56 protein-coding genes and 2 tRNA genes (2 of these 58 cut by a window edge) are annotated in these 55,909 nt (G+C 61.9%); 30 read left to right on the forward strand and 28 right to left on the reverse strand.

The window, feature by feature from the left end; genetic code table 11:
* The 12 genes from HKD21_RS01770 to HKD21_RS01825 all read left to right on the forward strand — a co-directional run.
* Positions 1-1,881, forward strand: partial view of a conjugal transfer protein TraG gene (locus tag HKD21_RS01770; protein ID WP_146892499.1) — the 3' portion only. Its footprint begins 111 nt before the window's first position; 1,881 of the gene's 1,992 nt are visible here — the last part of the coding sequence; its start codon lies off the left edge, out of view; the stop codon is at positions 1,879-1,881.
* Between the two features lie 7 nt (positions 1,882-1,888).
* Positions 1,889-2,335 carry a hypothetical protein gene (locus HKD21_RS01775; protein WP_023979799.1) on the forward strand — a complete coding sequence of 149 codons (447 nt, stop codon included), beginning with the start codon at positions 1,889-1,891 and terminating at the stop codon, positions 2,333-2,335.
* Between the two features lie 194 nt (positions 2,336-2,529).
* Positions 2,530-3,459 carry a P-type conjugative transfer ATPase TrbB gene (trbB, locus tag HKD21_RS01780; RefSeq protein ID WP_031241578.1) on the forward strand — a complete coding sequence of 310 codons (930 nt, stop codon included), beginning with the start codon at positions 2,530-2,532 and terminating at the stop codon, positions 3,457-3,459.
* Positions 3,456-3,788, forward strand: coding sequence for a TrbC/VirB2 family type IV secretion system protein (locus tag HKD21_RS01785; protein ID WP_035444205.1), 333 nt, complete (start codon positions 3,456-3,458; stop codon positions 3,786-3,788). The genes trbB and HKD21_RS01785 overlap by 4 nt, the downstream gene beginning before the upstream one ends.
* Positions 3,788-4,063, forward strand: a complete 276-nt coding sequence (locus HKD21_RS01790) for a VirB3 family type IV secretion system protein (protein ID WP_110912912.1) — start codon at positions 3,788-3,790, stop codon at positions 4,061-4,063. Before HKD21_RS01785 ends, HKD21_RS01790 begins: the two co-directional genes overlap by 1 nt.
* A gap of 12 nt (positions 4,064-4,075) precedes the next feature.
* Positions 4,076-6,508: a conjugal transfer protein TrbE gene (gene trbE, locus HKD21_RS01795; protein WP_110912913.1), complete on the forward strand. Its 2,433-nt coding sequence runs from the start codon at positions 4,076-4,078 to the stop codon at positions 6,506-6,508.
* Between the two features lie 23 nt (positions 6,509-6,531).
* A complete protein-coding gene (gene trbJ, locus HKD21_RS01800; protein ID WP_194254090.1) occupies positions 6,532-7,239 on the forward strand; it encodes a P-type conjugative transfer protein TrbJ in 708 nt (235 codons plus the stop codon).
* A 3-nt stretch (positions 7,240-7,242) separates the two neighbouring features.
* Complete coding sequence (gene trbL, locus HKD21_RS01805) at positions 7,243-8,667, forward strand: P-type conjugative transfer protein TrbL (RefSeq protein ID WP_077813798.1); 1,425 nt, start codon at positions 7,243-7,245, stop codon at positions 8,665-8,667.
* The gene (gene trbF / locus HKD21_RS01810; protein ID WP_010516386.1) at positions 8,667-9,350 is read left to right on the forward strand and encodes a conjugal transfer protein TrbF; all 684 of its coding nucleotides are present in this window, start codon (positions 8,667-8,669) and stop codon (positions 9,348-9,350) included. The genes trbL and trbF overlap by 1 nt, the downstream gene beginning before the upstream one ends.
* The gene (gene trbG / locus HKD21_RS01815; RefSeq protein WP_029329730.1) at positions 9,347-10,348 is read left to right on the forward strand and encodes a P-type conjugative transfer protein TrbG; all 1,002 of its coding nucleotides are present in this window, start codon (positions 9,347-9,349) and stop codon (positions 10,346-10,348) included. The genes trbF and trbG overlap by 4 nt, the downstream gene beginning before the upstream one ends.
* Positions 10,345-11,547 (forward strand): TraB/TrbI/VirB10 family type IV secretion system protein, encoded by a 1,203-nt coding sequence (locus tag HKD21_RS01820; protein WP_010516382.1) that lies wholly within the window; start codon positions 10,345-10,347, stop codon positions 11,545-11,547. The genes trbG and HKD21_RS01820 overlap by 4 nt, the downstream gene beginning before the upstream one ends.
* Positions 11,544-11,804, forward strand: coding sequence for a DUF2274 domain-containing protein (locus tag HKD21_RS01825; RefSeq protein ID WP_010516380.1), 261 nt, complete (start codon positions 11,544-11,546; stop codon positions 11,802-11,804). Before HKD21_RS01820 ends, HKD21_RS01825 begins: the two co-directional genes overlap by 4 nt.
* Here HKD21_RS01825 and HKD21_RS01830 read toward each other — a convergent pair.
* The gene (locus tag HKD21_RS01830) at positions 11,767-12,693 is read right to left on the reverse strand and encodes a LysR family transcriptional regulator (RefSeq protein WP_010516378.1); all 927 of its coding nucleotides are present in this window, start codon (positions 12,691-12,693) and stop codon (positions 11,767-11,769) included. The genes HKD21_RS01825 and HKD21_RS01830 overlap by 38 nt on opposite strands.
* 214 nt (positions 12,694-12,907) lie before the next feature.
* Between HKD21_RS01830 and HKD21_RS01835 the strand changes: the two genes are divergently transcribed.
* Positions 12,908-13,477 carry a hypothetical protein gene (locus HKD21_RS01835; protein ID WP_010516376.1) on the forward strand — a complete coding sequence of 190 codons (570 nt, stop codon included), beginning with the start codon at positions 12,908-12,910 and terminating at the stop codon, positions 13,475-13,477.
* Positions 13,474-14,106, forward strand: a complete 633-nt coding sequence (locus HKD21_RS01840; RefSeq protein ID WP_010516374.1) for a glutathione S-transferase family protein — start codon at positions 13,474-13,476, stop codon at positions 14,104-14,106. Before HKD21_RS01835 ends, HKD21_RS01840 begins: the two co-directional genes overlap by 4 nt.
* 241 nt (positions 14,107-14,347) lie before the next feature.
* Here HKD21_RS01840 and HKD21_RS01845 read toward each other — a convergent pair.
* A tRNA-Gly gene (locus HKD21_RS01845) sits at positions 14,348-14,422 on the reverse strand.
* Between the two features lie 125 nt (positions 14,423-14,547).
* A tRNA-Gly gene (locus HKD21_RS01850) sits at positions 14,548-14,622 on the reverse strand.
* 172 nt (positions 14,623-14,794) lie between these two features.
* Between HKD21_RS01850 and HKD21_RS01855 the strand changes: the two genes are divergently transcribed.
* Genes HKD21_RS01855 through HKD21_RS01865 form a run of 3 tightly spaced genes read left to right on the forward strand, consistent with a single transcriptional unit; the run spans position 14,795 to position 16,645 of the window.
* A complete protein-coding gene (locus tag HKD21_RS01855) occupies positions 14,795-15,748 on the forward strand; it encodes a thioredoxin family protein (RefSeq protein ID WP_194253892.1) in 954 nt (317 codons plus the stop codon).
* A 4-nt stretch (positions 15,749-15,752) separates the two neighbouring features.
* Positions 15,753-16,463: an LON peptidase substrate-binding domain-containing protein gene (locus tag HKD21_RS01860; RefSeq protein ID WP_228120713.1), complete on the forward strand. Its 711-nt coding sequence runs from the start codon at positions 15,753-15,755 to the stop codon at positions 16,461-16,463.
* Positions 16,464-16,465: 2 nt separating this feature from the next.
* Positions 16,466-16,645, forward strand: a complete 180-nt coding sequence (locus HKD21_RS01865; protein ID WP_194253893.1) for a Trm112 family protein — start codon at positions 16,466-16,468, stop codon at positions 16,643-16,645.
* A 15-nt stretch (positions 16,646-16,660) separates the two neighbouring features.
* On the opposite strand, the gene HKD21_RS01870 is transcribed toward HKD21_RS01865, so the two are convergent.
* Both HKD21_RS01870 and HKD21_RS01875 read right to left on the reverse strand, forming a co-directional pair.
* Positions 16,661-18,229: a globin-coupled sensor protein gene (locus HKD21_RS01870; protein ID WP_228120715.1), complete on the reverse strand. Its 1,569-nt coding sequence runs from the start codon at positions 18,227-18,229 to the stop codon at positions 16,661-16,663.
* A 100-nt stretch (positions 18,230-18,329) separates the two neighbouring features.
* Complete coding sequence (locus HKD21_RS01875; protein WP_228120719.1) at positions 18,330-18,710, reverse strand: hypothetical protein; 381 nt, start codon at positions 18,708-18,710, stop codon at positions 18,330-18,332.
* 95 nt (positions 18,711-18,805) lie between these two features.
* Here HKD21_RS01875 and HKD21_RS01880 point away from each other — a divergent pair, with 95 nt between their 5' ends.
* Entirely contained in the window at positions 18,806-19,468 is a 663-nt protein-coding gene (locus HKD21_RS01880; protein ID WP_194253894.1) for a protein-tyrosine phosphatase family protein, read from the forward strand.
* A gap of 12 nt (positions 19,469-19,480) precedes the next feature.
* On the opposite strand, the gene HKD21_RS01885 is transcribed toward HKD21_RS01880, so the two are convergent.
* The 5 genes from HKD21_RS01885 to HKD21_RS01905 form a co-directional block, all read right to left on the reverse strand.
* The gene (locus tag HKD21_RS01885; protein ID WP_407646507.1) at positions 19,481-20,101 is read right to left on the reverse strand and encodes a helix-turn-helix domain-containing protein; all 621 of its coding nucleotides are present in this window, start codon (positions 20,099-20,101) and stop codon (positions 19,481-19,483) included.
* A 38-nt stretch (positions 20,102-20,139) separates the two neighbouring features.
* The gene (lnt, locus tag HKD21_RS01890; protein ID WP_194253896.1) at positions 20,140-21,654 is read right to left on the reverse strand and encodes an apolipoprotein N-acyltransferase; all 1,515 of its coding nucleotides are present in this window, start codon (positions 21,652-21,654) and stop codon (positions 20,140-20,142) included.
* 91 nt (positions 21,655-21,745) lie between these two features.
* The gene (locus tag HKD21_RS01895; protein WP_194254093.1) at positions 21,746-22,576 is read right to left on the reverse strand and encodes a GNAT family N-acetyltransferase; all 831 of its coding nucleotides are present in this window, start codon (positions 22,574-22,576) and stop codon (positions 21,746-21,748) included.
* Between the two features lie 71 nt (positions 22,577-22,647).
* Positions 22,648-23,181 (reverse strand): Fur family transcriptional regulator, encoded by a 534-nt coding sequence (locus tag HKD21_RS01900; protein ID WP_194253897.1) that lies wholly within the window; start codon positions 23,179-23,181, stop codon positions 22,648-22,650.
* A 104-nt stretch (positions 23,182-23,285) separates the two neighbouring features.
* Positions 23,286-23,693, reverse strand: a complete 408-nt coding sequence (locus tag HKD21_RS01905; RefSeq protein WP_062029993.1) for a MucR family transcriptional regulator — start codon at positions 23,691-23,693, stop codon at positions 23,286-23,288.
* An 88-nt stretch (positions 23,694-23,781) separates the two neighbouring features.
* Between HKD21_RS01905 and HKD21_RS01910 the strand changes: the two genes are divergently transcribed.
* A complete protein-coding gene (locus tag HKD21_RS01910) occupies positions 23,782-24,024 on the forward strand; it encodes a sulfurtransferase TusA family protein (protein WP_194253898.1) in 243 nt (80 codons plus the stop codon).
* On the opposite strand, the gene HKD21_RS01915 is transcribed toward HKD21_RS01910, so the two are convergent.
* From HKD21_RS01915 to HKD21_RS01940, 6 genes are all read right to left on the reverse strand, one after another.
* Positions 24,011-24,418, reverse strand: coding sequence for a GNAT family N-acetyltransferase (locus HKD21_RS01915; RefSeq protein WP_194253899.1), 408 nt, complete (start codon positions 24,416-24,418; stop codon positions 24,011-24,013). The genes HKD21_RS01910 and HKD21_RS01915 overlap by 14 nt on opposite strands.
* A 32-nt stretch (positions 24,419-24,450) precedes the next feature.
* The gene (gene tsaB, locus HKD21_RS01920; RefSeq protein ID WP_322782888.1) at positions 24,451-25,098 is read right to left on the reverse strand and encodes a tRNA (adenosine(37)-N6)-threonylcarbamoyltransferase complex dimerization subunit type 1 TsaB; all 648 of its coding nucleotides are present in this window, start codon (positions 25,096-25,098) and stop codon (positions 24,451-24,453) included.
* Positions 25,083-25,703: a malonic semialdehyde reductase gene (locus HKD21_RS01925; RefSeq protein ID WP_194253900.1), complete on the reverse strand. Its 621-nt coding sequence runs from the start codon at positions 25,701-25,703 to the stop codon at positions 25,083-25,085. The genes tsaB and HKD21_RS01925 overlap by 16 nt, the downstream gene beginning before the upstream one ends.
* 3 nt (positions 25,704-25,706) lie before the next feature.
* Complete coding sequence (locus HKD21_RS01930) at positions 25,707-26,270, reverse strand: NifU family protein (protein ID WP_194254095.1); 564 nt, start codon at positions 26,268-26,270, stop codon at positions 25,707-25,709.
* A gap of 117 nt (positions 26,271-26,387) precedes the next feature.
* Positions 26,388-27,764 carry an ATP-binding protein gene (locus HKD21_RS01935; protein ID WP_228120828.1) on the reverse strand — a complete coding sequence of 459 codons (1,377 nt, stop codon included), beginning with the start codon at positions 27,762-27,764 and terminating at the stop codon, positions 26,388-26,390.
* A gap of 20 nt (positions 27,765-27,784) precedes the next feature.
* Positions 27,785-28,555 (reverse strand): response regulator, encoded by a 771-nt coding sequence (locus HKD21_RS01940; RefSeq protein WP_099285864.1) that lies wholly within the window; start codon positions 28,553-28,555, stop codon positions 27,785-27,787.
* A 170-nt stretch (positions 28,556-28,725) separates the two neighbouring features.
* Here HKD21_RS01940 and fbaA point away from each other — a divergent pair, with 170 nt between their 5' ends.
* Positions 28,726-29,802 (forward strand): class II fructose-bisphosphate aldolase, encoded by a 1,077-nt coding sequence (fbaA, locus tag HKD21_RS01945; protein WP_194253901.1) that lies wholly within the window; start codon positions 28,726-28,728, stop codon positions 29,800-29,802.
* Between the two features lie 49 nt (positions 29,803-29,851).
* Here fbaA and HKD21_RS01950 read toward each other — a convergent pair whose 3' ends face one another.
* Positions 29,852-31,429, reverse strand: a complete 1,578-nt coding sequence (locus HKD21_RS01950; RefSeq protein ID WP_194253902.1) for an efflux transporter outer membrane subunit — start codon at positions 31,427-31,429, stop codon at positions 29,852-29,854.
* A 98-nt stretch (positions 31,430-31,527) separates the two neighbouring features.
* Here HKD21_RS01950 and HKD21_RS01955 point away from each other — a divergent pair, with 98 nt between their 5' ends.
* Complete coding sequence (locus HKD21_RS01955) at positions 31,528-32,196, forward strand: TetR/AcrR family transcriptional regulator (protein ID WP_194253903.1); 669 nt, start codon at positions 31,528-31,530, stop codon at positions 32,194-32,196.
* On the opposite strand, the gene HKD21_RS01960 is transcribed toward HKD21_RS01955, so the two are convergent.
* The 4 genes from HKD21_RS01960 to HKD21_RS01975 form a co-directional block, all read right to left on the reverse strand.
* On the reverse strand, positions 32,190-33,767 hold the full coding sequence (locus tag HKD21_RS01960; protein WP_194253904.1) for a DHA2 family efflux MFS transporter permease subunit: 1,578 nt from the start codon (positions 33,765-33,767) through the stop codon (positions 32,190-32,192). The genes HKD21_RS01955 and HKD21_RS01960 overlap by 7 nt on opposite strands.
* Complete coding sequence (locus HKD21_RS01965; RefSeq protein WP_194253905.1) at positions 33,764-34,870, reverse strand: HlyD family secretion protein; 1,107 nt, start codon at positions 34,868-34,870, stop codon at positions 33,764-33,766. The genes HKD21_RS01960 and HKD21_RS01965 overlap by 4 nt, the downstream gene beginning before the upstream one ends.
* Before the next feature lie 160 nt (positions 34,871-35,030).
* Entirely contained in the window at positions 35,031-36,515 is a 1,485-nt protein-coding gene (locus HKD21_RS01970) for a UdgX family uracil-DNA binding protein (protein WP_194253906.1), read from the reverse strand.
* Positions 36,512-37,744: a putative DNA modification/repair radical SAM protein gene (locus tag HKD21_RS01975; protein WP_194253907.1), complete on the reverse strand. Its 1,233-nt coding sequence runs from the start codon at positions 37,742-37,744 to the stop codon at positions 36,512-36,514. Before HKD21_RS01975 ends, HKD21_RS01970 begins: the two co-directional genes overlap by 4 nt.
* 178 nt (positions 37,745-37,922) lie before the next feature.
* Here HKD21_RS01975 and HKD21_RS01980 point away from each other — a divergent pair, with 178 nt between their 5' ends.
* Both HKD21_RS01980 and HKD21_RS01985 read left to right on the forward strand, forming a co-directional pair.
* Positions 37,923-39,383, forward strand: coding sequence for a flagellin (locus HKD21_RS01980; RefSeq protein WP_194253908.1), 1,461 nt, complete (start codon positions 37,923-37,925; stop codon positions 39,381-39,383).
* A 139-nt stretch (positions 39,384-39,522) separates the two neighbouring features.
* On the forward strand, positions 39,523-39,945 hold the full coding sequence (locus HKD21_RS01985; RefSeq protein WP_194253909.1) for a flagellar biosynthesis regulator FlaF: 423 nt from the start codon (positions 39,523-39,525) through the stop codon (positions 39,943-39,945).
* 113 nt (positions 39,946-40,058) lie between these two features.
* On the opposite strand, the gene HKD21_RS01990 is transcribed toward HKD21_RS01985, so the two are convergent.
* From HKD21_RS01990 to folD, 3 genes are read right to left on the reverse strand one after another with little or no spacing between them, the layout of a single operon-like run.
* A complete protein-coding gene (locus HKD21_RS01990) occupies positions 40,059-42,059 on the reverse strand; it encodes a M1 family metallopeptidase (protein WP_194253910.1) in 2,001 nt (666 codons plus the stop codon).
* A gap of 33 nt (positions 42,060-42,092) precedes the next feature.
* Entirely contained in the window at positions 42,093-42,845 is a 753-nt protein-coding gene (locus HKD21_RS01995) for a methylenetetrahydrofolate reductase (RefSeq protein WP_194253911.1), read from the reverse strand.
* Entirely contained in the window at positions 42,842-43,765 is a 924-nt protein-coding gene (folD, locus tag HKD21_RS02000) for a bifunctional methylenetetrahydrofolate dehydrogenase/methenyltetrahydrofolate cyclohydrolase FolD (RefSeq protein WP_194253912.1), read from the reverse strand. Before folD ends, HKD21_RS01995 begins: the two co-directional genes overlap by 4 nt.
* Before the next feature lie 83 nt (positions 43,766-43,848).
* Here folD and HKD21_RS02005 point away from each other — a divergent pair, with 83 nt between their 5' ends.
* Both HKD21_RS02005 and HKD21_RS02010 read left to right on the forward strand, forming a co-directional pair.
* Positions 43,849-44,913 (forward strand): threonine aldolase family protein, encoded by a 1,065-nt coding sequence (locus tag HKD21_RS02005; protein WP_322782889.1) that lies wholly within the window; start codon positions 43,849-43,851, stop codon positions 44,911-44,913.
* A complete protein-coding gene (locus tag HKD21_RS02010) occupies positions 44,914-46,272 on the forward strand; it encodes an L-serine ammonia-lyase (RefSeq protein ID WP_194253914.1) in 1,359 nt (452 codons plus the stop codon).
* A gap of 6 nt (positions 46,273-46,278) precedes the next feature.
* Here the strand turns inward: HKD21_RS02010 and HKD21_RS02015 are convergent, their stop codons facing one another.
* Positions 46,279-47,409, reverse strand: coding sequence for a CDP-glycerol glycerophosphotransferase family protein (locus HKD21_RS02015; protein ID WP_194253915.1), 1,131 nt, complete (start codon positions 47,407-47,409; stop codon positions 46,279-46,281).
* Between the two features lie 235 nt (positions 47,410-47,644).
* On the opposite strand from HKD21_RS02015, the gene HKD21_RS02020 reads away from it, so the two are divergent.
* Positions 47,645-48,955 carry a lipopolysaccharide biosynthesis protein gene (locus tag HKD21_RS02020; protein WP_194253916.1) on the forward strand — a complete coding sequence of 437 codons (1,311 nt, stop codon included), beginning with the start codon at positions 47,645-47,647 and terminating at the stop codon, positions 48,953-48,955.
* A gap of 7 nt (positions 48,956-48,962) precedes the next feature.
* On the opposite strand, the gene HKD21_RS02025 is transcribed toward HKD21_RS02020, so the two are convergent.
* The 3 genes from HKD21_RS02025 to HKD21_RS02035 form a co-directional block, all read right to left on the reverse strand.
* The gene (locus HKD21_RS02025; RefSeq protein WP_194253917.1) at positions 48,963-49,295 is read right to left on the reverse strand and encodes a superinfection immunity protein; all 333 of its coding nucleotides are present in this window, start codon (positions 49,293-49,295) and stop codon (positions 48,963-48,965) included.
* A gap of 119 nt (positions 49,296-49,414) precedes the next feature.
* The gene (locus HKD21_RS02030; protein WP_194253918.1) at positions 49,415-50,962 is read right to left on the reverse strand and encodes a Do family serine endopeptidase; all 1,548 of its coding nucleotides are present in this window, start codon (positions 50,960-50,962) and stop codon (positions 49,415-49,417) included.
* Positions 50,963-51,096: 134 nt separating this feature from the next.
* The gene (locus HKD21_RS02035) at positions 51,097-51,588 is read right to left on the reverse strand and encodes a nucleoside deaminase (protein ID WP_194253919.1); all 492 of its coding nucleotides are present in this window, start codon (positions 51,586-51,588) and stop codon (positions 51,097-51,099) included.
* A 6-nt stretch (positions 51,589-51,594) separates the two neighbouring features.
* On the opposite strand from HKD21_RS02035, the gene HKD21_RS02040 reads away from it, so the two are divergent.
* The 4 genes from HKD21_RS02040 to HKD21_RS02055 all read left to right on the forward strand — a co-directional run.
* Entirely contained in the window at positions 51,595-52,329 is a 735-nt protein-coding gene (locus tag HKD21_RS02040) for a gamma-glutamyl-gamma-aminobutyrate hydrolase family protein (RefSeq protein WP_194253920.1), read from the forward strand.
* 32 nt (positions 52,330-52,361) lie between these two features.
* Positions 52,362-53,162, forward strand: a complete 801-nt coding sequence (locus HKD21_RS02045) for a pseudouridine synthase (protein ID WP_194254097.1) — start codon at positions 52,362-52,364, stop codon at positions 53,160-53,162.
* 3 nt (positions 53,163-53,165) lie between these two features.
* Positions 53,166-53,765 carry a 16S rRNA (guanine(966)-N(2))-methyltransferase RsmD gene (gene rsmD, locus HKD21_RS02050; protein WP_194253921.1) on the forward strand — a complete coding sequence of 200 codons (600 nt, stop codon included), beginning with the start codon at positions 53,166-53,168 and terminating at the stop codon, positions 53,763-53,765.
* A 118-nt stretch (positions 53,766-53,883) separates the two neighbouring features.
* On the forward strand, positions 53,884-55,909 hold the 5' portion of the coding sequence (locus tag HKD21_RS02055) for a DNA translocase FtsK (RefSeq protein WP_194253922.1). 695 nt of this gene lie beyond the right edge of the window; the window shows 2,026 of its 2,721 coding nt (coding positions 1-2,026); its start codon is at positions 53,884-53,886; the stop codon falls past the right edge of the window.

Here is a 55,909-nt window from a genome sequence, read left to right on the forward strand (position 1 = left end):
GAACTCGGGCGACCCTGGTTCATAATCCTGCGGTTTCCATTCTACTTGCCGCCCGCGTTCTTCTGGTGGTGGTATGCGTATGACGCCTATGCGCCGGAGGTCTTCGCACGGGGTGCCTATATCGCCGCGTCGGGCGGCATCCTGGCTGCGCTTACTGCGATCGGCCTCTCGGTCTGGCGGGCGCGCGAGGCGAAGCGGATCGAGACATATGGCTCGGCCCGTTGGGCTGACGCCAAGGAGATCGCCCAGGCCGGTTTGCTTGACCCCGACGGCGTGGTACTAGGCCGCTATCGTCGAGAGTACCTGCGGCATGACGGGCCAGAGCACGTCCTGACCTTTGCACCAACGCGCAGCGGCAAGGGTGTCGGCATGGTCATCCCCACGCTCCTGACCTGGCCCGGTTCGGCCATCGTCCACGACATCAAGGGTGAGAACTGGGAACTGACGGCGGGATTCCGCGCCCGTTTCGGCCACGTCGTGCTGTTCGATCCAACCAATGCAGCCTCCGCGGCCTACAACCCGTTGCTGGAGATCCGGCGTGGGGAGTGGGAAGTCCGTGATGCCCAGAACGTCGCCGATATCCTCGTCGACCCGGAGGGCAGCCTGGAGAAGCGCAACCATTGGGAGAAGACTTCGCACTCCCTGCTGGTCGGCGCCATCCTGCACGTCCTCTACGCCGAGCCCGACAAGACCCTGGCCGGTGTCGCCAATTTCCTGTCGGACCCGAAGCGCCCCATCGCCACCACGCTGTCAGCGATGATGCGGACGAAGCATCTCGGTGACGCCGGTCCGCATCCCGTCGTGGCCTCGGCCGCGCGCGAGTTGCTGAACAAATCCCCCAACGAACGCTCGGGTGTGCTGTCCACCGCCATGTCCTTCCTCGGCCTCTATCGCGATCCAGTGGTCGCGGAAGTGACGCGGCGCTGCGAATGGCGCATCGCCGACATTGTCGGCGCCGATCGCCCGGTGACGCTCTACCTGACCGTGCCGCCGTCGGACATCAGCCGCACCAAGCCACTGATCCGTCTGGTGCTGAACCAGATCGGCCGGCGCCTGACGGAAGACCTTGATGCCGCGGCGCGGCGGCGACGTGTGCTGCTGATGCTCGACGAATTCCCGGCCCTCGGGCGGCTGGATTTCTTTGAATCGGCGCTGGCCTTCATGGCGGGCTACCGGATCAAGAGCTTCCTGATCGCCCAGTCCCTCAACCAGATCGAGCGGGCCTACGGGCCGAACAATTCGATCCTCGACAACTGTCATGTCCGGGTGAGCTTCGCCACCAACGACGAACGGACGGCAAAACGTGTCTCCGACGCGCTCGGGACCGCCACCGAGATGAAGGCGATGAAGAACTACGCGGGCCACCGTCTTTCGCCCTGGCTGGGCCATCTGATGGTTTCGCGCTCGGAGACGGCACGCCCGCTGCTGACGGCGGGAGAAGTCATGCAGCTCCCGCCAGCGGATGAGATCGTCATGGCCTCCGGCCTCTATCCGATCCGTGCGAAGAAGGCCCGTTACTTCGAGGATGCGCGCTTCCAGGAACGCATTCTGCCGCCGCCAAAGCCTACGCCCCCGAAGGATGGGTGCCCGGACGACTGGAGTAGCCGTCCCCTGCCGCCCAGGCCGCCGGCACCCGATGCGGCGGCCGAAACGCGGACAGGGGACGATGAGGAAGAAGACCCGAAGCAGTCCGCCCGACGCCATCAGCCCGAACTGGACGAAGGCACTGTCGAGAAAAAGGAGCCGATGGAGAACGAGTTCACGCCCGATCCGGTCGATGAGTTCGACGACATCGCGCCCCGCAACAACCGGATGAACGATCTCAGGCGCGGCATCGCCCGGCAGGCGTCGCTCGACCGTGGCGATGAGCTTGGACTGTGAGGCAGACATGGCGATACCGAAAAAGAAGGCCCAGATCTCCGTCTATCTCGATCCCGATGTGATGAAGACCCTGTCTGCCTATGCCGCGCGACGCGCTCAGCCGATGTCGCTGATCGTCGAGGCCGCCGTTGCTTCCTTCCTCTCGCCCGACGGGGAAGAGCGCCGCGAGGCTGCTACATCGAAGCGCCTCGACCGGCAGGACCGACGTCTCGCGCGGCTGGAGCGCGATATCGGCATCACGGTGGAGACACTAGCGCTGTTCATCCGTTTCTGGCTGACCACGACCCCGCCGCTGCCCGAACCGGCCGCGAAGGCGGCGCGCGCGCAGGCCGGGGTGCGCTACGATAATTTTGTCGCCGCCCTCGGCCGTAGGCTGGCCCAGGGGCCAAGACTCCAGCAGGAAATCCCGGAGGATGTTTTGGACCCCGGCGCACGGGATGAACCGGAGGCGTAAAATCCGCACCCCGCAAGTATTTTTGCCCTGTGTTTCGCCGCCGTTCTACGACCTCTGAATTCTTGTTGAAACGCGCTGTTTCCAGCCTTTCTTAATGATCCCCGTCGCTGTTCGTCCGTCGCGTGCGGCCCATACGGGGGAAGGTCATGTCGGTTTCCGTCATCCATGAAGGGGCCAGAGTGCGCGGCGTGTCCATGCTGCGCACAGCGATGGGGCCGGCGATTGCCCGGCACCTTGCCGATCCCTCTGTGGTCGAGGTCATGCTTAATCCCGATGGGCGGCTGTGGATCGATCGGCTGTCAGAGGGCATGGCCAACACGGGCGAAACCATCACACCTGCCGACGCCGAGCGCATCGTGCGTCTGGTTGCACACCACGTCGGGGCTGAGGTGCATGAGGGTGCGCCCCGTGTCTCGGCCGAGTTGCCAACCGGCGAACGGTTCGAGGGATTGCTGCCGCCCGTGGTGACGGCCCCCAGTTTCGCGATCCGCAAGCCCGCCGTCGCGGTGTTCACCCTCGATGACTATGTCGCCGCCGGGATCATGACAGAAGGGCTGGCGGTGTCTCTGCGCCGCGCTGTTTCGGAACGGAAGAACATCCTGGTCGCAGGCGGCACATCCACGGGCAAGACCACGCTGGTCAACGCCCTGCTGGCCGAGGTCGCGAAAACCGGCGATCGCGTCGTCCTGATCGAGGACACGCGCGAGTTGCAATGCATGGCGCCCAATCTCATTGCCCTGCGGACCCGCGAAGGGGTCATCACGCTGTCGGATCTCGTCCGGTCCGGTCTGCGCCTGCGTCCCGACCGTATTCCCATCGGTGAGGTGCGTGGTGCCGAAGCCCTTGATCTGGTCAAGGCATGGGGCACCGGCCATCCGGGCGGCATCGGTACGCTGCATGCGGGATCAGTGCTCGCCGCTCTCTACCGTCTCGAACAACTGATCCAGGAAGCGGTGGTAACGGTGCCACGCGCCATGATCGCGGACACCATCGACGTGATCGCTGTCCTGTCCGGGCGAGGCAATGCCCGCCGGCTCTCCGAACTCGCCACCGTGGACGGGCTCGATCCCGCCACCGGCGCCTATCGCATTCATCCCTTCCAGAATTCGGGAGATTCCCAATGACCCATGCCATAATCCGCGTGCGTCGGCACGCGCCCGCCATTTCCGCCATGTTGCTGCTTTCGGTCGCATGGTGTTCCTCGGCCCTGGCGTCCGGGTCGGACATGCCGTGGGAAACGCCCCTGAACGAGATCCTGCAATCCGTGCAGGGACCGGTCGCCAAGATTATCTCGGTGATCATCATCACGGTCACGGGTCTGACCCTGGCGTTCGGGGAAACATCGGGTGGGTTCCGCCGCCTGATCCAGATCGTCTTCGGCCTGTCGATCGCTTTTGCGGCGTCCAGCTTCTTCCTGTCGTTCTTCTCCTTCTCGGGCGGGGCGCTGATCTGATGGCGGGATACGACGATGACGCGGTGCCGGGCTTTCATGTCCCGGTGCATCGCTCCCTGACCGACCCGATCCTGTTGGGTGGCGCTCCCCGTGCCGTGGCCATCGCCAATGGCACGCTGGCGGCGGCCATAACACTCGGCCTGCGTCTCTGGCTGATCGGGGCCGCCTTCTGGATCGTCGGCCACGGGCTGGCGCTCTGGGGCGCGAAACGCGATCCGCTGTTCATCGAGGTCGGGCGGCGGCATCTCCGCTATCCCGCCTGGCTGCGGGCATAGGGGAGATCGGCCATGATGTCCCTTGGCGAGTACCGTAATCGCAGTGCCCTTCTATCTGATTTCCTGCCCTGGGCCGCGCTGGTCGAAAAGGGTGTGGTCCTGAACAAGGACGGCAGTTTCCAGCGCACGGCGCGCATCCGTGGCCCCGATATGGACAGCGCCACGCCCGCCGAACTGGTCGGTGTCACCGCACGGCTCAACAGTAATCTCCGCCGTCTGGGCTCCGGATGGGCGGTGTTCGTCGAGGCGCAGCGCGTCCCGGCCACACTCTATCCCGAGAGCGATTTTCCGGATGCCGCCTCGCACATGGTCGATCTGGAACGGCGTGAGCAGTTCGAGGATGAGGGCGCACATTTCGTGAGCCGGTATTTTCTGACCCTTGTCTGGCTGCCACCGGCGGAATCATCTGATCGCGCTGCCCGGTTCCTGTTCGAGGGCAGGGAGCGCGAAGGGCCGGACCCACACGGCATGCTCCATGCGTTCGTGGATCGCTCCGACCGGATGCTGGCGTTGCTGGACGGTTTCATGCCCGAGGCCACCTGGCTCAATGACGGTGAGACGCTGACCTATTTACATTCGACCATTTCGACGCGGAACCAGCGTGTCCGGGTGCCGGAAATCCCTATGCATCTTGACGCGCTGCTGGTCGATCAGCCGCTTTCGGGCGGGTTGGAGCCAAAACTCGGCGATGCCTTCCTGAAAACGCTGACGATCACCGGTTTCCCGTCGCGGACCTTTCCCGGAATCCTGGATGACCTGAACCGGCTGGCGATGCCCTATCGCTGGTCCACCCGCGCGATCCTGCTGGACAAGACGGATGCGACGAAAGTGCTGATAAAAATCCGTCGCCAGTGGTTCGCAAAGCGCAAGAGCATTACGGCGATTGTTCGGGAGGTGATGACCAACGAGGCGTCGGTTCTGGTGGATAACGACGCCGCCAACAAGGCGGCGGATGCGGACCTTGCCTTGCAGTCCCTCGGTGCTGATGACGTCGGGCAGGCCTACATCACCGCCACGGTAACGGTCTGGGATGGTTCCGCTTCCATCGCTACAGAAAAACTCCGTTTGGTCGAAAAGATCATCCAGGGCCGCGACTTCACTTGCATGGCGGAAAGCCTCAACGCCGTGGAGGCATGGCTCGGCTCTCTTCCCGGCCATATCTATGCCAATGTGCGCCAGCCACCCGTCTCGACGTTGAACCTGGCGCATATGATTCCGCTGTCAGCGGTGTGGGCTGGACCGGAGCGCGACACCCACTTCAACGCCCCGCCTCTTTTCTACGGCAGGACGGCGGGCGCTACACCGTTTCGTTTCTCGCTCCATGTCGGCGATGTCGGCCACACGCTGATCGCAGGACCGACAGGAGCTGGCAAATCTGTCCTGCTAGCGCTGATGGCGCTCCAGTTCCGGCGTTATGCGGGATCGCAGATTTTTGCCTTCGATTTCGGCGGGTCCATGCGTGCGGCGACGATGGCGATGGACGGGGACTGGCACGATCTTGGAGGCGGGCTGACGGACGAGGGCGATGGGCATTCCGCCGTTTCCCTTCAGCCGCTGGCACAGATTGACGATCCCGACGAGCGCAAATGGGCCAGTGAATGGCTGGGGCAGATCCTTGTCGGTGAAGGGGTAACGCTGACCCCCGAGGTGAAGTCTCACCTCTGGTCGGCGCTGAATTCCCTGGCATCGTCGCCTGTGCCGGAACGTACATTGTCCGGGCTGGTAGCACTGCTTCAATCCAACGCTTTGAAGCAGGCTCTGGCCCCATACTGCCTCGGTGGTCCTTATGGCCGCCTGCTCGATGCAGACGCCGAACGTCTGGGTGACGCCGATGTCGTGGTGTTCGAGACCGAAGGGCTGATCGGCTCCAGCGCGGCATCATTCGTTCTGTCGTACCTGTTCCACCGCATCGAAGGGCGACTGGACGGGAGGCCGACGCTGCTGGTCATCGACGAAGGCTGGCTGGTGCTGGATGACGGGGACTTTGCCGGCCAGCTCCGAGAGTGGCTAAAGACGCTGCGCAAGAAGAACGCATCGGTGATTTTCGCCACCCAGTCGCTGTCCGATATCGCCAATTCCCGCATTGCGCCTGCCGTGGTGGAAAGCTGCCCGACCCGGATCTTCCTGCCCAACGAACGGGCGATCGAGCCACAGATCGCGGCCATCTATCGCGACTTCGGGCTGAATGACCGGCAGATCGCCATCATCGCCCGCGCGGCATCCAAGCGGGAATATTACTGCCAGACCCAGCGGGGGAACCGGCTGTTCGAACTGGGGCTCGGCCCTGTCGCCCTGGCGCTGTGCGCGGCCTCCGGCAAGGACGACCACAGGCTGATCGATCGGGTGCTGGCGGAGCACGGGCGGGTTGGGTTCCTGCCCGCCTGGTTCGAGGCGCGTGATGTCATGTGGGCGGCTGATCTTCTGCGGGAAGGGGAGGTGCCGTGAGATATCGTCTGATTCCTGTCGTTATGGTCGTTGCTTTTACGGTTTCTGCTTCTCAATCCGCCCATGCCCAATGGGCGGTGTATGATGGCGCGAACCATGTCGAGAACGTGCTGATCGCGGCGCGCACGCTCCAGCAGATCGACAACCAGATCACGTCACTGGCCAATCAGGCGCAGATGCTGGTCAATCAGGGTCGCAATCTGGCGAGCCTCCCGCTTTCGACACTGTCGACGCTGCAATCGACGATTTCCCAGACGACGGCGTTGCTCGCGCAGGCGCAGAATATCGCATACAGCGTCCAGTCCGTTGAGCAGCAGTACCAGCAGTCATACACATCGTTATCGTCAGGCATGTCAGACTGCGCCCTGTTCAGTCAGGCGCAGACGCGGTGGCAGAATTCCGTGGGTGGGTTCGAGGATGCCCTGAAGCTTCAGGCGCGGGTGGTAGGAAATATCCCGAGCGACAGCTCGGCCATGACGCAACTGGTCTCGGCGAGCCAGAGTTCGGCCGGGGCGCTACAGGCCGCACAGGCGGGAAACCAGCTTCTCGCGCTTCAGTCTCGCCAGCTTTCCGACATCCAGGCCGAACTCGCGGCTAATGGCCGGGCCGCGGACCTCGAACGGGCGCGACAGGCGGCGAACGAGGCCGGTGCGGAAGCCCAATATCAGCATTTCTCGCAGTATGACGCCTATGTTCCCCAGGCCGTCGCCATCCCAAGTTCTGGATATTGAGCAATGGCGAGCGACAATGTCGGCATCATCGACGGCTTCCTGAATACCTTCGAGACCACGATCGACAGCGGTTTCGGTCTGGTCCGGGGAAGCGTGGTGTCGCTCGCGGGTTCGCTCTCGGTGCTGGACATCGTGCTGGCGGGGCTGTTCTGGGCGTGGGCGGCCGACGAGGACATCGTCCAGCGTCTCGTGAAGAAGACGCTGTATATCGGCTTCTTTGCCTTCATCATCGACCATTTCAGCGGCCTGTCGGGGATCGTTTTCAACAGTTTCGCGGCCCTCGGTCTCAAGGCCGGCGGCGGCACGCTGGCAATTGCGGACTTCATGCACCCCGGCCGACTGGCGGCGACCGGGCTCGATGCCGCGCAACCGCTTCTGGATGCGGCGAGTAAACTGGCGTTTTCGTTCGGTGCGCTGGCCAGCATCGTGCAGATCCTCGTCCTGGTCCTGTGCTGGTTCATCGTGCTGGCGGCCTTCTTCATTCTCGCGGTGCAACTCTTCGTGGCGATCGTCGAGTTCAAGCTGACCAGCCTAGCCGGTTTCGTGCTGATCCCGTTCGCCCTGTTCAATCGCACCGCTTTCCTGGCCGAGAAGGCGCTGGGCAATGTCGTATCGTCCGGTGTGAAGATCATGGTGCTGGCGGTCATTTCCGCCATCGCCTCCGTGCTGTTCAGGCAGTTCACGACGTCCTACGGTGATAGTGCGCCCACCATCGGCCAGGCGCTGTCCGTTGTTCTGGCGTCGCTCTGCATCGTGGGTCTCGCCATTTTCGGCGGCTCTCTCGCCAATGGGCTGATCTCCGGTGCCCCGCAGCTTGGTGCCGGGGCAGCGGCCGGAACCGCAATGGCGGTGGGCGCGATGGGTGCTGCGGCTGTTGCCGCGCCCGCTGCCCTGGCGTCTGGGGGCGCTGCCGCGCTTGGTGCGACGGCCGCGGCAGCGCGCGGCGGGGCTGCCGTCGCAGGTGCCGCCACGACAGCCTACTCCATGGGAGCAGCCGGACAGACCGGCGCGGCGGGCATGGCGTCGGCGGCTGGCAATGTCGGTCGCGCCGCTGGTGGTGCTGCGATGAACGCCGTGAAGAACAAGGTCGGCGCGGCAACATCCTCGTTGAAGGAAAGCTACTCTGCTGGCGGACGCTGGGCCGCCGGTGCGATGGGCGCCGGCGGAGAAGGCGATAGGCCATCGGGTGACGGTGGATCTTCAGGCCCGTCCGGCGGCGGAGGTGATCCCGGTACCGGGCCTGCCGGTAGCGGTAACCCTGGCGGCGGCCCCGATGGCGGCGACGGCTCCGACGGCAAGCCGCCCCGCTGGGCGCGAAAGATGAAGCGCCGCAACGCCGCCACCCATGCTGCCGAGGCCGCCCATATCATCCGCTCCGCCGATGGCGGGGGCGGGTCCACGTCCATCGATCTCTCGGAGAAAGAATGATGTTCCGTCGCTCCACAACACGCTACGGGACCACGCCCGAGCCCGTCACGCCCTACCAGAAAGCCGCACAGATCTGGGATGAGCGCATCGGCTCGGCCCGTGTGCAGGCCCGCAACTGGCGGTTGATGGCGTTCGGTTCCCTGTTCCTGTCCGCAGGTCTCGGGGCCGGGCTGGTCTGGCAGTCCGCGCGCGGCACCATCACGCCGTGGGTCGTGCAGGTCGACACGCTCGGTCAGGCGCAGGTCGTGGCGCCGGCGACGTCCGGCTACATGCCCGCTGATCCGCAGATTGCCTGGTATCTGGCACAGTTCGTCCACGACGTGCGCTCCCTGTCATCCGATGCCGTCGTGGTCCGGCATAACTGGCTGCGCGCCTATAATTTCACCAGCGTTTCTGGTGCCGTGGCGCTGAACGATTATGCCCGCCTGAATGATCCGTTTTCGCGGATCGGGCACGAGCAGGTCGAGCTGGACATCGCTTCGGTAATCCGGGCCTCGCCCGCCAGCTTCCGCGTCGCCTGGACCGAGCGCCATTACCGTGACGGCGCGTTCACCGGCACCGAACGCTGGACCGCCATCGTGTCGGTTGTTCTGCGCACGCCGCGCGACGCTGATCATCTTCGGAAAAACCCGCTTGGAATCTACGTCTCTGCCATCAACTGGTCGAAGGAACTCGGGCAATGATCCGTCGCGCTCTTCGTGCTTTGCCGTTGCTAACCCTGCCCCTGGCGGGTTGCGCGCAACAGTACCATCCACCCGTCATACGATATGACGACGCGGCCCAGGCCACGCTCCTGCCTGATCCGCCGAAGCCTGTGCGGGTGGCGGAGGTGCCACAGCCACTCCCGCTGCCGGGCCAGCTCAAGCCGCTTCCGCCCTTACGGCGTACCCATGTCGTGCCCGAGGCGGCTGACCCTACCGTGCGCGTGACCCAGGCCAATCTTGCCGCTCGCATCCAGCCGACGCGGGCCGGTTACGTGAACGCGGTGCAGGTTTACCCCTACAGCGCGGGAGCGCTCTATCAGGTCTATGCTTCGCCCGGCGAGATCACCGACGTTATGCTCCAGCCGGGTGAAAAACTGGTGGGTACCGGCCCGGTCGCGGTGGGTGATACCGTGCGCTGGATCGTCGGCGATACCACCAGTGGCGCGGGCACGACCAGGCGCGTGCATATCCTGGTCAAGCCGACGCGACCGGATCTCATCACCAATCTGATCGTCAATACCGACCGGAGGAGCTACCTTGCCGAACTGCGGGCGACACCCACGACCTATATGGCGTCGGTGTCCTGGGATTATCCCGAGGACGACCTGATTGCCCTGCATCGGCAGGACAGCGACGCCGATGATGCAGCCCCGGTGGATGCGGGGCTGGATCTGAATGCGCTGAATTTCCGTTACGCTATTCAGCCGGTGAAAGGTGGCACGCCGCCCTGGCTGCCCAGCCGGGCGTTTGACGATGGCCACAAGGTCTATATCGCGTTTCCGTCCGGTATCGGGCAGGGCGAACTGCCGCCGCTGTTCGTGTTGGGGGCCGATGGCGGGCCGGAATTGGTGAACTACCGCGTCCGGCAGAACTGGATGATCGTCGATCGCCTGTTTGCCGCCGCCGAATTGCGGCTGGGCGACAGGCATTCCGAGCAGCGGGTACGGATCGTGCGCACGGATGGCAGGAAGTCATGAGCGGCGCGGAAGAGCGCCCGGAAGGGAATACGGGAGCCACCACAAGCGGAAGCGGAACAGGACCATCATCCCCGCCGCCCTCTCCCGATCTGCGGCTGCGCGCGCAGCGTCCGCCGGTGGTCCGGCTCTCGCGCCCCGTCATCTGGACGCTGGGTGGTGCGGGGATGCTCGCGATCGGTCTTGCGCTGGGCTACGCGCTGCAAAATGGTGCGCAGAAGGGGCCGCTCCAGGGGGCACAGGACACCGACACCCGCCCCTCGGCCGACGGGCTGGCCGCACTCCCCAATGACTATACCGCCACCCCGAAACTCGGGCCGCCTTTGCCCGGCGATCTCGGCAAGCCGATCCTCGATGCACAGCGGAACGGTCGCGCGGGACCGGTTTCCGGCATGGGAGACCGGCGTGGCGATCAGGAGATCGAGGCGGCACGCACCAGCAGGCTCTTCGCGCAGATCGAGGCGCGGGAGGGCCAGGCTGCGCAGACGATTCCGGTCATGGCCACCGCTCCCGGAGCACAGGCATCACCGACCGGCCCCGACCAGCAGACCGGCAATCGCGCCTTTCTGGCAGGTCAGCCGGATCGCGCGACGGTCAGCCCGGACCGGATCGTATCTCCCGCCTCGCCCTATATGCTCCAGGCCGGGACCGTCATTGCCGGCGCGCTGAACACGAAGATCAGTTCCGATCTGCCCGGCCAGATCGTGGGGCATGTGACCCAGAACGTCTATGACAGTCCGACAGGCCGGTTCTTGCTCGTCCCGCAGGGTAGCACCCTGTTCGGAGCCTATAACAGCGGCATTTCCTTCGGGCAGCAGCGCACCCAGATCATCTGGACGCGGCTGATCTATCCGAATGGCGAAAGCCTCGTCCTGGAAAAGCTGCCCGGTGGCGACGCCATCGGCCAGTCTGGCCTGTCCGATGAGGTGAACAATCATTGGGGGCAACTGTTCAAGGCGGCCCTCGTCACGACCCTCCTCAGCGTGGGCTCCGAGGCCGGGACGTCATGGAACGAGAACAACCTGATGCAGGCCATCCGCTCCGGCGCGAGCAACGGGTTTTCTATGGTCGGCAACCGGCTGATTGATCGCAGCCTGAATATTCAGCCGACGCTGACAGACCGCCCGGGCCTGCCGTTCACGCTTATCCTGAATCGCGACCTTGTCCTGAAACCCTGGCACCCAAAGGAACCGGCTCCATGACGAAGCTGCGCATCACCGAAATTCCCGACGAGAAGCCGGTCCGTGTCACCGTGGACCTGCCTGCGGACCTGCATCGCGATCTCGTCGCTTATGCTGCCCTGGTCAGCCAGAACGGCCAGTCCGTCGATCCGGCCCGTCTCGTACCGCACATGATCCGTGGCTTTATCACCTCCGACCGCGCGTTCCGAAAGCTCCGGCAGGAGCCACGGCGGGCACCCGTTAAAACGCAGTCGCCTGCTGCTCCAGAAAACGGATGACTGTCCTCGCGGCCGGTGGGCAGCGCTCACGGTGCCAAGCCGCGCCATAGGCGAAGTGGGAAAATCCGTCCCCGTCGATGACTTCCACTACCGCGATCCGCTCCCGGATGGCAGCGGGCAGAAAACCCAGCCAGGCATCCGGCAACAGAGCGATGCCGCTGCCATTCGCGGCCAATGCGACGACCCGCAGGCTTCTGACCGCCTCCTGACGTGTCACCGGCACGAATCCCGCCTGCCGCATCTTGCGCATCAAGAGCGCGAGCAGTTCCTCGCCGGTATCATCCTTGCCGATCAGAAAGATTCCATCATGCAACTCAGCCCATGACGCGGTTCCGACCTGTGCGATCGGATGTTCGGCCGACATGATCGCAACGACACGATCGCTCCAGAGCGGGACGGTGGCCACCATGCTGCCGGGCAGGGGCAGCGTCATTATCGCGAGGTCGATCTCCTCCTGTTCCAGGGCCTGGAACAGTTCTTTTTTCGCATTATCCCGATAAGTGAAGGAGATACCGGGTTGCGCAAGGCTGTACGACTCCAGTATCGCCGAGATCCGGCCGGGTGGGATGCTGCCCTGGACGCCCACGGAGATGACGCCGGTCTCGCCCCGGCTCCAACGCCGCGTGCGCTCGTACAGTCCGACTGTTCCATCGAGCAACTTCTCAGCCTCTCGCAGAAAGGCAACTCCCGCCGGGGTGAGCCGGGCACCGCTCGACGTGCGTCGAAAAAGGGAGACGCCAAGTCGCTCTTCCAGTAACCGCAAGGACCGGCTTACGGCAGATTGTTTGCCTCCCAGCGCCCGTGCGGCTCCATGGATACTTCCCTCCCTCGCGATGACACGCACGAACAGCAATTCCCGCAGATCGAGAGGTGGTCGCCGAACCGACATTTTCTGTCTATCCCGATTTTTTGAAGACCTTCGGCATGACCTGCCAAAATCCAGTCATTGTGCTTTCAAGTCTGCAACAATAATTCGTTCACGATATATTATGACGTTACTCTCTGCCTTCGCCATGAAGCCATCGCAATATCCGCGCTGCGGCGCAAAATGCTCTTGTGGCATAGTGCGCTAATGTACCACCTCGCCGAAGAGAAATGGAAGCATGATGAACCTATTGGACGAATTCATCCCGCGCTTCGATTTCAGCGAGCGACACAGTGTCGATATCTCCGCCCCGGCCAGTCGCATCATGAACGCGGTGGCTGCATGGCGGAATCAGGACGATCCGCTGGTTCGTGCCGCCATCCGCCTGCGCGAAATGCCCGCCCGGCTGTTAGGCCATGCGCGGCAACGGAATCTGGACCTCACCGACTTCACGCTGCTGGAACGGCGAGGCGATGCCGCCCTGGTCTACGGCCTCGTCGGCGCGTTCTGGCGGGCGGATTACGGATTGTGCGACATTCCCACAACGGACGCTTTTCTCACCCCTTGCCATGATGACGTCTGCAAGCTCGCTCTGGGCTTCTCCATCCAGCCGGGACCACACGGTACCCAGTTGCTGGTGACGGAAACCCGCGTGTTTTGCGCCATGGACCGGGCCAGGCGTCGCTTCACGCCCTATTGGTATCTGATCCGTCCGGTCAGCGGCCTGATCCGCCGCCGCATGCTCGCGACCATCCGGGAACAGTCGGAGTCTCCGCCCTCTCATCACCCGCGCGCAGCATTGCCATGAAGCTTTACGACTACCCCACCGCCCCCAATCCACGGCGTGTGCGCTTCTTCATCGCCGAGAAAGGGCTGACGATTCCTATCGTTACAGTTGATCTGGCGAAGCACGAGCAGTTCGCGCCCACGTTCCGCCTCCTTAACCCCTCCTGCACCGTTCCCGTCCTGGAACTGGACGACGGCACCGCGATCAGCGAGGTGCCCGTCATCTGCCGTTATCTGGAGGAGTTGCATCCCGATCCCCCTCTGATGGGCGCGACGCGAGAACAACGCGCCATCATCGGCATGTGGGACCGGCGCATGGAGATCGACGGCTATCTTGCCGCGATGGAAGCCGTACGGAACAGCCTGCCGGGACTGTCGGGCCGCGCACTGGTCGGACCACACGGCTATGCGCAAATCCCCGAGCTTACCGCGCGCGGCCGTCAGAGGCTGGCCGATTTCATGGCCGATCTGGACACCCGGCTGCGCGATGTACCCTATGTCGCGGGCAATGCCTTCTCGATCGCTGACATCACCGCGTTCGTCACGCTGGATTTCGCCCGTAGCCGACTGAAGCTGGCATTGCCAGACGAGGCCTCCGCCCTGCATGCATGGGTCACGAGCATCGCGAAACGGCCAGGAGCACAGGCATGACGGCCTTTGCCATACTCTTGTTAGCCGGCATCTCGTTCAAGAGCGCTGTTCTACTTATGAACATCACCCGCCCGAACATCCTGACGATGTGTGCCACGGGATTCGGCACGCTACGCCGTAGCCACCCCCGATTTGCTCCGGGCTGCTTACAAAATGCTTACATTCCTGTGCTACGGCACACTGTAAACAAAAAACGGTCCCGAAGGAACGTCTTTAACCGCCTGATTTTCCTTGGAAAATCTGGAGCGGGCGATGGGATTCGAACCCACGACCCCAACCTTGGCAAGGTTGTGCTCTACCCCTGAGCTACGCCCGCACTCCGTGGAGGGGCTTATGGCCGAATCAGAGCCTCAGCGCAAGAGGAGAAGAGACCCTTCGAACGTCACTTTGATCGCAGAATGCAGAAACGAAAAAAGGCACCCGAAGGTGCCTTTTTTTCACTGGAGCGGGTGATGGGATTCGAACCCACGACCCCAACCTTGGCAAGGTTGTGCTCTACCCCTGAGCTACACCCGCACTCCGTGGAGGGGCTTATGACCGAATCAACAAAACCGCGCAAGAGGGATTTTTCGATTCTGATGCAATATCCACTTCCCCGCCCCCTCTGACATGGTGTGGACTTGCACCCAAGGCAGACACATCCGATCTTTCAGGGAACTTGTCTTCCCAGCGAACGGTCCCCGCCCCCATGAGCAGCACATTCGACGAACACCTGATCGGCCAATCCACCCAAACACCCCCGGCAGGCACAACCGCCACCATCATTGATGCCGATCAGTCCAGCTTCATGGCAGATGTCGTGGAAGCCAGCCGCACGATTCCGGTTCTGGTGGATTTCTGGGCGCCATGGTGCGGTCCGTGCAGGCAGATGACGCCCGTTCTGGAAAAAGTCGTCCGCGCGGCCGGCGGGCGGGTCAGACTCGTCAAGGTGGACGTGGAAGCCAACAAAGCCCTCGCAGCCCAGCTCGAACAGCTTGGACTGCCGCTCCAGTCCATTCCTGTCGTCGTGGCATTCTGGAAAGGGCAGGTTCTGGATCTTTTTCAGGGTGCCCAGCCGGAAAGTGAAATCCGCCGCTTCGTGGAGTCTCTCCTCAAGTTGGCTGGAGACGTCATGCCCGCCACGGAAATTTTGGCGGCGGCGCGTCAGGCCCTTTCAGACGGCCATGCGGATCAGGCAGCCGGTCTGTTCTCGCAGCTTCTGGAAGCAGAACCGGAAAGCCCGGAAGGCTGGGGCGGCATGATCCGTGCGTTGATTGCCCTGAACGAACCGGAAGCCGCCGAAGATGCTTCCTCGCAGGTCCCGGCCAAGCTGGACACTCATCCGGAAATCACAGGCGCCCGTGCCGCGCTGGCGCTGCATGTGGAGGGCACCAAAGCCGCCTCAGAACTCGACGCCCTGCGCCAGCAGAGCGCCGCAGCGCCCGATGATTTCGATCTGCGCCTCAGACTGGCCGCGGCTCTCAATGGAGCCGGTCAGCGGGCACAGGCCGCCGATACGCTGTTGGACATTCTCCGCACCGACCGGGACTGGAACGATGGCGCGGCAAAAACCGAGCTTCTGCGCTTTTTCGAGGCGTGGGGACACACAGACCCTGATACGCTGGCGGCAAGACGCAAACTTTCTTCCCTTCTGTTCTCGTGAGCCGATGACCGAAACACCCGATCTCCCGCCTGACGACGTACCGAACGCGCTGTCGGACGATTTTCCGGACGAGCTTCCCCGGCGCGCTCCGCCCCTGACGGAACTGACGCTTGCGGATATTCCGCCGCGCGTCGGCCTGTTTCCGCTGTCAGGCGCGCTGCTGCTGCCAGGCGGGCATCTGCCGCTGCTGGTCTTTGAAGCGCCTTATGTGGCGCTGCTGGAGGATGCACTGGCCGGACGCAGGATGATCGGCGTGATCCAGCCCCTCATGGACCCTGACACGGACGAGCACTCCCTGCTCTACCGGACGGGAACGCTGGGCCGCATTACGGAATTTGCCGAACATGTGGACGGCACCTTCACCGTCACCCTGCTCGGAATTTCGCGCTTCCGTCTGATCCGTGAAACTCCGACAGAACGCGGATGGCGTGAAGGGATCATTGATGCAACCCCGTTCGCTGCGGATCTGGTCGAAGAAGATCCAATGCCGATCAACCGCGATCTGCTGCTGGAAGGCCTGAAGACCTATCTCGATTCCCGCGACCTTCAGGCAAGCTGGCCGCTGATAGAAGATATGGATGATGAGACGCTGCTGGTGGTCCTGCCGATGCTCGTGCCATTCACGCCAGTGGAAAAGCAGTCCCTGCTGGAAGCCATGACGCTGGATGAACGCGCCGGGCTCTTGCTGGATCTGCTTGAGAGGGGCATGGAATAGTCATGACGACTGAACTCGATCCCCGCCTCCTCTCCCTTCTGGTCTGCCCTCTGACCAAAGGACCGCTGACCTATGACCGCGAGACCCAGGAGCTTATCAGCCCCCGGGCCAAGCTCGCCTTCCCGATCCGCGACGGAATTCCGGTCATGCTGGCAGACGAAGCCCGTGCGATCGACGCCTGATCTCTGGACCTGAGGTCAGGCCTTTTCCCGAATACCCTTCTGAGAGGGCATTTTTGGAACGGAAAGCGGCCCTCCCCCCTGTGAAGGGCGGGACTGGGCTTTGCGAACCTTGAAGTTCCGAACGACGCGCGTCAGTTCCCCGGCATCACCGACCAGTTTCTGGCTGGCGCTGCTGGTCTGATGCACGATCGCGGCATTGCTCTTGGTTACGCCTTCAAGCTGTGTCGTGCTGGCATTGATGTCCATAATGCGCTGGGCCTGAGCCTCAGCACCCGAAGCAATCTGCCCTACGGCCGTTCCAAGACGCTCGACAGACGTGGTGATGTTGCCAAGGGCCGTCCCGGTTTCGTCAACCATCTGCACGCCGCGTTGTACGTCCTGCATGCTGCTGGCGATCAGCGATTTGATTTCCTTGGCCGCTGTGGCGGAACGCTGCGCCAGCGCCCGGATTTCCTGCGCGACGACGGCAAAACCGCGCCCCGCATCCCCGGCATGGGCGGCTTCCACACCGGCATTGAGCGCCAGCAGGTTGGTCTGAAATGCGATTTCGTCGATAACGCCGATAATCTGGACGATCCGGTTGGACGATGACGAGATCTTGGCCATCGCCTCGACAGTCTTGCCGACGATTTCGCGGCCCTGTTCCGTTTCCTGACAGCAGTCAGCCACGGTCGTGTCGGCCTGACGGGCTTCATCTGCCACGGCTTTTACGGAGGATGTCAGCTCGGCAATGTTGCGCGCTACAGCTGCAAGAGCATCCACCTGTTCGGCGATGCGGCCGGTGATGTCTTCCGTAGAGCCGCTGATTTCGCGGGCTCTCTGTTCCACGGCCCCCGAAGTTTCACGAACGGCATGGACGATGCGCCCAAGCCCTTCGCAGGCACGATGGAACGCGCCCCCCATACGGCTTGAACCATTTTCCAGCGCGGGGTCAATCTGCTGGACCAGATCGCCACCAGCCATGCGATCCAGCGCATCTGCTAACGCATCCGACAGGGCAGCAAGACTCTGGATTCGCTCATTTTCCGCACGCGAGCGTTCCTGAACATCCAGATTCTGATTGTAGGTTTCCAGCCCAAGCTCCATGTCCAGCAGGCCACAGCGGATCAGAAGTCCGATCTGGGAGGCGGCTTCCTCAGCGGAGGTTCCTCTGGCCGGACGGCGCAGAAGACGGTCCAGAAAGCTGCGGCGCGGCTCGGGCCAGTACTTGCGAATCAGGCCCGTAACCATGCCTTCGATCAGAAGGGCGTACGCACCAACATACCATTGGGGTTTAAGGCCGATCCGGGCGTGCGTATTGCCGATCGCGCGGGTGCTCGCGACGTACTCGGCGCCGAAATCACCTTCGAGGATCTGCTTCCAGTGCTTTTCCTGCTGACTGCGCGCGCCATTACGGTGCTGTTCGCTGGAAAAGAACTTATTCAGGGCCGGGGTCTTGAGAATCCGACCATAAAAATGGTCCAGCGCAGCCCCCAGAACGCTCAGGGCCTGCGGTCGGATTCTGGCCAGATGGGCTTTCTCAGCCGCGCCGATGCCAAGAAAAAGCAGTCGTTCGGCAATGTCTGCCTTGACCTGCTCAGTCATAGTCGGAGTCTCCAGAGCGTGGATTTGGCGCTTATTCAAAGCAAAGCCCCTAACACGCCAAGAGTTACGCAATCATGAAGAAACCCCGACGGACTCCTCGTCAGTTCGGCGTGTTGTTTTTGCCGTAGGAGACTTCGGTATCAGGCGTTGCGGGGTGTGGGGTGATATCGACGCTGCCTTCCTGCCCACCAAAGGACATCCCACCGGAGGATGGGCCGCTGCTGATGTCATGGGAAGGCGTAGCGGGGCTTTCCGCACCAGGCGGCATGGGCATGACCGGTGCATCGTCGGCATAGGACACGCCGCTTCCCTGACGGTGACGGGCGCTTCCATGGGAATGCGATCCGTGACCAGGTCCCGCACCCGGCGGTGGAAGGGGGGCCATGTCCGGGGACGGACCACTAAGCATGGAGCCGCAGCCTGTCATGGCAACAAACGACAGCATGAAGAGGGGAGAAACGAAACGCATGGCAGACAACATAGCATTTTTCAGCGGTTGACGCATCCCTTTGCGGGATGGGACACAGCGCGTTCCTGCCGCGTTCAGCGGCCTGCCCAGCAAGGATGCACTCTACCATGTTCGAAGGCCGGATCACGACCCCTGCCACACGGCGTCGCGCCTGGTGGGACAGTCTGTTCGTGGATCATTCCATCTTCCGGCTCGGCTGGACCAATCTCGCGTCCGTCGTGCCGGGCAAGGTCTGGCGCTGCAACCACCCGACGCCGTCACGGCTGCGGAGCTTAACGCGGCGGCTGCACCTGAAGACGCTCGTAAATCTGCGCGGACACCGCAAATGTGGCTCTGATGCGCTGTCCCGGGGGGCCAGCGCGAAGCTTGGGCTGGCGCATCTGGACATGGCCTTCGAAAGCCGGGGTGCGCCGCATCGCGACCGTATCCTGCGGTTCTACGACATGTACCAGACGCTGGCTTTTCCCATGCTCATGCACTGCAAATCCGGTGCGGATCGTGCGGGGCTGGCATCGGGGCTGGTGCTGATGTTCGAGGGCGGTACGGCTCAGGACGCTCTCAAGCAGTTGCACTGGCGGTTCGGGCATTTCAACCGCTCCCGCACCGGCATTCTGGATGCATTTTTCCTGCGCTACCAGAAAGAAGCCGAGGGGCGTCTGCCGTTCATGGACTGGGTGCGGAACGAGTATGACGAGGACCGTCTGCGCTCCGATTTCAAGGCTGGAAAGCTGGCATCCTTCGTGAATGACAGCATCCTGCGCCGGGAATAGAGCACCCGGCGGTCAGTCCGCTTTCGGGTCTGCCGGGCCGAGGGAGCGGATCAGGTCCAGCATCCGTTTACGGACCGCAGGGTCCGGGATGCGATAATATGAGCGCACCAGATCAACCGTCTCGCGGCGACTGAACAGGGCCGCCTCGTCCACAGGAAGATCAAACAGGCGCGGTGGCGGCACGGCGCGCGGAGGAGTCGTCCGGGGCGGAGGGGCACCGAATGCAGACTGCGTTTCGGCAAATCCCATAACGGGCGCCTGAGCAGGCTGGGGCTGACCGAAAGCCGGACTGAATGCCGGAGCAGCTTCCGGGAACTGCCGGGGTGTGGCTGAGGACGCGCGTGCATCCCGCGGCGCCTGCATATCATCGAAAAAGAAGCCGATGGGCACATCCAGAACCTGCGACAGATCGTAAAGACGGCTGGCACCCACGCGGTTTGCGCCGCGTTCGTATTTCTGGATTTGCTGAAAAGTCAGCCCCAGAGCCTCACCCAGTTTTTCCTGCGACAGCCCCAGAAGGGTACGACGCAGCCTGATCCGGTTGCCAACATGGACATCGACCGGCCCGGCCGCAGCGGAACTGCGTGGTTCGGAGCGGCTGCGATCCGTAGAAGAAGGCTCTTTTTCTGACACTTTCAAATGGTTAATTAGACAACCGCAGATTGTCAATATTAACCTTTTACACCCTGTCCATACCGTTTCCGACGCGCAGGAAGCAGGGCCAGTACCATGCACAGGACCGAAAGCGTCAAAGGCGTTGCGCGCCCGAAACGGGAGAAGACCGTTGGAGGAAGTGGTGACGGGATATCGCTGACCAGCACATCCGCCAGCCCCCAACCCAAACGGGCGGTTTCGTGTCCGGTTGCGTCATAGATGGCGGAAATCCCGGTATTGTTAGCGAAAACGACCGGAAGCCCCTCCTCTACGGCCCGCATCCGTCCGGTAGCCAGGTGCTGGCGGGGACCGGCGCTGTTGCCATACCAGGCGTCATTCGAAATCGTCACCAGCCAGTCCGGTCGGTCATTGCGGGCTGTGACGGAGCCGGAGAAAATGATCTCGTAGCAAACCATCGGCCCTACACGCCCCAGACCCGGCAGATCCCATGTCTTCAGGCCCGGCCCCGGCGTCAGAACACCAGGCAGGACGTTGAACGGCAGAATCCACGGCTGATATTCGCCGAACGGCACCAGACGACTCTTGTCATAAATGGCCGCAATGCTGCCATCGGGAGCAACCGCGATCAGGCTGTTGAACCAGTCCTTGCCGGACTGGCGATCCGAACCAACCAGAGCCGGGGCGCCGTCTGCGGCCCGGGCGATCATCTGTCGGGCGAGTGTGTCTTCGTCCAGAAGGCCGGGAAAGCCAGATTCCGGCCAGATCACCACAGGTGAACGACCACCCTGAGCGTAAGCTTTCTGCGCGCCCTGTGCGGTCAGACTCAAATAGCGGCGGAAATTGCCGACCGCATCTGCATGGCTGATGACTTCCGCTTCCGGCACGTTGCCCTGCACCAGAACGGCACGGGGGTTGACGATGTTCAGGGGGATTGCAGTGGAGAGGCGCCATGCCCCCGCGCCGACCCACAGCACGGAGACGCCCAGTACCGCCAACGCCGCACGTCTGTCGCGGAACAGAGCGAGCGAGCCGAGCACGAGGGCCAGCGACAGCCCATCCACGCCAAGTACGGCGGCAGGCTGGATCAGAACATCTCCAGCAAGACCCGGCACCTCAAGGTCGCTTCCTAGCGGATTCCACGGAAAACCCGAGAACATGAAGACGCGCCCCATGTCCATGACGGTCCAGCTTCCGGCGAACATCAGCACACGCCGCCAGCCGGGGGGCACCACGCGGCACAGCACCGCCGGAACGCAGATGAAGGGGGCAATCAATAGCGCCACGCCGGGAGACGCGAACGGCACGATCCACCAGAATTCGTGAACGCGCGTCAGGATCGCGTTCGTCAGCCAGTAGAGCCCGACCGTATGGAAGCCCATGCCGAACAGAAAGCCGCACCATGCCGCCTGCTTCCACGACCGCGCGTCTTCCGACACGCGATACAGGATCATCAGCCCCACAGGCAACAGAAACAGAAAATGGACCGGAGGCAGGGACAGGGCTGCCAGCGCTCCGGCAAGCAGCATCAGTCCGGCAAGCCGCCAGCCGCGGACAGGGAGCGTCGAAATCATGGAGAACCGTCCGGCTGACGAAGGGGCTGAAATAGAAAACAGCCGGACACTCTGCAATGTTCTGCGGAAGATCCGGCTGTGAGGCAGGCTGTCAGTCGAGGGCGTCGCGCAGGCGGCGTTCGTAATGGCGGTAATACTTGTCCGCCAGAAGTTCGCTCTTCACCAGAACGGCGACGTCGGTGGTGTTGAACTGCTCGTCCACCACCGCACCATCACCGACATAACCGCCCAGACGCAGATAACCTTTGATCAGCGGCGGCAGCTTGTTGAGGCATGCGCGGTAGTCCAGCACATGCGGATCGGTCCGCTGCATTTCCACGTAACGGTCCGGCAGCGCGCGGATACGCAGCGCCGGCGGGGCCAGATGGTTGTGGTGCATGTAGGTGAGCTGATCGGCCAGAGCGTCCGGATCGGTTCCCGGCAGGCTGCCGCAGCCGAACAGCACGTCGATCCGGTGCAGGAAAATGTAGGACGCAATACCACGCCACAGAAGCTGCATGGCGGAGCGTCCGCGATATTCCTTCGCCACGCAGGAGCGTCCGACTTCAAGCAGACGTCCGGGAAATTCCGTCAGGGTCGAGATGTCGTATTCGGAGGACGTATAAAAACGCCCGACCTTCTCTGCAGCATCCGAGCGCAGCAGACGATAGGTCCCGACGACACCGGCCGCGCCGGGGCCTTTGGCATGATCGATGACCAGAAGGTGATCGGCGGCCTCGTCAAATTCATCGACATCCCGCTTGGTGCGGAAAGCGCGTTCGTCGGGATGAGCGCCAAGTTCTTCGAAAAAGACGCGGTAACGCAGGGCCTGAGCGGCGTCGCGTTCTTCCTCCGTCTCGGCGATGCGCACACCGAGCGTGCCACCACGCAGTTCCTGAAACCCACCTTCGCGGTTCAGGGACAGAGTGGAGAGTGTCTCCATCTGACGCAGGGTTTCTTCGCTGCTGGCCAGCGTATGTGGAGCGGAAATGGGGGTGCCATCCAGTTTGGTGGTCATGATCCGCTCTTGTTCCTGTTTTCTGGAGGAGATTTTTTCCTGTCCTCGGGCTCGGCACGACGGCCAAACAGCTCGATGCGATGGGAGACGAGGTCAAATCCCAGACGCTGGGCCAGTTGGGCCAGAAGACGGACCGGTTCGTCATCTTCGAATTCAACGACCCGGCCACTATCCACGTCAATCAGGTGATAGTGGTTGCCGCTGTCGCTGGCTTCATAGCGTGCCCGTCCGCCGCCGAAATCGCGACGTTCGAGAATGCCCTTCTCCTCAAGGAGACGCACCGTGCGATAGACGGTCGCCACGGAAATGCGACTGTCGATCTCGGAGGCGCGGCGGTAGAGTTCTTCGACGTCGGGATGGTCGTCGGCAATGGACAGGACATGTGCGATGACACGTCTCTGGCCGGTCATTTTCAGACCGCTTTCCACACACAGGCGGGCAATGTGCGAATCATCCGGCACGGGGGAGGACGGGGCCTTCCGATTCCCGGGGCTGCTGCGTCTCTCAGCGGTTTTCGTATCTGCGACCATATCTGCGGCCTAGCCGAAAAACAGGCGTGTTGTCCACTTTATGGAGCCTGTCGGGTTTTCCCTGTCGCCGGGATGAAGAAACCGGCGACAGGGAAAAGAGGTTCTCAGTCTTCGCGACGACGGCCGAGGCCGATCTTGCGGGCCAGCGAGGAACGGTGGTTCGCATAGTTCGGAGCGACCATCGGATATTCCGGCGGCAGGCCCCAGCGCTCGCGGTATTCCTGCGGCGTCATGTTGTAGGCTGTCTTGAGGTGACGACGCAGCAGCTTCAGCTTCTTTCCGTCTTCAAGGCAGATAATGTAGTCCGGGAAAACCGACTTGCGCGGCGAAACGGCCGGGACCAGCTTCTCGGCAGGAGCCTCTTCCGGAACGTTCACCGTTGCAAGAGAGTCATGAACGGACCGGATCAGGGCCGGGAGAGCGTCAGCCGGAATATCGTTGTTTGATACATAGGCCGTAACGATCTGCGCGGTCAGTTGATGCAGTTCGGGAGCATTTGTCTCTTGCGACATGATAGATTAAGTCCTTCATCCTTGAGCGAGTGAGCATGTAGCAGTCATCAATTGCTGCGTTCAAGCATAAAAAGAAAGAAACGGACCCGTGACAGAAAATGAAACATTTTTCATAGATATAACGGAGAAAAAGTGCCCCATGACAACTGTATATGTCCGGGCCAAACTCGATGCCATGACTTCAGGACAGGAACTTGATGTGTGGCTCTATGGAACAGAAACACGGAAGAACGTCAGGGCATCAGTGCAGGCACTGGGTCATACAATTCTGGCTGATTCACTTGTTCCAGACAGAGCAGATCTTTACTGCCTGAGTATCAAAAGGCGTTAGAAACAAGGACCTGCGCGTCACTTCCGTCCCTGTAATAGCCGCGACGCAGTCCAGCTTTTACAAAACCGCAGGCTTCATACAGCGCAGTCGCCGGATTGTTACAGACTGCTACTTCCAGAAATACTTGTCCTTTGGGCAGAATGGCCCGCACCAAAGACCTTCCGACACCTCTGCGGCGAAAATGTGGGTGAACGGCAAGTGTCAGGATTTCCGTTTCATCCAGAACTGTCCGCGAAAGAATGAAACCGGCGGGAATATTGTCGATCAGCGCAATAACGACTTCACTTCCCTGCATGGATAGTAAATCAATAAAGGACGCCGCACTCCAGACTTCTCCGCCATGAAACGCGGCTTCATGAAGCTCCGCCAGAAGCAGCGCACATTCAATCCCCATCCTCCGCAGCTGGAACTCCTGTTCCGGAGCGTTCACAGGGGCAAGGGCCTCAGACCGGCAGCGGGAGGTTTGGCCTCGGGCGGATCGACGTAAAGCGGCATCAGGGCGCCGGGCAGGACACTTTGTGCGGCCTGAACGATACCCAAGGCGGTCGGCGCCTCGCAGAACAGCACGGGACACGGCCAATCCGGTTTTTCGGACACGGCATCCCCCGTTACACAGACCCAGTCTGCGGGATCGAGATCGACGGTCTGGCTAGCCGTGACAGGACCGTGCGGCGGGTCCACGAATACTCGGCCACGACGCGCAATGTTAACACAGACAGCGTCGGGACGCCCGAGCGTGGCGCGGATGGCTGCTCCCAACGTGACGCCGATCGTGGGGCAGTTCCAGCCTGCCGCCAACCCTGCGGCCAGTGACAGCGACGAACGCAGTCCGGTGAAGGATCCCGGACCAAGGACAGCCACGACGCGATCAGGGGCCGTGATCCAGTCATTTTGCGTCAAAAGATCGCGGATAGTGGGAGCGAAATGTTCCGAGGCGCCGCGTCCGGCCATCAGCTTTTCCGCAACAACCCGACCGTCCTCGACCAGAGCCACCAGACTGGTCAGACCGGCCCCTGCCCCGGCCCCATTGAAAACGACCGTCCTTGAAGGCCCCGTCTTTACAGACACAGACACGCTTCTCCGAAGTCCAGTCGGGGTGCACGCGGTTCTGCATGATCGAGGGTGGGTTCGTTTTCCGCCGGATAACCAAGACCGACGAGGAAATTCACGCGCCAGCCGGTAGCGTTCAGCAGCGTGTCTTCGACCATGAAACAGTCAAAGCCGGACATCGGCATGGCGGACAGGCCCAGCATCCGGGCGGCGATGATGAGATAGCCGCCTTCGAGCGTGCCGTTGCGAAACGCCGTCTCGTCGGACAGGCCCACATCGGCGGCAAACCAGTCGCGCAGGCCTTCCTGCGGATTCAGGCGAGGCAGCGCTTCGAAAAACAGCGGATCATGACACACGACGGCAAGAACCGGAGCAGCCATGGCACGGGCCACGTTCCCCGGCGACAGCGCGGGGCGGATACGCTCGCGGGCGTCCTGTGTCGTCAGAAAAACGAAGCGACCCGGCGAGCAGTTGCCGGAGGTCGGCCCCAGCTTCACCAGATCGTACAGACGGCGCAGGACATCTTCCCCGACCGGGCGCGGCGATAAACTGCGCGGCGTCCGGGCCTGCGTGAACAGGGCTTCCGCACCCGGAACCGGAGCGCAATCAGGGGCTGTCTGGCCGTCCATGGTTCAGTCCTCGACCTGTTCGACCGAGGTGACTTCGGGAACATAGTGCCGCAGCATGTTCTCGACGCCGTGCTTCAGGGTCGCACGGGAAGACGGGCAGCCGGAGCATGCGCCCTGCATGGCCAGATAGACCACGCCGTCTTTATAGCCACGGAAAGCGATGTCGCCGCCGTCACCGGCCACGGCAGGGCGCACGCGGGTGTCGAGCAGGTCCTGAATGCGGCTGACAACTTCGGCGTCTTCGGGCGCCACGTCATGTTCCGGAGCGACCTGTGTTCCCGAAAGAACCGGACGGCCGCTTTCGAAGAACGTCGTGATCGTGCCCAGCACGACGGGCTTGAGGTCGCCCCAGCTGATGTCGTCAGACTTCGTGACGGAGACGAAATCGCCGCCAAGGAAGACGCGGCGCACATTCGGCTGCCCGAACAGCGCAGTCGCCAGTTCGGAGCGTCCGGCAGCGACATCGGCATCGCCGAAATCAACGGGTCGGGCATCGCCGGTCACGCTGCGGCCAGGCAGGAATTTCAGGGTAGCGGGATTGGGGGTGTCTTCGGTCTCGATGAACATCGGGGTCATGTCCTTGCGTTCCAGTCCGCCCTGACATGTGCCACTTCGTCCCAAGGTGCAAGTGTCGGGACCACATTGGTCCGACTTCGCGTGTTTTTAACGGTGGAACGTGTCCCGTCAGACCTGTTCGCCCTGCCCCTCGCCTTTTCCCTCGTTTTTCCTTGATGGAGACGGGAGTCTCTTCGGCAGGATGATGGTCGCGCACAGCCCGCCATAACCTTTCGCGGCATCTCCGCGCCCGAGAACCAGAGTACCGCCCTCGCGCGAAATTTCGCGCTGTACGATGGCCAGACCCAGCCCGATTCCCCCCGTTGCCCGCGAGCGTGAGCTTTCCAGACGATAGAAAGGAGCGAGCACACGTTCGTATTCGCTCTCGGGAATGCCGGGTCCACTGTCGCTGATGGCGATTTCCAGCGCGCCGTCCTCGCGAGTGCGAAGTGTGGCGAGAACGTTGCCGCCATAATTGATGGCGTTTTCGATCAGGTTTGACAGAACGCGCTTCATGGCGAGTGGACGCACATGAACCAGCGCGCGATCCGGCCCTTCGTAATGGGCCTCATGACCCCGATCGACATGATCGTCCACAAGGGTTTCGAGCGTCGCGACGATATTGATGGTGCGGGGGACTTCGGGATCGTCGGCACCGGCCAGATAGGCGAGGATGCCGTTCACCATGGCTTCCATCTCGTCCAGATCGGCCTCGATGGCAGCCTGTGCCTCGCCGTCATTGAGAAAGCCACAGCGCAGACGCAGGCGGGTCAACGGCGTGCGCAGGTCATGCGAGACGGCCGCCAGAGCCTGCGTCCGGTCGTTGATGAGGCTCTGGATGCGCTCCTGCATCGCATTGATGGCACGGGCGAGGCCGCGCACTTCCGGCGGCCCACGCTCAGCCAGCGGCACCCATGTTTCACTGGAGCCGATACGATCTGCAACCGAGGCCAGCGCACGGAGCGGCATGCTGAGACCGCGGATCAGCATGGTCGCAGCAATGGCGACCGCGCCAGCCGCAATCGCTGCCGAGGCCAGACCACGCGTGACACGGTGATGACCGAGCATCCCCGGCACCCGGAAATGGATGTAGCTTCCATCTGGCAGACGCTGGGACCCCAGCACGTCCGCACTCCCCGGCCCCAGCGTATAGAGGTCCAGATGCGCCTGTTCGAGAATGGGATCGTCCGCCTTCAGGCGCCGGACGAGCTGTGTGAGCGCGACGGGAGGATGTCCCGGCAACACGGGCGCAATGGAGGCTGGCTGCCAGGCCACACTGAGTTCGCTGCCCGAGAGCATGACCGCCAGAAAGGATCTCTGGCTGACGGGCGCCGCAGCCAGCACGCGCAGATCCGTGCTCAGCGCTTCGCCAAGCTGGGCGATGCGCACGTCATCGACGATATAGGTTTCAGCCTGACCGTAGAAAATGGCGTTCGTCAGGAACACCAGTGTCACTGCGACGGTCAGGACAACGCAGACGCGCCCGACCAGCCCCAGCGGCCACAGCAGGATGCGATTCTGAATATTCAGACCCGTTCAACCTCTGCCACGAAGATGTATCCGAGGCCGCGCACGGTCCGGATGAGTTGGTCGGCGTCCGAGCCCAACTTGCGGCGCAGGCGGCTGACGAGAACGTCGATGCTCCGGTCCGACACATCGCCCAGACGGGTGCGCGACAGTTCCAGCAGACGGTCACGGGCGATGACACGCTGCGGATTGTCCAGAAAACTGGTCAGCAGGTCATGTTCCGCACCTGAAATATCGACGGTCGCCCCTGAGGGGTCGGTCAGTTCGCGGCGGCGCAGATCGAGCGTCCAGCCCGCGAAACGCAGCGTCTCGCGACGGACGCGCTCCTGCGGGGCGCCGGTGGTGGCGATGCCGCGACGCAGCACGGCCCGGACACGTGCCAGAAGTTCGCGCTGTCCGAACGGCTTGGGGACGTAATCATCCGCGCCCGATTCGAGACCGGTCACGCGATCGCGCTCTTCGCCCCGCGCGGAGACCATAATGATCGGCACCTGAGCGGGGGGCGTCTCGTTTTCGTGCTGGGCGCCCTGCCCGCTGCGAAGCGCGCGGCACAGTTCGATGCCGCTTTTGCCCGGCAGCATGATGTCCATGATGATGAGATCGACAGGTGCTACTTCAAGCGCAGCCCACATCTCCTCCCCACAGGCGACACCCCGTGCGCGGAAGCCGCCGCCCTGAAGGGCACGGAGGATGAGGGTCCGCATTCCGGCGTCATCTTCGACGACAAGGATACGGGCGGGAAGATCTGGGTCGGAAAGATTTGGCACCATGTTTTTTCCATAGTCTCCACAGGGCTGACATCACAAGCAACAAATCCTGACAATAAATCTTTCAGTGATTTGAAGGCTCATGACGAAAAGCAATTGGCATCGTACAGTACAACGCAACACGGCCACACCCGTTTTGCTGGCCTGTTTCATGCGTTCAGTTGGAGCCGCCAATGTCAAGAGTTTCACCCGGCGTCGTCAGTGGCGCCAGTTATACGGCCCTCATCAAGGCCTGCCATGAAGGGGGCTACGCGCTTCCCGCCATCAATGTCGTCGGCACCGACAGCGTCAATGCCGTTCTGGAAGCGGCGGCCCGGAACGGCTCGGATGTCGTCATTCAGGTTTCGAATGGTGGCGCCCGTTTTTATGCAGGCGAAGGTCTGCCCGACGCCCATCGTGCCCGCGTGCTCGGCGCGGCCTCGATGGCGCGGCACGTTCATCTTCTGGCAAAAGAATACGGCATCGCCGTCATTCTCCACACCGATCATGCCGACCGCAAGCTGATCCCCTGGCTCGACGACCTCATCACGCTGAGCGAAGACGAGTTCCGGACGACCGGCAAACCGCTGTTCACGTCCCACATGCTCGATCTGTCCGCCGAACCTCTTGAGGAAAACCTTGAGACATCAGCCGCAATGCTCAAGCGGCTTGCGCCTCTGGGGATGGGACTGGAAATCGAACTGGGCGTCACCGGCGGTGAGGAAGATGGCGTTGGTCATGACCTCGAAGACGGTGCGGACAACGCACATCTCTACACGCAGCCCGAAGATGTTCTGAAAGCGTGGAACCTGTTGTCCCCGATCGGCACCGTGTCGATCGCCGCATCCTTCGGCAACGTGCATGGCGTTTACAAGCCGGGCAATGTGCAGCTTCGGCCCGAAATCCTGAAGAACTCGCAGGACGCTGTCGAAGAGGCCACGCAGAGCGGACCCAAGCCCCTCCCGCTGGTATTCCATGGCGGTTCAGGTTCGACGCTTGCGGAAATCAATGCCGCAGTCTCCTACGGCGTGTTCAAGATGAACCTTGATACCGACATCCAGTTCGCGTTCGCCCAAGGCGTGGGTAGCTACGTTCTGGAACATCCGGTGGCTTTCCAGCACCAGATCGACCCCGGCACCGACAAGCCGATGAAGTCCCTCTACGATCCGCGCAAATGGCTGCGCGTGGGAGAGAAATCCATCGTCGGCCGTCTGGATGAAGCGTTCGAGATTCTGGGCTCCAAAGGTCGGTCCGTCGCACATAAAGCCTGACGGAACCGGCTTCCGGGAGGTCTAAGCCTCCCGGTCAGGAGCTCCCTGCTCAGGGACCGGGCGTTGCGGAGGCGAGCTGCGCTTTCGCCACGTCCGGATTGTTCGGCAGGGCGTCTTCCCAGCCACCGCCGAGCGCATTGTAAAGGCGCGTCAGGTTGGTCGCCAGCGTGGCATCACTGCTGGCGAGATCAAGCTGGGCGGACTGAAGCTGCGCCTGTGCGTTCAGGACGTTCAGATAGTTCGTCAGGCCGCTGCGATACTGGCTCTGGGCCAGCATGAGCGCATGGCTGTTATCGTTGACGGCACCCTGAAGACCCTGACGATGGAGCTGTTCGTCCCGATAGGCGATCAGAGCGTTATCCACGTCATGCCAGGCCTTGATGACGGTCTGCTGATAGGAAATCGCCGCAGCCTTCTGCGCGTATTTCTTCAGCTCAAGCTGTCCGTACAGCCGTCCACCCTGAAAGATCGGGAGCGAAATGGACGGCCCGACATTCCAGGCGCGCGCGCTCCAGAACCCAAGGTCGCGGAACGACAGGGTCTGGAAGCCGAAATCGGCATTGATCGTGACCTTCGGATAGAAATCCGCCGTGGCCTCACCCACTTCGGCCACTGCACCGCGCAGATGGGCCTCGGCCTCCCGGATATCGGGGCGACGTTGGGCGAGTTCAGAGGGGATGCCGACCGGCACCACGGGCGGCACGACCGGCACACCGGCGCTCTTTTCCAGCTCAGCATTCAGGCTGCCCGGAGGCGCGCCCAGCAGCAGAGCGAGCGCGTTTTCTTCCTGCGCCACAGCCTGTTCAAGCTGCGCTTCCTGACCCTGCGTGTCATGCAAACGGCCCTGCGCGGAATCCACGTCCAGCTCCGTCACCAGACCGCCGCGATAGCGCTCCTGCGCGATGGAGGTGATCTGTGTCAGAACCCGCAGATTGTCGCGCAGGATCTTCAGGCGCTGCTGATCGCCACGCAGGCCCATATAGCCCCGCGCCATGTCGGCCTGCTGGGCGATGAGAATGGAGCGGCGTTCTTCGTCCGTGGCCTGAAGATCGGCCTTGGCGGCATCGTACTGGTGCGCGACGCGACCCCACAGGTCGATTTCATAAGTCGCGTCGATCGCGCTGCGCCACTGGTTCAGCAGCGGAACGGTGGCACCATCGGCCCCTCCCTGAAGGAGTGGTCCGATCGAAGATCCGAGGGTGTTACCAGCGGATTTCGCGATATTACCGCCCACCCGGCTGATGATTTCCTGCATTTCCTTGGTGCTGTACTGGCTGCGCTGATACGATCCCGAGGCACTCAGGGCCGGGAAGCGTTCAGCCCCGGCCATGATGAGTTGCGCGCGGCTCTGCGCCAGATTGGCGGTCGCGAGGCGGAAGGACAGGTTCTGGTTGACCAGACGAGATTCCAGCGACGTCAGTTCGGGATCGTGGAAGACCTGCCACCAGCGACTGTCGGCCTTCATCTCGCTGATGATGCTGTCGGGCGCACCAGTCATATGATCGGTGTAATGCGCGGGCGACCAAGGCTTGGGCGCGTGATATTCAGGCCCCACCATGAGGCAGCCGGACAGGGTGAACAGGGCGCAGCCGCAAAGCAGCGCGCGGGAAGTGAAGGCTGCGCTCACAAAGAAACTCCTGAAGCGGAAATGATCTTGCAGTGACCGACCGGTTCGGTCAGCATGTTAGAGAGACGACCTGACGGACAGAAGGATTTTTCGCTCACATGACGGGCATCATGGACGACGGCCACGCGGACACTTCCGGCGGGTGCGACAACACCGATCCTTCGGGGAGCTCCAAGCGCGAACAGATCCTGAAGGGGGCTGGAGCGATCTTTCTGGCAGACGGCTACGAAGGCGCGTCCATGTCCCGCATCGCGCAGATGGCCGGCGTGTCCAAGGGGACGCTCTACAACCATTTCGATGGCAAGGCGTCCCTGTTTTCCGCGTTCTTCGAAGAACAGGTGCGCTGCCGCCTTTCCCCCATCGAAGCGCTGTCGCGCGGCGGTGAACAGTCCGTCCGCGTGACGCTGACTCGCTTTGCAGAGATGGCGGTTCATATGTTGATTTCGCCGGTGGCGCTGGGGCTCTATCGCATCATCGTCAGCGAAGTCGACAAATTCCCCCATCTGGCCGATACGTTCTGGCGCTACGGCTTCGGCCGGACGCTCAACAATCTGGCGGAATATCTTGCGCGCAGCGTGGCCCTTGAGGAACTGGACATCGCCGATCCGAGCCTGTCGGCCGAACAGTTCCTGCTCATGTGTCAGGCCCGCATCATCCAGCGCCGCCGCTTCGGACTGCCGGTCGATGACAGCGATGCCGCCATCGCGGAATTCGCGGCCTTCACCGCCGACAGTTTCCTGAAAATCTACGAACCGCGCCATCAGTGACCGCCGCCTGAGGCCTGGGCCGCCTTCTTGCCGTTGGGAGACAGCAGGAAGCACAGCGGCACCACGAACAACGCAATCACACCGATCCAGTCAAAAACCTCGTTATAGGCCAGCATGGCGACCTGAGAGGTGAATTCCTGAAAGGTCCGGTAGAGGGCGAAAGTGTGCGCCTGCGCGGCCGGGAACCCGTGGGCCTCCGCAACCTTCTGGGCATTGCCGATATAGGCGTTGAAACCCGGATTGGCGGGGGTCATGTGGTCTGCCACATAAGTCTGATGGCGCTGCCGGGTTTCGATGATCGCCGCCGTCGCCAGAGAAATGGCGAGAGAGCCGACATAGTTCCGGGCCATCGAGAACAGGGCGGACGCATCAGCGTTCAGTTCGCGCGGCAGGGTCGAGTACGCAATCGTCGAAATCGGCACAAACAAGAACGCCAACGAGGCCGTCTGACTGATACGGTAGAGCATCAGATGCCTGAAATCGATCGCGGCATAAAGGTTCGAGGCCTGAAACATGGCCATCCCCATCGCGAAAAACCCGAACGCGATGATGTAGCGCATCTGGATGAACTTCATCAGGATGCCCACGATCGGAATCAGACAGATCACCGCAACACCACCCGGCGCCAGAAGCAGGCCCGAGGTGGTCGCAGTATAGCCGAGAACCTGCTGGGCGAACTGCGGAACGACGATCGCTGAAGCATAGAGCGTCGCACCAACCATCGAGATCAGCAGCGTGCCGACCGCGAAGTTACGATCCTTGAATACCGACAGACGGACCAGCGGGTTCTTCGCATAACACAGCCACAGAATGGCTCCGATAACACCGATCACACCCAGCACGGCCATGGTGACGATGAACGGCGAGCCGAACCAGTCGTCATCCTCGCCACGATCGCACATGACCTCGAGACAGCCGAGGCCGAGCGTAATCAGGCTGATGCCGATCACGTCCACCTTCTCGCGCTTCATGCGTTCCCACGGCGGATCTTCAACAAAAGCCGTGACGGCCATCACCGTCAGGATGCCGAAAGGCACGTTGACGAAGAAAATCCAGCGCCAGGAAAAATTATCCGTCAGATAACCGCCCAGCATTGGACCCAGAACCGGGCCGACAATGGTGGCGATGGCGGTCAGGCCGAACGCCGCCCCGCGCTTTTCGGGCGGGAACGTGTCCAGAATAATGGATTGCTGGCTGGGTTGCAGGCCGCCTCCGAAGAAGCCCTGCATCAGCCGGAACACCACCAGCATCGGCAGCGATGTCGCCAGTCCACACAGGAACGACGAGACGGTAAACATCGTGATGCAGATCAGGAAGTAGCGTTTGCGGCCAAAGAACCGTGACAGCCAGCCCGAAATCGTCAGCACGATGCCGTTCGCCACCAGATAGGACGTCAGCGCCCAGGTGGCATCATCATACGAACTGCCGAGCGATCCCGCGATATGCGGCAGCGCCACGTTGACGATGGTGGTGTCCAGCACCTCCATAAAGGCCGCCAGCGTGACCGTGACGGCCACAAGCCACGGATTGTGACTGGGTTTCCAGTCCTGATGCCCGGCAGTATCACTCATTTCACATAAACCGTCGGCACGACAGACAGACCAAGGGCCAGCGGAATATTCGGATCAAGCCCGCTATCCACCACGATCTTGACCGGGATACGCTGCACCGTCTTCACGAAGTTTCCGGTCGCGTTCTCAGGAGGGAAGGCGCTGAAGGATTCACCCGAGCCAAGCTGGATGGAATCCACATGACCGTGCAGTTTGAGCTGCGGGTAGGCGTCGACTTCAAGGTCCACCTTCTGGCCGGGGCGCATATGGGTGAGCTGCGTTTCCTTGTAGTTCGCCACGACCCAGATTTCCGGCTCGACGATGGAGAACATCTCCTGCCCGACCTGCATATAGTCGCCGCGCTCAACGTTACGCTGGGAAATCCAGCCGTCATGCGGGGCACGGACTTCCGTCCATTCGAGGTTCAGGCGCGCCTGTGTCAGGTCTGCGTTCGCTGAAGCGAGCGAGGCCTGTTCCTGAATGACGCGGGCATCGGCACTGGCCACGTTTTCCTTGACCGGTTCGGCCTGCGTGAGCTGACCCTGAGCCTGAAGGACGCGGGCTTTCGCCTGATCCAGCGCGGCGCGGGCGTAGTCGATATCCTGCTGCGACGTAGCGGCGCGGGCCACTGAACGCTGGCGACGGTAATCGGCTTCAGCCTTGATGAGCTCGGCCTGAACAGCGGCGAGGTTGCCCTGTGCCGTAACGAGCTGTCCGGGGAAGTTCTTGTGCGCCACGGCCAGCATGAGCTGATAGGCGTCAATATTGGCCTTCGCCTGAGACACGGCGGCTTCGGCCTTGTTCAGGGACGCCGCATAATCCCGGCTGTCGATTCTCACGAGCAGGTCACCAGCGTGGACGAACTGGTTGTCATTCACCAGAAGCTGCGTGACGTAACCGTTGACATGGGGCGCTATGGCAACCTTGCGACCGGCCGTGTAGGCGTCATCCGTCTCGATATTGTTGCGGGTCAGGAAAAGATAGGCCCCGATACCCACGAGAACCAGAATCACCAGCAGGATCAGCGCGATCCGAACAACGGGATTGCGCTTTTTCTGCGGCTTTCCGTTCTTGTCGGATGTCGTGTCATCCTGCGCGTGATCGGCCTGATCGCCTTGCGCCATAGTGTTTTTCTCGCTTTGAAAACAGGTCTGTCAGATCATGACCGGGCTTGCTGTGCGGGGCTTGGAACCCTCCGCTGACCGATCGGTTCGGTCATCCATGACATATCGCCTCGCGGCCTTCAAGCTGGAAAAAACTGATCCGTTTCCAATTTCATATCCCTTACACTTTCGGACGTCCGCAAAAATCCCGCAGCCGTGCGAGGCCCTCTCCGAAGCGCTGCCGTTCGATCTCTCCCTGCGCGCTCTCCCCCAGCCGCAGCAGCCAGGACGGGTGGGCCAGCGCCAGACGCCGGACGGTATTTTCACCCTCTCCCGCCGTCCAGAGCGTTCCGCGCCTTTCCGCCATCGCGCGACCCGGACCATCCACCGCTTTCAGGGCTGTGGCGCCCAGCGAGACAATGAGCTTTGGTCGGACCAGCGCGATTTCCTGTTCCAGCCAAGGGCGACAGGCCGCAACATGCGCCTCATCCGGGCTCTGATGGATGCGACGGCGTCCCTGAAGGCGGAAGCGGAAATGCTTGACCGCATTCGTCAGATACAGCGTGCTGCGATCGACCCCGGCTTTTTCCAGCGCGTCCTGCAAAACCTGTCCCGCCGGGCCGACGAAGGGACGTCCGGCCAGATCCTCCTGATCGCCCGGCTGCTCGCCAACGACCATAATCCGCGCCTCAACCGGCCCCTCCCCAACAACAGCCTGCGTGGCCGCACAATGCAGCGGGCAGGCGGTGCAGGTCCGAATTTTCGCCGCCAGATCTTCAGGCTTATGCAAGAGCGACTGAACGGGAAGATGGTCACGGGAGCGAAGTTTTTCGTGGAAGGCCGGAGCTGGCAGGGGCGCCTGTTCGGCCATAGCCCGGACGCGCGCTTCAGCCCCGGACACAAGCTGCGGGATCAGGCGCGTTTCGGGCAGGTTCTTCCAGTACCGACCCGGCATTTCACGACGCATGGCTTTCGTACGGACGCGGGCCGGATTGAACGTGGAGGCATAATAGGTGTTCCACAGATCGCCGAACCCATCGTCCAGCTCCGGCTGTGCACAGGGTTCGGCAGAACAGACCAGATCCTTTCCGTCCCAGCGGATGGAGCCGCGTGGGGTCAGGATCATCCAGTCCATGTCCGTAAAGCGTTTCGCAAAGAACGGGGCGACCCGTTCGAGAATATGATGCTGCGGTTCGAACCAGGCGAGGAACCGCCGACGTCCCTCCCCCCCGACCTGTGCGGGCAGTTCGCGAAAGCGGACGAAGGCCGTCATCTTGTGGCAGTCCTGCCGGTTCTGCCGGATCATGATCCGCGCTTTTGCGATATCGGCATCCGTCGCCACATCCAGCAGATGCGGATTGCCCTGAACGCGCCATGCGATCCGGTAAGCGAGCGCGAACCGGGCTGGATCAGAATGGCACAGCATGTCCCGCAGCAGGGCGATGCAGGACGCGCGCAATGTCACGCTTTTCAGGATCGGAGTGTCTGACAGCGCCACCATGCCGTCGCTGTCATTGGTCTGCTGCCCGAACAGATCCGTCTCGCCGCCCCTGATCCGCCAGTCGAGGCTCTCCGGCGGAATCGCACGTTGCAACGCCGCACGCGCCATTTCCCGCCACGGTTCAAAGGCTGCACTGTCCTCAAGGGTCAGGACGTAGCGCGTCATAAAAGATTCATCTGCTGGGGAGCAGGGCTGAACAGGCTGCGCAGATCGTGCCGGTCTGTCAGGCGGACGGGACTCCAGCCCGGTGTCTGCACAAAGGGCCGGACTTTGCGAATGGACACATTCAGCCGCGCCAGATCCTCCAGCCGCACAGCCTGATGCCGTCGCGCCCGGAGAATGGCGGCCACGGTTTTCACCCCCAGCCCCGGCACCCTCAGCAGCATTTCCTTCGACGCCCGGTTCAGATCCACCGGAAACAACGCCCGGTTATCCAGAGCCCAGGCCAACTTGGGGTCCAGCTCCAGATCGAGCATCCCGTCCGCACGCCCTGCCGTCAGCTCACCGAAAGCAAAGCCGTAGAACCGGAACAGCCAGTCCGCCTGATAGAGCCTGTGCTCGCGCTGGAGCGGTGGACTTTTCGCAGGCAGCAAAGCGGACGCATCGGGGATGGGGCTGAAGGCGGAGTAATAGACGCGCCTTAACCCGTAAGAGCCGTAAAGATTGGCGCTGCTGGCCAGAATATCCTGATCGGACGCCGCATCCGCCCCCACGATCATCTGCGTGCTCTGCCCCCCCGGCGAAAACCGTTCGGCTCGGCGCCCGGTATGGCTGCGCTCCTTGCCGGCGTCGATCTTCAGCCGCATCTCCCCCATCGCCTGCCGGATACCGCCCGCTTTTTTCTGCGGCGCGTACTGCTCCAGCCCGGCCACAGTCGGCATTTCCACATTGATCGACAGCCGGTCCGCATAGCGCCCCGCCTCTTCCAGCAGACGCGGCGACGCATCGGGGATGGTCTTGAGGTGAATGTAGCCCCGGAACCCATGCTTCAGACGCAGGTCCCGCGCCACCTGCACAAGCTGCTCCATCGTATGATCGGATGAGCGGATAATGCCCGAAGACAGAAAAAGCCCCTCAATGCAGTTGCGCCGGTAAAATTCCAGCGTCAGCCACACAACCTCATCGGGCGTAAAGCGCGCACGCTCCACATTCGAAGACGAGCGGTTGATGCAATAGGCACAGTCATAGACGCAGAAATTGGTCAGAAGGATTTTGAGCAGCGACACGCATCGCCCGTCCGGCGTATAGGCGTGACAGATTCCATTTCCGGTCGTGGACCCAAGCCCCCCGCTCTTTGCGGAGTCCCGACGCGTCGAACCGCTAGACGCACAGGAGGCGTCATATTTCGCCGCATCGGAGAGAATCGCCAGTCTCTGGGAGAGTGTTTTCTTCATGTCATGTTCTTATTTCGTTCCAGAGTATGGAACGCAAGAGAAACCGTGAAATTAACCCGTTGTTTCCTGGTTTTTCGTTATTTTCGGAGGGTTTTTTTTAACGGAACGGATTCAGCTTCCGTTAACCACTCCCCCCTATCCTGAGGACGCAAACCTGCACCGACGGAGAACCGATTCAATGTCATTGTCAATCAATACGAACACTGCGGCAATGGCCGCGCTCCAGAGCCTGAACCAGACGACGGCCGACCTGACCAAGACCGAAAACGCGGTCTCTACCGGCAAGGCCGTCAACACGGCATCCGACAATCCCGCGATGTATTCCATCGCCCAGAACATGACCGCCCAGATCTCGACGCTGTCGGGTGTTTCTACCGGTCTTGCGTTCTCCGCTCAGGTGCTGAACACCGCAACGACAGGTCTGTCGAGCATCTCGGCTTCCCTGCAGTCGCTCGCAACCACGATTGGCACGAACACGACAGGCGTCGATAACTCGACCCTGAACGAAGCCATCACCAAGACGCTGGCTTCCATCGATTCCGCCGCTACAGGTGCGAAGTTTCAGGGCGTGAACCTGCTCTCCGGCCAGACCGGCAACGGCACGACCTATACGAGCCTCTCGACCGCCATGGACGCACAGGGCTCCACATTCACGCAGAACGGCTTCAACGTAACCTCCGCCGGTCTGGGCCTGTCCAACCTGAGCATGGAAACGAAGGGCATGCAGGTTGCGCTCGGCACAACCACGCTGACCGATACCAGCAAGCTGACCTTCAGCAACACGACAGCTGTCGGTGCTGCTGCCACCCCGGCCACGGCGACAGCCAGTGCCACGAACCCGGCCGTAACCTACGAGTTCGATGTGGATGACGCGGGCGCACAGGCAACTGCTCTGGCCTCTCTGAACACCGCGTCTGGCGAAACGTTCACACTGAACACGGACGGAACGCTGAAGGACGGCACGGCCACAAACATCACGTCCCAGACAACTGCTTCGGACGGTTCTGTTACCTACAACCTGAAGAGCGGCAAGAGCGTCGTCCAGTCCAAGGACGGCAACGGCAATACCGTCTACACCGTCAACAAGGCATTTGACGCGAATGGGAATATCACGTCGAAGGCCGTGATCACCAACGTGAATACAGCCTCTACATCTGCTCTGGACGACAGCACGTCCGGGACAACCGCTTCTCAGAAGATGGTCAAGCAGATCGACCTGATGTCGGACGCCATGGAGTACCAGGGCTTCGGTGTTTCCCGCGATTCCAGCAACAACCTGACCGTCGCAGGCAACTCCATTGATACGTCTGCCACGTCCATCGCCGCAACCGGCACCGGAACCGGAACCGCCGTCACGGGCGCAGCCGTGGTCAGCGCCGTCGTTCAGGCTGCAATTTCGAGCGTGACGCGCACCGCGTCTTCGATCGGTTATTCCAGCACGACGATCTCCAACCTCCAGACCACGACGTCCAGCCTCTCCAACGCCCTGACGACGGGTGTTGGCGCGCTGACGGACGCCGACCTGGCAGCCGAGAGCGCCAAGCTGACCTCGCTTCAGACGAAGCAGCAGCTTGCCGTTCAGTCGCTGTCGATTGCAAACTCGCAGTCGTCCACCCTGCTCAGCCTCTTCCGCGGCTGATCAGGTTTCTGAAGGGTGCCGGTTTATCCGGCATCCTTCAGATCTTCCTCCTGCCAAAGCGCAGGACTGCTTCAGAAGCCCCTTGCCCTCTTCGCCCAGAGGCTTCTGAAACAGTCTTTTCCGAAAGGAGTTTGCCTTCGTGACCTATGCAGCCTCACAGTACCAGAAACAGTCCGGAAGTTATCTGTCTTCCCGGGAAATGGAGGTCATGGCGTTCCGGCATGTCAATTCACTGCTGACGCAGGCAAAGGATCATGAAAAGAAGGTCGCAGCACTGGCAGCCAACCTGAAACTGTGGAGCATCCTGTCTCTCAGCGTCGAGCGGGTCGACTGCCCCCTCCCATCTGTGCTGCGCGATGATATTCTCAAAGTTGGATCGTGGTCGATGCGCTATTCCAACGCGGCTTTCAATGCCCCCAAGGACCTGCAGCCCCTCGTTGACGTCAACAATGACATGATCGAGGGCCTCTCTACGAACACCAACCCTTCCGTCGTGACGACGGCCGCCTCTCACGCCTATGCCGGTACAACCGGGACGTCTTCGCTGGAACTTGTGGGCTAAAGCTTTTCACCTGAAAGGCGTACGTTTTTTGCGAGACGCACGAGAACTAAGAGCCAAACTCTACAAAAGGGCGCCGCCTCAGCCGGACGCCCTTTTTTCATGCCCCGGTGGCTTCAGGGAGTAATGGCCAGCCGGTTATCCGAACGGTCGATATCCGGAATGACGTGATCCGGGTCGAGAGTCACGGCCTTGAGACCGTCATGCACCGGCAGTGCGACCACAATATCGCTGCTCTGGCGCCAGGCCTCGGTCGGAATGCGGAGGTCTTCCGATTTTCCATCCGCATAATCGGCGCGCAGGATCACCGGTAGCGGAAGCGTTCCATAATTGCGGACCTGTACGGTTGCGGGCTTTCCGGCATCGTGATGGACGTCTCCGAGCGCATAGTCCGGGGCGGCATTGGTGAAGTACCAGCCGCGCCAGAACCATCCCAGATCCTCACCCGCTTCGCTGCTCATCAGGCGGAAAAAATCCGATGGGGATGGGTGTTTGAAAGCCCATTCCCCAATATAACGCCGAAACGCTGCGTCAAACCGCACCGGTCCGAGGATCTGTTCGCGCAGCAGTTTCAGTCCATAAGCGCCTTTGAAATACGTCACGCTATGGCGGTATTTTTCAGAAACGCCATCAGCGGCGATCATAAGCACCGGTGCATCCGGGTCAGTCAGAACCGGAACGATGTCCTGTGCAGGATTGCCGGTTTTGGGAGCGAATTCTGAATCGCGCTTGGGGGCGAACTCGCCGTTATTGAAGTGATCGGACGCATAGACATCGATGAAGGTATTGAAGCCCTCATCCATGAAGGCGTTACGGCGTTCATCCGTCCCAACGATCATCGGGAACCAGCCATGACCCAGTTCGTGCGTCGTGATCCAGAAAAGCTGCGGGTCGCGGTCGCTGATGCCGTCAAAAACGATGCCCGGATATTCCATTCCCGCACCATGGCCGCCCAGATTGATGGCGTTCGGCCAAGGGTATTCGAACCACTGTGACGAGAAATATTCGATGGCGTGTTTGACATAATCCGTTGAGCGGTCCCAGCCATGCGGCCCGATCCCCTCCCGCGGATAGACCGACATCGCAAGCCTCGGCACGGCATGATAGTTCGTCCAGGGCACGACCGGCGGCAGGTTGATGCGCGCGGCATCCCAAACGAAGGCTGGCGAGGCCGCGAAGGCTACATCGCGCGTGTTCCGCATGCCGTAATGCCAGGTAACCTCGCCGCTCTGCTTCAGATGGCTTTTCGGATCGGTGATGTCATCGAGCGTGCGGATCATGACGCGCGTATCGCTCTGCGCAGCTTTTGTAAGACGGTTCCGCTCGACGGGAGTCAGGACCTGTTCAGGGTTGAGGAGCGCACCAGACCCTACGAGCGTGTAGTTCCAAGGCACCGTTACGCTGTAATCAAAGCTGCCATATTCCAGAAAGAACTCCTGCCCCAGATAGGGCAGCGTGTTCCAGCCGCGACGGTCATCATAGACACTCAAGCGCGGATACCACTGCGCAACTTCATAGATATCGCCTTCGCGGGTCGGCGTAACAGCGGTACGACCACCCCACGGACCGGGAATTGTATAGTGCCAGTCGATTTTCACGAAAGCCACGCCATGCGGGTCGATCGTACGGGGCAGTGTAAGCTGCATCCGCGTGTCGGAAATCAACGGCGTGACCTCCACTTCGCGGCCACCCTGCACGACCGAAACGTGTTCGATCGTCATGCCGTCCGTATGGTCGCCGGTCATCATGTGGCTGCCGGGAATAGCACCAACGGCAGCGCGCGTGTCGGCGCGGTAGATGTTCTGATCAAGCTGAAGCCACAGGACATCCAGCGCCTCGGGGCTGTTATTGCTGTAGGTCACGGTTTCAGAGCCGTGCAGCACATGGGCCTGTGTGTCGATCCGCGAATGGATGACGTAATCCGTACGGTTCTGCCAGTATTGCGGCCCCGGAAGCCCCGCCCCCGAGCGATAAACGTTCGGAGCGTCGGGAAGGGTCAGGGGTGCGAAAACGGTGGCCGGGTCAGCGAGAGTTTTCGCAAAGGTAGGCGCAGGCAACAGGGCGGCGGGAGCGAGTACGCCTCCCAGCAGGGGAAGCAGAAAAAGGCGCACAGACATCCGGGGCGGGCCCTCCGTTGGGTAAGTTCGATGTTATTCCGTTATAATATCTCCAAGCGCTCCCAGATAGGAGGCAAGATCAACTTTCAGCGGCATCAGATAGGCATTGTCGTTTTTCTGGTTCACGATACCCAGCATGCGCCGTGCAAAAGTGATGTTACCTTCAAGCGTCCCATCGTAATCACGCGGGAAAATAACGTGGTTCATGCGCTCCCAGTACCGGCGGGATTTGTCGCCCAGAACAGGCGAGATGCCCCAGAACACCGTGTCGTCCCGCAGCCAGTCCATGCAGTATTCGAGCATCGGAATGTCGAAAAGCGGCTGGGTGAAGAAGCCACAGGCCCCGGCATCGCGCTTGCGGGCGATGTTTTCGAGTTCCTGATAGGGCGCACGGCGATAGGGATCGAACACCGCATAGACCTTCAGATGCGGGGCTTCGCGGCGATAGCGTTCGATAATCTGGGCGGAGGTATTGGGATAAACCACTCGATCGCTGCCCGCAGGCGGTGGATCGCCCGCAACAACGAGAATGGAAGTCAGCTCCGACCGATCAGCACCCGGCAGCGGGGCGCCCGGAGCGATATCAGTCGCACGGACATGCGCGATCACTTCGAACGGCGTCTGTTTCACAATCAGCGATGCAGCGTCGTAACTCCGCAGATCAAAGCGGATCAGGTCCGGGACGTTCAGCGTGCTGACCTGCGGCAGAATGTCCCGCACGGTCTGCACATCCGCCATCAGAGCTTCGGGAGTCCGTGGAACCAGTTCGACCGAAACGCGCGTCATGCCGAGGTTTCCGCAGAGGTTGCGGAGGATGTGGCGCGGGCAGCCTGAAGCGTGTTGTGCAGCAGACAGGCAATCGTCATTGGCCCAACGCCGCCCGGAACCGGCGTGATGTGCCCGGCGACCGGAAGCGCTTCGTCGAACGCGACGTCCCCGACCAGACGGGTCTTGCCGTTTTCCGCCGCAACGCGGGTGATGCCGACGTCAATCACAGTCGCGCCCGGCTTGATCCAGTCCCCACGGACCAGACCGCTCTTGCCGGTCGCGACGACCAGAATATCGGCCTCGCGGGCCAGTTCCTTCGTGTTGCGGGTATGGATATGGGCGACCGTAACCGTGCAGTTTTCCTTGAGCAGAAGCTGCGCCATCGGTTTGCCGACGAGGTTGGACGCGCCGATCACCACGGCGTGCTTACCCGTCATGTCCTTGTGGACGGACTGGAGCAGCATCAGGCAGCCCAGCGGCGTGCAGGGCACGATCCCATCGATCCCGAGCGACAGACGGCCCGCATTGACTTCACCCAGACCGTCCACGTCCTTGTGCGGTGCAATCGCGTTCGTCACGACAACCGGATCAATCTGCGCTGGCAGGGGAAGCTGGACCAGAATACCGTGAATCTTTGGATTGGTGTTGAGCTGCGCGATCAGGTCCAGCAGTTCGTCCTGCGACGTGCTCTGCGGGAGCATGTGCATGAAAGAGCGCATCCCCACGCGATGGGTCTGGATCGCCTTGTTCTTCACATAGACTTCCGACGCCGGATCGTTACCCACCAGTACGACAGCAAGGCCGGGGATCGTATTGCCCTGCTCGACGAACTTCGCCACTTCACGACCCACCTGATCGGTCAGGGCGCGGGCGATGGCCTTGCCGTCGATGATCCTTGAGGCCAGTTCGGACTGCTTCTCGGGGGACAACGTGCTCATGGGCTCTCCGGATGACAACAGGCGGTCGTTTCAGTTACGCTGGCGAACGGGCCGTAACGGCTACAGGAACTGAGGATGGTCTCGTGACCGACGAAATACGCAAGAACTTCGCCAGTGACAATGTTTCTCCCGCATGTCCCGCCGTTATGGACGCCATGATGCGCGCCAATGCGGGCAATGTGGGTTCGTATGGCGACGATGCGCTGAGCCGGTCCCTGAATGCGCGGTTCGGCGCAGTTTTTGAAACGGACGTCGCGGTCTTCCCGGTTGTGACAGGAACGGCGGCCAACAGTCTGGCGCTGTCCTCGCTCGTAGCGCCCTATGGCGCGGTACTGTGCGACCAGAGCGCGCATATCAACAACGACGAAGGCGGCGCGCCTGAGTTCTTCATGCATGGTGCCAAACTCGTCACACTACCCTCCGCCGACGGTCGCATGAATGCCGAGGCCCTGCGGACGGGACTGCGGGTCAATGCGCAGGGCGGAATCCTCAAGCCCCCCATCCACGCCCTGTCCCTGACGCAGGCCACCGAATGGGGCACAGTCTATGCGCTGGAGGATCTCGCGGCGCTTTGTACCATCGCGCATGACCATGACGTTCGCGTTCATCTGGACGGCTCGCGGCTGAGCAACGCCATCGCGCATCTGGGCTGCACACCTGCTGAAGCGACGTGGAAGGCCGGGGTCGATGTGCTGTCGTTCGGCGGCACCAAATGCGGGGCCATGGCGGCGGAAGCGGTCGTGTTCTTCGTCAATGACCGCACGCGCCCTGTGCTGAAGGATTTCGAGCGTCGCATCAAGCGCGGCGGACATCTGTGGTCCAAGGCCCGTTTTCTGAGCGCGCAGCTTCTGGCGCTTCTGGAAGACGGGCTGTGGCTGAAAAACAGCGCCCATGCCAACGCCATGGCCCAGCGCATCGTCGAAGGTCTGCGCCGTCACGCAGGTGCGCAGCTTCCCTTCGAGACGCAGGGCAACGAAGTGTTCGTTATTCTGCCGGACCGGCTTGTCGAAGAACTGGAAGCAGCAGGATTTGGTTTCTATCGCTGGCCGACGCCGGAAGGCGTGTCGGGTACGCTCATCCGCCTCGTGCCGAGTTTTCATACGCGCATCGAAGACGTCGATGCGCTGCTGGCCGAGCTTGCCGCCTGAATGATCAGCCTGTTCGACCTGTTCAAGATCGGCATCGGGCCGTCCTCGTCCCATACCGTCGGCCCCATGCGCGCAGCGGCCCGCTTTGCGGAGAGCCTGTGGGATGCGCCGGACGTGGCTCGGCTGCGGGTAACGCTCTACGGCTCGCTCGCCTGGACGGCCCGGGGCCATGCAACGGACCGCGCAGTCATTCTGGGGTTGGCGGGAGAAAAGCCCGACACGATGGACCCGACGCTCGCAGACGGCATCGTGCACTCCGTAACACAGGCGCATCTGATCCCGTTCAACGGCCATCCCACGCCGTTCAACCCGGACACGGACATCGTGCTCGACACCAAGACCGCCCCGCCGGTCCACCCCAACACGCTCCAGTTCGAGGCGTTTGATTCCACAGATACCCTGCTCGCCTGCGCGCGCTTCTGTTCGGTGGGCGGCGGCTTCATCGTACCGGAAGAAGTGACCGAAACCGCGACCTACGCCCAGCCCGACATGCCTTATGACTTCACCAGCGGTGCGGAGCTTCTGGAGCGCACGCAGGAGACAGGGCTCGATATCGCAGGCGTTGTTCTGGCGAATGAGCACGTATTGCGCGCCCGCGCGGAGGTCGAAGCCTATCTGGACCGGATCGTCTCCGTAATGATGGACTGCGTGGACGCCGGGCTGCACCGCTCCGGCACGCTGCCGGGGCGTCTGAACGTCCGCAGACGGGCCGCCGCGCTGTACGAACGGCTCAAGGAACAGAGCCGCAGCAACCAGCCTTCCGCGCACGGCATCATGGACTGGATCAGCCTGTTCGCCATTGCGGTGAACGAGGAAAATGCCGCCGGAGGGCGCGTCGTCACAGCGCCCACCAATGGCGCCTCGGGCGTAATCCCGGCCGTGCTGCGCTATTACCGGGAGTTCTGCCCCGAATATTCGCTCGACGGACAGCGCCGGTTTCTGCTGACGGCAGCAGCCATCGGCGGGCTGTTCAAGCTCAATGCGTCCATTTCAGGCGCGGAAGTCGGCTGTCAGGGGGAGGTCGGCGTTGCGTCCTCAATGGCGGCGGCAGGGCTGGCGGCGGCTCTGGGCGCTACGCCGCTTCAGGTGGAGAACGCTGCCGAAATCGGCATGGAACATCACCTCGGCATGACCTGCGATCCAGTGGCCGGGCTGGTGCAAATCCCGTGCATTGAGCGCAATGCGTTCGGCGCGATCAAGGCCATCAACGCGGCCTCTCTCGCCATGCACGGCGACGGCGCGCATCATGTCTCACTCGATCAGGTCATCCGCACGATGGCCGAGACGGGACGCGACATGAACCGCCGCTACAAGGAAACGTCCCTCGGCGGTCTGGCCGTCAATTTCCCCGAATGTTGAAACGCCTCATGCTGCGGCCATGAACTCCGCAATGGCGTCTGCGGCGCGTTGGGAGCCGCCCAGCAAAGGGGTGCCAAAGGTTTCCTGAAACAGACTTTCCTGCGCCGGACGATACGCCGCATGACGTTCCTGCGCACGGGCGATGGCAGGCATGAGATCATCCAGATCCTCCACCACTTCGCCCAGCGTCCAATGCAGGAAATACGGATCATCCCGCCAGGGCAGCTTGCGCGGATTGAGGAAAACGCAGGGGCGCGGAATACCGAGAAACTCGTAAACCTGACTGCTGACATCGCCGATATAAAGCGCGGCCTGAGACGTATAAGTCATGTCCAGCATGGCGGATGACCCGGTATCGACCAGAACCTCTGGGCTGCGCTGCCGCTTGAGCTGACGTTCGCGGATACCGAACCCCTTATGGAAGGTCTTGATATGCGGCGCTACGACCAGATTGTAATCGCTCTGGCTGGACTCACTCTGGGCCTTGAAGCCCTGAATCAGCGGCATCATCCAGCCTGATGCCGAAGTCAGCTTGCGCTGGTAGTGCGGATTATACAGCGCGAATGGACGACCGTTGCCGAACGAGATCGTTTTTTCGCGCTGTACGGCCTCGAAAACGTCGAATTTCGGATACCCTACAACCCGCGTTGTTTCCTGTTTCAGCAGACCCTTGTCCTGAAAATAGGTCTCGACCTTGGGACCGGGAACGAGCGTCAGGTCAAAGTCCCGCACCAGATGCTCGTCATTAACATAGCGGTCTCCGGCGCCATGCATGAGCAGAATGAGTTTGGGTCTCCGAAGCCCCATTTCCTTGAGCACACCGGCCGTATATTCCGTCGCCACCACCGCATCGTACTGGTTCAGTTCGGCGATGTTCTCGCGCAGCACGACCAGACGCTCCTGATCGAGGCGTCTTGCGCGCTTCAGTAGCCGGGCTTTCAGGGATTTCGGAAACGCCTTCAGTGGCAGGTCGGGAACGTCCAGCGCGCGACGGATGCGCGCAAGATGCTTCACCGTTTCGGGAAAACTGTAATACTCCACCACGTCATGACCGGGGATTGCAGCCAGCGCGCTGGCGACGGACGCCGTATGGTAGCACTGATAGGGTTCAGCAATATAAATGAAGGCAATTTTCATAACTGATCAAATGCGTCCTGCCTGAAAAACAGGCTGGAAACCTGTGCTTCTCGGGATTGGGGCCTTCGGAAGAAGACGGGTCGTCGCAAGATCCCGTCCGCAGAAATCCTGACACCGAAATATGTAATATTTTCTTCATAATCCCTGACCTTTTCATGTCAAGAAACCTTCCGGGAGTGCTACAATTCGTTACTGGCATGGACAGTCTGACGGGTTTGTGGTCAGTAAGGCCCGCATGTCCGGTGAACGCTCCGTTTTCAGATCCATTTTCAAAAATGTCAGCGTTCTCACCCTCGGTCGTATTGCCAATGCACTGTGCAGTTTCATCTATATTGCCGTGGCCGTCCGGGCATTGGGACTTTCCGATTTCGGACTGCTGATCCTGATCCATTCCCTGGCCTCGACCGGTTCCGTCCTGTCGCGGATGCAGTCCTGGCAAACGCTGATCCGTTTTGGCAGCGACAGCTTCAGCAGCGATGACACGGACCTCCTGCACCGGGTCGTCCATTTCTGCATCCGTCTCGACACGCTTTCGGCGGCCTTCGCCATCGTGTTCGGCCTCGTTGGCGTGCAGATCTACGGACACACCGCGGACTGGTCCGCGCATGTGCGGTTTCTGGCGGATCTGTATGTGTGCGTCAGTCCGCTGATGTATTCAGGCTGGGCAAACGGTATCCTGCGGATGGCGGGGAAATTTCACCTCGTCCCGATCATCGACAGTTGCGCCGCCATCGCCAAGACATTCGGCGTATTGCTGGGCTATGTGCTGCATTTAAAGCTCGGATATTTCCTGTTCGTCTGGGCCATGACGATCGTTATCGATTACAGCTTCTACGTTTATTATGCGCTGGACATTCTGCACCGGAAATTCAAATTCCGGTATTTCCGGGCGTTCCGGCACTGGCGCTGGCAGCTTCCGGGCATGTGGCAGTTTACGCGCGCGGCCAGCATCAACCAGACTTTGGGCAACATCTCGGGCCATGTGGCGACGCTGGTGGTCGGAACGGGTCTGGGACCGGCGGAAGCCGCCGTTTTCCGCGTCTGCCGTCAGATCGCGGACGGGATCGTCACCCCGGCGCAGCTCATCTCGCCCGTGCTCTATCCCGAACTGGTCCGGATGCGGGACCGGCAGGACTGGCGCGGTCTCAAGCGCGTAACTTGGAAAATGTTCGGCGTTCTGGGCGCATTATCCTGCGTGCTTCTGCTGCTGTCCGCTTTCTTTGGATCAACGATTTTCCGCTTCCTGCTGCATGTCCATGTGCATCACACCTCGCTCTATATTTCCATCATGCTGCTGGCGGCCGTGTTCAGCCTGTTGGTCATTCCACTGGAACCGCTGCTGATCGTCGTGGGGCATGTGAAGTTCCTCATGACCAACCGCACCGCCGTTATGGCGGTCTATTTCCCGGCGCTCTATGTCCTGACGCGGCATTTCGGCCTCGCGGGCGCCTGCCTGTCGACGGCGGCGTGTAATGCGACGATCCTGCTGTCGCAGATGCTGGGCGTCTGGTTCTTCTACGACCGGATCGGCAAGGCGGAGCGCTGATCCCGGATCAGTGCAGAAGATGCGTGGCGTGGGAAGAATGATGGAAAAGAGCGTATCCCGTCACGGCTGCTTCCACAAAAACCAGTTCCAGAACGATCAGCACCTTCTTGCGGGTTGAAAGCGCCCTGAAGCGGGTCTTGATCTTCGCCTCGTCTCCCGTCGCAGCCCATACGATAGCACCAACCCAGCCAGCGACCGTCCAGCCGGCACTCAGATTGATCACGAACGCCTCACGCCAATGAACCTTGCGCGTGCAAAGCGCAATGATCGTCGGCAGGAAGACAATCGCCATTCCCACGAGAACAACACTGGAAACAACCGCCACAGTGATTAGGTGCATGGCATGACAGTCCCGGCTTGGGTGAAAGCCCGACAGTATTTCGGATTCGATACGAAAACAAACATAAAAAAGGCGGGAAGGTTTGACCCTTCCCGCCTCTTCTGGTTCTGACGTAACCCTTACTGGGCGTCGTCGGAACTGTCGTCGTCCGAACCGGTCGGGGAGACGGCCACGAAAAGCTGCTGCCCGTCGCGCAGGATGCGCAGGAGCGGCGGCTGCTTGCGACCCAGCGCGTCATGCACCTGCGCCACGACGGCCTTGGGCGACGGCGTGACGTGATTGCCAACTGCCACGACAATGTCGCCCGGACGGATTCCGGCCTGATCGGCAGGTGAGCCCTGCACGACATCAGCCACGACCGCGCCCTGCACGCTGTCGTCCAGACCCAGTTCCTGACGCGCCCGCGGCGTCAGAGAGGCCAGCGACACGCCCAGCTTACCCGCACCAGACTGCGCACTGTCGGTCGCATCGCCAGAAACATGATCCTGAGCGGACAGGTTGCCGACCGTGAAGTTCACCGTCATCGGCTTGCCGTCACGCAGCAGCCCCAGCGTCGCCTGCGTGCCCGGCGCGATGGAGACGACCTTCACCGCCAGATCATGACCTGTCTTGATCGGCTTGCCGTTCAGCGTGATCACGACGTCGCCACTCTTGATGCCAGCCTTCTCGGCCGGGCTGCCCTTGGAGACGGACGCCACCAGCGTTCCATGCGGCGGCGCGCCCGGCTCGGGGGACTGGAGGTTGAGGGCCTGCGCCATCGTGGGCGAGATGTCCTGCCCCTCGATGCCGAGATAGCCGCGCGTGACATGGCCGGTTTTTTCAAGCTGGCTCACAACGGATTTCACGGTATCGGACGGGATTGCAAAACCAATGCCGATCGACCCACCGCCATTGGGCGAGATGATCATGGAATTGATACCCACGACCTTGCCGTCCTGCGTAAACAGCGGACCGCCGGAGTTGCCGTGATTGATCGGGGCATCGACCTGAATGAAGTCGTTATAGGCGCCCGAATGCAGGTCACGCCCCAGTGCCGAAACGATACCCGCCGTCACCGTACCACCCAGACCATACGGGTTGCCCACGGCAATAACCCATTCGCCCGGCTGCACCTCGTCGGAATCGCCCAGTTCAATGAACGGCAGCTTGCCGGTCGGCTTGACGCGCAGCAGCGCTACGTCCGTCTTCGGGTCGCGTCCGATGATCTTGGCGGGAAGCGTCGTGCCGTCATCGAGCGTGACCGTTACCTTGGTCGCACCATTCACGACATGATTGTTCGTCACGACATAGCCGTCAGACGAAATGATGAACCCCGAACCGCGGGCTTCGACCGTCCGGTTGGGCTGCTGCTGTTGCGGCATCATCTGGAACGGGAAGGGAAACGGGAACGGCGAGCCCTGCCCCATACCACCGCCGCCACCGCCCGGGCCGTTTTCCTCTTCTTCGGCCACATCCGCCTTGATGTGGGACGTGATGGACACGACAGCCGGTTTCACCTGCTTGACGAGCGTGACGAAATTGGGGAGCGCCTGAACGCCCGTCTGGGGCTTGATGGCGCCGCTGGGTGCTGTGGCTGCGGGCGTTGTGTCCGCGAAAGCGAAGGGGGCCGCAACCAGCATGGTGGTGGCAGCGAGAGCGGACAGGGACGTGCGAAAGCGTGTGGTCATATCAATCCCGACTTGTTGCGAAACATCGTGGCTTATAGCGCTGAACTATGAACCCCGTTCCCGTTCCACAAGCTGACCGCTGGGTGAAACATCCGTAAGTTCGTGACGGACTGTGAATTTCGCCCTCTGCAATCTCATTCTGCGATGGGTTTGCGGAGTTTGCGGAAGAAGTCTTTCAGCAGCCCGGATGCCTCGCGTTCACACACCCCACCAATCACTTCGGGGCGATGCAAACAGGTCGGACGCTCGAAAATCCGTGGCCCGTGCTCCACGCCCCCGCCCTTGGGATCGTAAGCGCCGAACACGACCCGCCCGATGCGGAAATGCACGATCGCCGCCGCACACATCGGGCACGGTTCCAGCGTCACGACCAGCGTGCAATCCGTCAGACGCGGATTTTTCAGGCGCGCAGTCGCCTCCCGCATCGCCAGAAGCTCGGCATGGGCAGAGGCGTCGTGCGTCCCCTCAACCTGATTGCGCGCCACCGCCAGAACGCGTCCGTCCGGCGCCAGCACGACCGCACCGACCGGCACTTCGCCACAGGATGCAGCCTCCCGCGCGGCCTGTAGCGCCGTCTGCATCGCCGGACCAATATCCGTGTAAATCCTTGTCTGTCCCTGACTCATGATGCGATGATGCGGCGCATGACCCCTCCCCGTCCATCCCCTTCGCAGCGCGCGCCGCTGATCGGCCTGACGCTGGATCATGAACCCGGTGGCCCGGGGCAGTTCTCGCGCTATCCGTTTCACGCGCTGCGGGAAAACTACCTAACAGCCGTGAGCGACGCGGGCGGTATGCCGGTTTGTCTGGGTTATGATTGCGATGCCGAGGCCCTTATGGCGCGGTTGGACGGGCTGATCGTCACGGGCGGCGCATTCGACGTCGATCCGGCGCTGTATGGCGAGGACCCGCATCCACTGACCAGCCCGCGCCCGGCCCGCACCGCCGCCGAGCTGGCCCTGTTGCGAGCCGCACTGGCGCAGGGCAAGCCGGTTCTGGGCATCTGCGGCGGAATGCAGCTTCTGGCCGTACAGGCCGGAGGCACGCTGGTCCAGCATCTTCCCGAAGAATTGCAACACGAACAGCCCAACCCGCGCCACGAACCCGGACATGACATCGACATCGTTCCCGGCACGAAACTCGCGCAGATCGTGGGGGCGGAGCGCATGAGCGTGAACTCCTCACATCATCAGGCCGTGCGCGACCCCGGACGGGCCAAAATCTGCGCTTATGCGCCGGATGGAACGATCGAAGCGATCGAGCTTGATGGCCCCGGTTTCGCCATTGGCGTACAGTGGCACCCCGAATTCTCCCTCGACCCCGGCGACCGTCGCCTGTATGCGGCGCTTGTGGAGACTGCACGATGACCGACGACAACACCGAAAACACCGCCCTCGAAATGCCCGAAATCTCTGACCTGCACGAGGACACTGCGCCCGAAACGGACGCAGCAGCCCCGAGAGGCGAGCGCATCGCCAAGGCGCTGGCGCGCGCCGGCGTGGCCAGCCGCCGCGATATCGAACGCATGATCGAGGACGGACGCATCAAGCTGGGCGGACAGATCGTCACGCATCCGGCGACGTTCGTGCAGCCGGGCGACATCATGCTGGTGGACGGCAAACCCGTGGACTCCCCCGAGCGCACGCGCCTGTGGCGCTACCACAAGCCCGACGGCCTGATGACGACCCACAAGGACCCGGAAGGCCGTAAAACAGTATTCGACACGCTGCCCGAAGGTTTGCCGCGCGTCATCAGCGTGGGGCGTCTGGATATCAATTCCGAAGGTCTGCTGCTGCTGACCAATGACGGCGAACTGGCCCGCCGCCTCGAACTGCCCGGCAATTCCTGGGTTCGTCGTTACCGCGTGCGCGTTTTCGGTGTTGTGGACGAAAAGCGTCTGGCTTCACTGATCAACGGTTTCGACTATGACGGCGTGCGCTACGGTTCCATCGAAGCCGCACTGGACTCGAAAAAAGGCGACAATGCCTGGCTGACGGTCAGTCTGCGCGAAGGCAAGAACCGCGAAATCCGGCGCGTCATGGAAGGTCTGAACCTGCATGTCAGCCGCCTGATCCGTCTGTCCTACGGCCCGTTCCAGCTCGGCTCGCTGAAGGCCCGCGAGCTTGAGGAAGTCCCCGGCAAGACCCTGCGCGAACAGATGCCGGACCTTCCCGCCCCGAAGCGTCAGCGGACACGCTGATCGATGCGGATTGTTGGAGGAGACAACAAGGGCCGCGCCCTGACCGCGCCGTCCGGAACCAGCACGCGCCCCACGTCGGACCGCACGCGACAGGCGATTTTCGACATGCTCGCCCATGCGCCCTGGTACGGACAGGAGGAGCTGGAAAAAGCCCTCGTTCTGGACTGCTATGCCGGAACCGGCGCAATGGGGCTTGAAGCCCTGTCACGCGGTGCGGAAAAAGCCGCGTTCATCGAACGCGACCGCAGCGCACTGGCGGCATTGCGGATCAATCTGGACATCTGCAAGGCCCGGGACCGCTCCCGCGTGCTGAGTTGCAGCGTCACGCATCCGCCCAAGGCCACGGAACCCTACACGCTGATTTTTCTGGACCCGCCCTATGGCAAGGGGCTGGTCGAATCGGGTCTGCGGGCACTGGCACGGAACGGCTGGCTGGCACAGGGCGCGCTGATCGTGACCGAAACGGGGGCCACGGAAGAATTTACGCCCATCATGCCACCTTCCGAACACTTTATGCCCACACTCACGCCAGAAATCCTCTGCGAGCGTCGTTTTGGCGCCGCGAAGGTGACGATCTGGAAGCATTCCTCCACTTTTCCTTAATTTTCCCTCTGTATTCAGTACCCTGTCGGCTATAGTTCAGAGTGAATTTTACAAGCCGCAATCCAGAAAACCGACGGGGTGACGAGACTTGGCCGCGTTCAGCCGATCGACCAGTACAGTGCGCAACATCGTCCGCGATGCCCATGACCGGCACATGACACCAAAATTGCGCAGTGCCCTGCGCGCCCGCTGCATGGAGCTTCTCGGGCTGGTCCTGCTGATCTTCGCCGTGGCGGTCGGGATCGCACTGTGGAGCTTCAATCCGCACGATCCGTCCTTCAATACCTCGACGGGAACGCAGCCGACGAACCTTCTGGGCCGTACGGGCGCGACCATTTCGGATGGGCTGATCCAGTGGCTCGGCCTCGGCAGCGGTATGCCGATCGTCATTCTGCTGGCCTGGGCGTGGCGCATGGTCCGCCATCACGGCATGAGCCTGCCGATCCTGCGGATCGTGGCCGCCCTTGCCCTGCTGCCCGCCGCCGCCACCTTCATCGGCACGCTCCAGCTTCTCATCCCCGGCCTTCAAGTCGACTGGCCGACCGCCAGCGGTCTTGGTGGCGAAATGGGCGTCTCCTGTGCCCATCGCCTGCTGGACGCCGCCCATGCCGAAGCTGGTGCCGCCGGAAACGCGATTGCCGTTCTTCTCGTCCTGCTGCTGATGGGTCTACTTCTGCCATTGGCGATGGGTCTTGAAGCTCGCGAATGGCGCGCTTTGGGCAAGACGGCCGTGGTGCTGGGTCGCCAGCCCTTCTCGCTCGCCAAGCGCATGAACGGCCCGCAGACATCCGACCATCGGCCCGCGCCCGATCCGCGTCTGTATGAATTCCAGCCCAGCCCGGCCGGTGGCGCGCCGGCGGCGGATGCAGCCCCTCTGTCCTTCCTGCGTCGCAGTTTTGGCAAAAGCGATCCGCGTTCCCGGCCTGAGCCGTTCGTGCCGCAGAATACCGGCTGGATGCAGCCGCCCATGGACACGCAGGACGATCCCTACAGCCAGCCAGCCGCCGAAACACGCCCGGTCAGCCGGACGGAAGCCGCAGCCGCCCGCGCCCGCCAGACCACCGTCCCGGAAGAGGAAGAGGCACCGTCCAACCCCTATGCCGAGCGTCTGGCCCAGATCGCCCGCCAGCGTGACACGCCGCTGCCCCCTGTGCGCCGTCAGATCGACGACGAAATGGACGAAGAGCTGCCCCAGAGCAGCATCGACACGCCGCCCGAGCCCGAACCGCAGAAGCGCGGCCTGTTTGGAATGCGCCGTCCGGAACGCCCTTCCGAAGCTGTTGCGCCCCGTCCTGCCGCCCCGCGCAATGCCGTAACGACCGGCTGGGAACTGCCTCCGCTGGGCCTGCTGAACCCGCCGCCCCCGCATGCCGTAACGGGGCCTTCGCAGGAGACGTTGCAGTCCAATGCCCGCCTGCTGGAGAGCGTTCTGGCTGATTACGGCGTGCAGGGCACGATCGGCGATATCCATGCCGGTCCGGTCGTCACGCTGTACGAACTCGAACCCGCACCGGGCATCCGTTCATCGCGCGTAATCGGGCTCGCCGATGACGTAGCGCGCTCGCTGTCTGTTCTGAGCGTGCGTATCGCAACCGTGCCGGGACGCAACGTGATCGGCATCGAGGTGCCCAACGCCAAGCGCGAGACGGTCTATTTCTCCGAACTGCTCCGCACGCCGGAATGGCTGAACGGAAACGGGCGCCTTCAGATCGCGCTCGGCAAGGATATCGCAGGCGTTCCGGTCTATACCGACCTTGCGAAAATGCCGCATCTGCTCGTCGCGGGTACGACGGGTTCGGGTAAGTCGGTCGGCGTGAATGCCATGATCCTGTCGCTGCTCTACCGGCTCAGCCCGGAAGAATGCCGCCTGATCATGATCGACCCCAAGATCCTCGAACTGTCGATTTATGACGGGATTCCGCATCTCCTGACGCCGGTTGTGACGGAGCCTGCAAAGGCCGTCAGCGCCCTCAAATGGACCGTGCAGGAAATGGACCGCCGCTATCGTCTGATGGCGCAGCTTCAGGTCCGCAACATCAACGGCTACAACGAACGCGTAAACCAGCTCCGCTCTTCGGGCGAAATGGTGACCAAGCGCGTCCAGACCGGCTTCGATCCTGAAACGGGCCGCCCGGTGTTCGATG

The sequence above is a fragment of the Gluconobacter cerevisiae genome (assembly GCF_015244675.1).
Lineage (GTDB): Bacteria > Pseudomonadota > Alphaproteobacteria > Acetobacterales > Acetobacteraceae > Gluconobacter > Gluconobacter cerevisiae.

What these genes read in the sequence shown, in the direction of transcription:
- HKD21_RS01895 (WP_194254093.1), bottom strand. Translation starts at nt 22,576, where the DNA reads ATGGAGACACTCTCCACTCTGTCCCTGAACCGCGAAGGTGGGTTTCAG.
- HKD21_RS01775 (WP_023979799.1), top strand. Translation starts at nt 1,889, where the DNA reads ATGGCGATACCGAAAAAGAAGGCCCAGATCTCCGTCTATCTCGATCCC.
- HKD21_RS01855 (WP_194253892.1), top strand. Translation starts at nt 14,795, where the DNA reads ATGAGCAGCACATTCGACGAACACCTGATCGGCCAATCCACCCAAACA.
- HKD21_RS01915 (WP_194253899.1), bottom strand. Translation starts at nt 24,418, where the DNA reads ATGGGGATTGAATGTGCGCTGCTTCTGGCGGAGCTTCATGAAGCCGCG.
- HKD21_RS01835 (WP_010516376.1), top strand. Translation starts at nt 12,908, where the DNA reads ATGATGAACCTATTGGACGAATTCATCCCGCGCTTCGATTTCAGCGAG.
- trbF (WP_010516386.1), top strand. Translation starts at nt 8,667, where the DNA reads ATGTTCCGTCGCTCCACAACACGCTACGGGACCACGCCCGAGCCCGTC.
- HKD21_RS01990 (WP_194253910.1), bottom strand. Translation starts at nt 42,059, where the DNA reads ATGTCTGTGCGCCTTTTTCTGCTTCCCCTGCTGGGAGGCGTACTCGCT.
- trbL (WP_077813798.1), top strand. Translation starts at nt 7,243, where the DNA reads ATGGCGAGCGACAATGTCGGCATCATCGACGGCTTCCTGAATACCTTC.
- fbaA (WP_194253901.1), top strand. Translation starts at nt 28,726, where the DNA reads ATGTCAAGAGTTTCACCCGGCGTCGTCAGTGGCGCCAGTTATACGGCC.
- HKD21_RS02045 (WP_194254097.1), top strand. Translation starts at nt 52,362, where the DNA reads ATGCCCGAAATCTCTGACCTGCACGAGGACACTGCGCCCGAAACGGAC.
- HKD21_RS01925 (WP_194253900.1), bottom strand. Translation starts at nt 25,703, where the DNA reads ATGGACGGCCAGACAGCCCCTGATTGCGCTCCGGTTCCGGGTGCGGAA.
- trbE (WP_110912913.1), top strand. Translation starts at nt 4,076, where the DNA reads ATGATGTCCCTTGGCGAGTACCGTAATCGCAGTGCCCTTCTATCTGAT.
- HKD21_RS01940 (WP_099285864.1), bottom strand. Translation starts at nt 28,555, where the DNA reads ATGGTGCCAAATCTTTCCGACCCAGATCTTCCCGCCCGTATCCTTGTC.
- HKD21_RS02020 (WP_194253916.1), top strand. Translation starts at nt 47,645, where the DNA reads ATGTCCGGTGAACGCTCCGTTTTCAGATCCATTTTCAAAAATGTCAGC.
- HKD21_RS01960 (WP_194253904.1), bottom strand. Translation starts at nt 33,767, where the DNA reads ATGAGTGATACTGCCGGGCATCAGGACTGGAAACCCAGTCACAATCCG.
- HKD21_RS02030 (WP_194253918.1), bottom strand. Translation starts at nt 50,962, where the DNA reads ATGACCACACGCTTTCGCACGTCCCTGTCCGCTCTCGCTGCCACCACC.
- HKD21_RS02035 (WP_194253919.1), bottom strand. Translation starts at nt 51,588, where the DNA reads ATGAGTCAGGGACAGACAAGGATTTACACGGATATTGGTCCGGCGATG.
- HKD21_RS01840 (WP_010516374.1), top strand. Translation starts at nt 13,474, where the DNA reads ATGAAGCTTTACGACTACCCCACCGCCCCCAATCCACGGCGTGTGCGC.
- HKD21_RS01970 (WP_194253906.1), bottom strand. Translation starts at nt 36,515, where the DNA reads ATGACGCGCTACGTCCTGACCCTTGAGGACAGTGCAGCCTTTGAACCG.
- HKD21_RS02025 (WP_194253917.1), bottom strand. Translation starts at nt 49,295, where the DNA reads ATGCACCTAATCACTGTGGCGGTTGTTTCCAGTGTTGTTCTCGTGGGA.
- HKD21_RS01790 (WP_110912912.1), top strand. Translation starts at nt 3,788, where the DNA reads ATGGCGGGATACGACGATGACGCGGTGCCGGGCTTTCATGTCCCGGTG.
- HKD21_RS01860 (WP_228120713.1), top strand. Translation starts at nt 15,753, where the DNA reads ATGACCGAAACACCCGATCTCCCGCCTGACGACGTACCGAACGCGCTG.
- HKD21_RS01785 (WP_035444205.1), top strand. Translation starts at nt 3,456, where the DNA reads ATGACCCATGCCATAATCCGCGTGCGTCGGCACGCGCCCGCCATTTCC.
- HKD21_RS01830 (WP_010516378.1), bottom strand. Translation starts at nt 12,693, where the DNA reads ATGTCGGTTCGGCGACCACCTCTCGATCTGCGGGAATTGCTGTTCGTG.
- HKD21_RS01995 (WP_194253911.1), bottom strand. Translation starts at nt 42,845, where the DNA reads ATGACGCGCGTTTCGGTCGAACTGGTTCCACGGACTCCCGAAGCTCTG.
- HKD21_RS01965 (WP_194253905.1), bottom strand. Translation starts at nt 34,870, where the DNA reads ATGGCGCAAGGCGATCAGGCCGATCACGCGCAGGATGACACGACATCC.
- HKD21_RS01900 (WP_194253897.1), bottom strand. Translation starts at nt 23,181, where the DNA reads ATGGTCGCAGATACGAAAACCGCTGAGAGACGCAGCAGCCCCGGGAAT.
- HKD21_RS01980 (WP_194253908.1), top strand. Translation starts at nt 37,923, where the DNA reads ATGTCATTGTCAATCAATACGAACACTGCGGCAATGGCCGCGCTCCAG.
- trbG (WP_029329730.1), top strand. Translation starts at nt 9,347, where the DNA reads ATGATCCGTCGCGCTCTTCGTGCTTTGCCGTTGCTAACCCTGCCCCTG.
- folD (WP_194253912.1), bottom strand. Translation starts at nt 43,765, where the DNA reads ATGAGCACGTTGTCCCCCGAGAAGCAGTCCGAACTGGCCTCAAGGATC.
- HKD21_RS02015 (WP_194253915.1), bottom strand. Translation starts at nt 47,409, where the DNA reads ATGAAAATTGCCTTCATTTATATTGCTGAACCCTATCAGTGCTACCAT.
- HKD21_RS01930 (WP_194254095.1), bottom strand. Translation starts at nt 26,270, where the DNA reads ATGTTCATCGAGACCGAAGACACCCCCAATCCCGCTACCCTGAAATTC.
- HKD21_RS02010 (WP_194253914.1), top strand. Translation starts at nt 44,914, where the DNA reads ATGATCAGCCTGTTCGACCTGTTCAAGATCGGCATCGGGCCGTCCTCG.
- trbJ (WP_194254090.1), top strand. Translation starts at nt 6,532, where the DNA reads ATGGTCGTTGCTTTTACGGTTTCTGCTTCTCAATCCGCCCATGCCCAA.
- HKD21_RS01955 (WP_194253903.1), top strand. Translation starts at nt 31,528, where the DNA reads ATGACGGGCATCATGGACGACGGCCACGCGGACACTTCCGGCGGGTGC.
- HKD21_RS02040 (WP_194253920.1), top strand. Translation starts at nt 51,595, where the DNA reads ATGATGCGGCGCATGACCCCTCCCCGTCCATCCCCTTCGCAGCGCGCG.
- lnt (WP_194253896.1), bottom strand. Translation starts at nt 21,654, where the DNA reads ATGATTTCGACGCTCCCTGTCCGCGGCTGGCGGCTTGCCGGACTGATG.
- HKD21_RS01825 (WP_010516380.1), top strand. Translation starts at nt 11,544, where the DNA reads ATGACGAAGCTGCGCATCACCGAAATTCCCGACGAGAAGCCGGTCCGT.
- trbB (WP_031241578.1), top strand. Translation starts at nt 2,530, where the DNA reads ATGCTGCGCACAGCGATGGGGCCGGCGATTGCCCGGCACCTTGCCGAT.
- HKD21_RS01880 (WP_194253894.1), top strand. Translation starts at nt 18,806, where the DNA reads ATGTTCGAAGGCCGGATCACGACCCCTGCCACACGGCGTCGCGCCTGG.
- HKD21_RS01865 (WP_194253893.1), top strand. Translation starts at nt 16,466, where the DNA reads ATGACGACTGAACTCGATCCCCGCCTCCTCTCCCTTCTGGTCTGCCCT.
- HKD21_RS01870 (WP_228120715.1), bottom strand. Translation starts at nt 18,229, where the DNA reads ATGACTGAGCAGGTCAAGGCAGACATTGCCGAACGACTGCTTTTTCTT.
- HKD21_RS01820 (WP_010516382.1), top strand. Translation starts at nt 10,345, where the DNA reads ATGAGCGGCGCGGAAGAGCGCCCGGAAGGGAATACGGGAGCCACCACA.
- HKD21_RS01975 (WP_194253907.1), bottom strand. Translation starts at nt 37,744, where the DNA reads ATGAAGAAAACACTCTCCCAGAGACTGGCGATTCTCTCCGATGCGGCG.
- rsmD (WP_194253921.1), top strand. Translation starts at nt 53,166, where the DNA reads ATGCGGATTGTTGGAGGAGACAACAAGGGCCGCGCCCTGACCGCGCCG.
- HKD21_RS01875 (WP_228120719.1), bottom strand. Translation starts at nt 18,710, where the DNA reads ATGTTGTCTGCCATGCGTTTCGTTTCTCCCCTCTTCATGCTGTCGTTT.
- HKD21_RS01905 (WP_062029993.1), bottom strand. Translation starts at nt 23,693, where the DNA reads ATGTCGCAAGAGACAAATGCTCCCGAACTGCATCAACTGACCGCGCAG.